Origin of the sequence: Cryobacterium cryoconiti (genome assembly GCF_004403065.1) — a bacterium.
Lineage (GTDB): Bacteria > Actinomycetota > Actinomycetes > Actinomycetales > Microbacteriaceae > Cryobacterium > Cryobacterium cryoconiti.
On the sequence record NZ_SOHA01000032.1, the window covers coordinates 57,018 to 113,841 of the forward strand.

The following is a 56,824-nucleotide window of genomic DNA, read 5'->3' on the forward strand; positions in this document are numbered from 1 at the left end:
GGATCATGCCCGACCCGGAGGCGTGGGCGATGCCCAGCTGCCAGGCCCGGGTCAGCTCACGCCGGGGGAGCGTGGTCGTGTGCAGGCTGCCCAGCCCCGGCAGGCTCGACTCGATCCGGGCGCAGTGCTCGGCCGGCGACGAGGACACGATTCCCTCGACGTCGCACCCGGCCGGAGCCGTCTCGATCAGCGCCCGGGTCAGTTCCTCGGTGTAGCGACCGATGCCGCCCGGGACCGGAGCGATCATCTGGTCCAGGACGACTCTCAGTGTGGTCATTTCTCTGTGAAGATCCCCTGCTCGGCTGCCGCGGCCAGCGCCTCGCGCCAGTCACGGATGGGGGACAAACCTGCGGCAGCCCAGGCGTCGTGGCCGAGCACCGAATAGGAGGGCCGCGGGGCCGGGCGCACGAACTGTGAGCTGTCGGTCGGGGTGACCCGCTCCGGATCGAGGCCGGCCGTGGCGAAGACGGCCCGGGCGAAGCCGAACCAGCTCGTCACGCCGGTGCTGGTTCCGTGGTAAATGCCGGCGGGGGCGCCGGAATCGAGCAGGGCGACGATCTGCGCCGCGAGGTCGGCGGTCCAGGTGGGCTGGCCGACCTGGTCGTCGACGACGCTCAGGGTGTCGCGGGCCGCGGCCAGTTTCAGCATGGTCTTGGGAAAGTTCGGGCCGTGCTGGCCGTAGAGCCAGGCCGTGCGCACGATGTAACTGCCTGCCTTGTGCTCCTGCAGCACGAATGCCTCGCCCGCGGCCTTGGTGCGGCCGTACGCGGAGATCGGGTCGATCTCCGCGGTCTCGGCGTAGGGCTCGGTGGCGCTGCCGTCGAAGACGTAGTCGGTCGAGACCTGCACGAGCTTCGCCCCGGTGGCGGATGCCGCCAGCGCCAGGTTCTGCGGGCCGGTCGCGTTGATCGCGTACGCGGCATCCTCGTTCGTCTCGGCGTCGTCCACCTTGGTGTACGCGGCCGCGTTGATCACGACGTCGTAGCCGGCGACCGCCGCCAGGACGGCGTCCCGGTCGGTGATGTCCAGTTCGGCGCGGTCGAACGCCGTGACGTCGCGGCCGGCGAGAGCCGCCTGCAGGTCGCGGCCGAGCATCCCGGCCGCGCCGGTGATCAGGTAGCGGGTCATCAGCTCAATGCCGCACGGGCCTTGAGCGGCTCCCACCAGGTGCGGTTGTCGCGGTACCACTGCACGACATCCGCGAGCCCCTGCTCGAACGGCACGAGGGGCGCGTAGCCGAGTTCGGCCTGGATCTTCGAGATGTCCACGGAGTAGCGCAGGTCGTGACCGAGACGGTCGGCGACCCGGTCGACGTAGGACCAGTCCTTGCCGGTCGACTCGAGCAGCATCTCGGTGAGCTCCTTGTTGGTCAGCTCGGTGCCGCCGCCGATGTTGTAGATCTCACCGGCGCGACCGCCGACGAGCACCATCGCGATGGCGCGGGTGTGGTCGTCCACGTGCAGCCAGTCACGGATGTTGTTGCCCTCGCCATAGAGGGGAACGTGCAGGTCGTCGATCAGGTTCGTGACGAAGAGCGGGATGACCTTCTCCGGGAAGTGGTACGGGCCATAGTTGTTCGAGCAGCGCGTGATCGAAATGTTCAGACCGTGCGTGCGGTGGTAGCTGCGGGCGAGCAGGTCGCTGCCGGCCTTGGAAGCCGAGTAGGGGGAGTTCGGCTCGAGCGCGCGCTCTTCGTTCCACGAGCCCTCGGCGATGGAGCCGTAGACCTCGTCGGTGGAGACGTGCACGAACCGGGCCAGGTTGTGGCGCAGGGCCGCGTCGAGCAGCTGCTGGGTGCCGAGAACGTTCGTCTCGACGAAGATCGACGCGTCGCGCACGGAGCGGTCCACGTGGGATTCGGCGGCGAAGTGCACGACCGCGTCAAGAGTGGGGAAGAGCTGGTCGAGCAGGGCGGCGTCACGGATGTCGCCGTGCACGAACGAGTACCGCGGGGACGCGGCGACCGGGGCCAGGTTCTCAAGGTTGCCCGAGTAGGTGAGGGCGTCGAGCACGACGACCTCGGCTCCTTCGAGGCCGGGGTAGGCGTCTTCGAGGGTGCGTCGAACGAAGTTCGAGCCGATGAAACCGGCTCCGCCGGTGACGAGGATCTTCATATGGAGGTAACCGTTCCGTTTGATGAAAGTGCCCCCGCGATTCTACCGGTAAGCGCTTGGTAGACTTCCCCGGTGAAGATCCGCGAACTCTCCATCCCCGATTCCTACGAAATCACTCCCAAGCAGTTTGGGGACGACCGGGGGGTTTTCCTCGAGTGGTACCGCTTCGACCGGCTCGAGGAGACGATCGGGCACCGCCTCGACATCGCCCAGGCCAACACGTCGGTGTCCAAGCGCGGTTCCGTGCGCGGCATCCACTTCGCCGACATCCCGCCGAGCCAGGCCAAGTACGTCACGGCCACCCACGGCGCGGTGCTGGACTTCGTCATCGACATCCGGGTGGGCTCCCCGACCTTCGGTCAGTGGGACAGCGTTCTGCTCGACGACACCGACCGACGTGCGATCTACATCGCCGAGGGCCTCGGCCACTGCTTCGTGGCGCTCACCGACAACGCCACGGTCAGCTACCTGGTGACCGCACCCTTCAACCCCGGCCGCGAGCACGGCATCAACCCGCTCGACGCCGACATCGGCCTGGTCTTCCCGCCCGAAGCGGGCGAACTGCTCCTGTCCCCGAAGGACACGGATGCCCCGAGCCTGACCGAAGCCGCCGCCAGCGGCTTGCTGCCCACCTGGGCCGATGCCCGGGCGTTCTACACGTCCCTCAACGAAGGAAAGTGACAATGCGCGGAATCATCCTCGCCGGCGGCTCCGGCACCCGGCTGTGGCCCATCACCAAGGCCATCTCCAAACAGCTGATGCCCATCTACGACAAGCCGATGATCTACTACCCCCTGTCGACGCTGATGATGGCGGACATCAACGAGATCCTGATCATCACCACGCCCGAGTACAACGACCAGTTCCGGGCGCTGCTGGGCGACGGGTCTCACCTCGGACTGCGGATCGAGTACGCCTCCCAGCCGTCCCCGGACGGTCTCGCCCAGGCGTTCATCATCGGTGAGGAATTCATCGGGGACCAGAGCGTCGCTCTCGTGCTCGGCGACAACATCTTCCACGGCGCAGGTCTGGGTTCGGCCCTGCGCGGCAACGCCGACCTGGTCGGCGCCCGGATCTTCGCCTACCACGTGAGCAATCCCACCGCCTACGGCGTAGTGGAATTCGACGACAGCATGACGGCGCTGTCGATCGAGGAGAAGCCGACGAAGCCGAAGAGCAACTACGCGGTTCCCGGCCTCTACTTCTACGACAATTCGGTCGTCGAGATCGCGAAGACCATCGAGCCCAGTGCGCGCGGCGAACTCGAGATCAGCACCGTCAACGAGCGTTACCTCGCGCAGGGCAACCTGCACGTGCAGGTTCTCGACCGTGGCACCGCGTGGCTCGACACCGGCACATTCGAGTCGATGATGCAGGCGTCCGAGTACGTGCGCGTGATCGAAGACCGCCAGGGCTTCAAGGTCGGCTGCATCGAGGAGATCGCCTGGCGGGCCGGCTGGATCTCGAGCGCCGAGCTCGAAGCGCTGGCGGAGCCGCTGCAGAAGAGCGGCTACGGGCGTTACCTGACCGGGCTCATCGCCACGAACGAGTGATCAGCGACTACTGATCAGCCCAGACGGCCGGTGCGGGCCAGGACGCGGGCCCGCACCGACAGGCCGAGCTTGAGCGCCCAGCGCACGGGGGCCAGATAGGGCGCGGAATACTTCTTCTCCAGGTAGCGGTAGGCGCTGGCATGGTGGGCGCGCACCATCTTGCCCGACTCGGTGCTGGTCGAGTGCGCACCGGTGTGCACGACGGATGCCGCGGGAGTGTAGACGTTCGTCCACCCGGCCTTGCCCATCCGGTAACCCAGATCGACGTCTTCGAAGTACATGAAAAAGCCCTCGTCGAAACCGTTGAGCTCGTCGAACGCGGTGCGGCGCACGAGGAGACAGGCTCCGGACAGCCAGCCGACCGGGCGGCGCACGTCGGACCCCTCGCTCTCGGCCCGGTAGGAGCGGCTCCACGGGTTCGTCGGCCAGAGGCGGGCGAACAGTGCGTGTCCCACTCCGTTTCGGAGCGAGGGAAGCTGCCGACCCGACGGGTAGGTGGTGCCGTCGGCGTTCAGCACCCTCGGCCCGACCGAACCGACGAGGGGGTCAGCCGCAAGCTCTGCGAGCAGCGCGCTGGTTGCGCCATGGCCGAGCTCGACATCCGGATTCGAGATCAGGATCGAGGTGACGTGTGGGGGCAGGGACGCGATCGCCGCGTTGATGGCGCCGCCATAGCCCCGGTTCTCGCCGAGGGCGAGGAGACGAGCACCCTGCACTCGCGCGATTTCCGAGATGGCGTTGACGTCGGATGAGTGGTTGTCGGCCACGATCACATCAAGCTGGAGGTCTTCGCTCAGCCGCACAGAGTCGAGGAATTTCGGCAGGTGGGAGCTCGAATTGTAAGTAACTGTGACCACGGCCGTGGACTCGAGGAGAGGGTTAGACATCAGGATCAAGCATACTCAGTGCCCCTGGGGCCTGAATCGCCGCGGTTGTCGGCCGGGACCGGGTCGCCCCCGGGGCCGTTGATAGACTCGGTCGGACATGCCTATATCTACTGAGACTGATCCGATGACGACCGACAAGGGGATCTCTTGACCGTGTTCCGCAGGAGCCTCCGCATTATCCGCGAACAGGGTCCCAAAGTTTTTGTAGGCAAGGCGCTGCACATCGGCCTTCGACCCGTGCGTGTTCTGCGTGCGGAGGGTCCGCGCGTGTTCATCGTGCGCAGCCTGACGAAGGCCAGCACGAAGATCGCCCGTCATGAGAGCGTGATGCTCGTCGCCAACGAGGATGCAGCCGAGCTGGACTGGACCCAGTCCCCACCGTGGCGCGTCTCGCCGACCGTGGTGACTGACGGCCCCGTCGACATCGCCTGGATCATGTCGCCTCCCGGCCTCGAAAGCGGCGGGCACCAGAACCTGTTCCGGTTCATCGACATCGCGGAGAAGGCCGGGCACCGCTGCTCGATCTACCTCTATACGACGAGTGCCGCCGCCGTGAGCATCCCGGACATCCGTGCGATGTTGAAGTCTGCCGGCGCCTACCCGGAAGTTGCCGCCCGCATCACGATGTACGACCGCGACCAGGGCGTCGACGCGAGCACCCAGGCGATTTTCGCCACCGGCTGGGAGACCGCCTACCCGGCCTACCTCGACACGTCCGATGCGCGCCGGTTCTACTTCGTGCAGGACTACGAGGCGAGCTTCTACCCGCTCGGCACCGAGTCCCTGCTCGCCGGCAACACCTACAACTTCGGCTTCCACGGCATCACGGCCGGCGGCTGGCTGGCCCACAAGCTCTCCACCGAGTACGGCATGACCACGGACCACTTCGACTTCGCGGTGGACAAGACCCACTACAGCGTCACGAATGTGGAACGGCGCAACGAGGTCTTCTTCTACGCCCGGCCGGTCACCCCGCGCCGCGCCTTCGAATTCGGATTGCTCGCCCTGGCGGAGTTCGCCCGGCTCAAGCCTGACGTGCGCATCAACCTGGCCGGCTGGGACGTGTCGAACTGGAACATCCCGTTCGAGTACACCAACCTCTCGAGCCTCGATATCTCCGAGCTCAACGCCGTGTACAACCGCTGCGCCGCCGGCCTGGTGATGTCGTTGTCGAACATGTCCCTGCTGCCGCTGGAGCTGCTGTCGAGCGGCGTCACTCCCGTGGTGAACGACGGCCCCAACAACCGGATGGTCTCGGACAACCCCTTCATCGAGTACGTGCCTGCCTCGCCGCAGGCCATCGCCCGCAAAATGGCCGAGGTGTTCGACCACCCCGACGCCGTCGCACGGTCGATCGCGATGTCGGAGTCGGTCGCGCAGGTCAACTGGTCCGATTCCGGGGTGCAGTTCCTCGCGGCGTTCGAAGGGGCCATGCGTGGCTAAGGCAGTCGTCATCGGGGCCAACGGCTTCATCGGCTCCCACCTGGTTGACTCCCTGGCCGCCGCCGGTCACTCCGTCACCGCGTTCGACCGGTTCAGCTCTCAGAACCCGACCTTCACCGCTCCGGACGTGCGGGTGCTGCAGGGCGAGTTCCTCAGCCGTTCCGACCTCGAAGGTGCCGTGGACGGCCAGGAATACGTGTTCCACTTCCTGTCGACCACGAGCCCGGCGACCGCCGAAAGCGATCCGACCCTGGACATCCGCACCAATGTCGCCCAGACGGTCGAGCTTCTCGAGTCGGCCGCGACCGCCGGGATCAAGCGGTTCTATTTCGCCTCGACCGGCGGTGCCATCTACGGGCCGCAGGGCCAGGCGGAGTACGCCGAGACCGACCGGGCGCTGCCGATTTCCCCGTACGGGATCGGCAAGCTGTCGATTGAGCACTACCTGCACTATTTCAAGACCAAGCACGGCCTCGAGTCCACCGCGCTGCGCATTTCGAATCCCTACGGGACCCGCCAGAAGCCCAACAAGAAGCAGGGCCTGATCCCGATCGCCCTGCGCCAGATCTCCCTCGGGCGACCGGTGATCCGCCTGGGCAACGGTTCGATGGTGCGCGACTACGTCTACGTGGAGGACCTGGTGCGGATGGTGACGCCGATGGTCGGTGTGGACACCGAATTCGACCTGTACAACCTGGGCAGCGGCATCGGCTACTCAGTGACCGACATCATCAATTCCCTGCGCCGGGTGACCGGCATCGACTTCGCCGTCGAGGAGCGACCGGCTCCGCCCACGTTCGTCGACCGGGTCGTGCTGGACACCGAACGCTATCGGTCGGAGTTCGGCACCGCCGACATGACCGAGCTCGACGAAGGCGTCAGACTCACCTATGAAGAAATCCGAGAGCACCAGAATGACTGATCAGAACCCAGCGGCTGCGACCCGTGCAACCGTCGCCATCCTCACCTATAACGGCGAGGTCTACCTTGAACGCATTCTGACCGAAGTGCTGGGCCAGGAGCTGGACGGCGCGGTCGAGGTGCTCGTGATCGATTCGGGTTCCACGGACTCGACCCTGGACATCGTGCGCCGATTTCCCTCGGTGCGCCTGCACGAGATCCCGAACTCGGAGTTCGGCCACGGCAAGACCCGCAACCTGGCCGCGCAGCTGGCGACCGGCGAGTTCGTGGCGTACCTGACCCACGACGCCATCCCGGCCTCCCGTCAGTGGCTGCGCGAGCTTCTCGAGCCGTTCCGGCTCGACGAGCGCATCGTCGCCGTGATGGGCAAGCAGATCCCGCGCGCCGGCTGTTTCCCCCTGCTCAAGTACGAAATCCGGGGTGTCTTCGCGGGCTTCGGACCGGACTGGGGCACGTCCGTGTTCTACAAGGATGAGTTCGTGCAGAGTGAGGGCGTGCTGAACGCCATCAGCTTCTACTCCGACGTGAATTCGGCCGCACGACGCGACTTCCTGCTCAACACCATCCCGTACCGCGATGTGCGCTACGCCGAGGACCAGCTCTTCGGCAAGGACCTGATCGAGGCCGGCTATCGCAAAGCGTATGCCGGGCGCGCCGCGGTCGAGCACTCCAATGACCTCACCCTGGCCGAATACGGCAAGCGGATCTTCGACGAGACCATCGGCCTGCGCCAGATCGGCTTTCCGATTCCGCCCATGACGGGCCGGGCTCAGCTACGCCTCACGGTTCGGGGAATCGGTGGCGATACGCTGCGCATCCTGCGGGACCCCGAGTTCAGCTGGAAGCGTCGGCTCTTCTGGCTCGCTATGAACCCGCGCTACCAGGTGCGGAAGTGGACGAGTTACCGTGCGTCGACCCTGACGGATCTCAGTGACCAGGCTGCCCTGGACTCGGGTTCGCTGGAGAACTCGCGAAAAATCTGAGTGGCTCTCTTCCGGCCGGACACCGCGACTTGCAAGGATATGACATGCAGCTGAACGGATCGAAGATCCTGATCACCCAGGCGCATCTGCTGCGCTACATGGGCGCCGAGATCGTGACTCTGGAGCTTGCGGAGCACCTTGCCGGGCAGGGAGCGGAGGTGGTCATCGCGACCCACTCCTTCGGGTACCCGATCCGTCAGGAATTCGACCGTATCGACGGCGTCACGGTCTTCGAACTGTGGGATCCCGAGCTCGCGGTGAACCTGGAGGCTCGACTTCCCGACCTTGCCTGGATTCAGCACTCCATCATCCCGGTGGTCGTGCTGGAACACGCCGACGAGATCCTGTTCATGTTCCACCACATGTCATCGATCCTGCCCGCTGAGTTCACCATGGCCGCGGCTCTGGAATCAGCCCTGGCCACCGCCGTTCTGTTCGAATCGCCGCGATCTCTGGAGATCCACCGTGCGACCGGGGTCTACCAGGATCTGGAGCCCGATCGCCTCCAGGTCATGGGGAACGCGGCGCCGGCCCGATTCGGCGAGGTGACCCCGACGCCGAGCATCGAGCGCCGCATCACGGTGGTCTCCAACCACATACCGCCCGAACTTGTTGCTGCGTTCGAGGGGCTCCGCGAGCACTTCGACCTGGACGTCATCGGCTCCCAGACCGAGCTGGGTGCCACACCGCGACGGGTGACACCCGACACCCTGGCCGGCACGGACGCCATCATCTCGATCGGCAAAACGGTGCAGTATTCGATCGTCGCCGGAGTCCCTGTGTACTGCTACGACCATTTCGGCGGCCCCGGCTGGATCACCCTGGAAAATATCGAAGAGGCCCGCTGGGAGAACTTCTCCGGCCGACGAGCGGGAACGAAGACCGCGACGCAGATCGTCGCCGAGATTTCCGATGGCTTCGACGCGGCGATCGCGGAGGCGGTCCTGGTGCGTCGCGACTGGACTCGCGTCTACCTTCTGCCGAATCGGCTCGACGACCTGCTGCAGTTCGCCTCAGAACGGCCGAGGACCATCGGTAAGCTCACCTCCCTGCAGATCCAGGCACACGAAAACGTGCAGGCGGCCTTCGGGTCGTATGTGCGTGAGTGGATTCGCATGCAAGCGCTTTCCACCGAGCTCAAGCAGGCCGCAATCGAGCGTGAGGCGGAGGTGGAGGCACAGCTTCTCGAGCGCAATCAGGCGGTCTCCGGCCTGAGGGCGGAACTGGACGAGCTCTATTCGAGCCGGCTCTACCGAATTCTGGCCCGCATACGGAACAGTTGGGTCAACCGCACCTTCCGGAAATTCCGGTTGGTTCTTCGCGGTCGCTAGGAGATGCCCGCGGCCCGGGCCGCCGCAATCCGCTTCACACTGGATTCGACGTCCAGACGGATTGCGCCGCGACCGATCCCGTAATCGGCGACTTCGAACGTTGCCGCGGGGTTCACGACCAGGATCGTTGCGCCGGACTCGTAGGCGAGGCCGACGCTGACGGAGTACGAGCCCCCACCCAGATTGTGGTTCTTGAACGTCACGTTCAGTTCATACGTGCCTGGTTGCAGCGGGAGGGTCTCCCCGAGTTCACGGGTGGTCATCCGATAGACCACATTGCCGACCGCGGTCTCCAGGGCAACGCCGATCAGCCAGGGTTCGATGGTTTCGAGCACCTCATACTGAACGCTCACGTGGATATCGGCGCGGGGGGCGATGATGCCGTCCGTGTCCTGATCGGATGCGGTCACGGTGACCTGGGGGACCTCCACGACATGGTGCTCGGGCCGGCCCTCGGCCTCGAGCTTCTCCTCGTGTCTGACCGCCTCGTCGGAGAAGCTGCCCCGGAGCACGCGCAGTGCCTGTGCCGGGTCGCCGTCGTGCAGCATCTCACCGTGCTCGAGCACGACGACCCGGTCGCAGAGCGCGCCGACCTGCTCGGCGGAGTGGCTGACCAGAACGATGGTGCGGCCTTCGGCCTGGAACTGGGCGATCTTGGCCATGCACTTGCGCTGGAAGGGTTCGTCGCCCACGGCCAGGACCTCGTCGACCAGGAGAAGGTCAGGGTCGACGTGAACGGCCACTGCGAAGGCCAGCCGGACGTACATCCCGGAGCTGTAGAACTTCACCTGGGTGTCGATGAAGTCCTCGATACCGGAGAAATCCACGATCTCATCGAAGTAGCGGTCCGTCTCGCTCCGGCTGAGTCCGAGGATGGCGGAGTTGAGGTAGACGTTCTCCCGACCGGTGAGGTCCGGGTGGAATCCCGCACCGAGCTCGAGGAGAGCAGCCATCCGACCGCGCCGGCTGACGTTGCCGGTCGTGGGCTGGATGATCCCGCCGACGACCTTCAGCAGCGTGCTCTTGCCCGATCCGTTGTGACCGACGAGTCCCACGGTAGTGCCCATGGTGATGTCGAGGGAAATGTCTTTGAGCGCCCAGAAATCGTCCTGGTGCTTACGCGCCCGGGAGAAGTTGAGGATGCGTTCCTTGATGGACTTGTCTTTGTGCATGACGAATCTCTTGGAAACGTCTTCCACGTGAATGATTGTCGGCGTGGTCATCGGGTTACAGCTCCTGTGCGAAATTGCCTTGAATGCGCGAGAAGATGCGCTGGCCGATCCAGAGGATCACGATACTGATGCCCAAGGCGATCCACAGCCGGATGGCCAGGTCGTCCGGCCAGTTCTGCGAGGTGGACTCGGTGGTGCCGGCCACCCAGAATGCGCGCTGCATCCCGAGGACGGCGAGGGTGATCGGGTTGGCCAGGTACAACTGTTCCAGCCAGTTTCCCTGCAACTTGTCGTGAACGAACGAAAACGAATAGACGATCGGCGAAGCCCAGAAGAGAACCATGATCGCCACCTCGACGAGGTGCTGGATGTCGCGCAGGTAGACGTTCAAACCGGCCAGGAGGATGCCGAAGCCCGTGGCGAAGAAGATGAGCACGGTCAGCGACAGGGGTGCGTACAGCAGATTGAGGTCGAGAGGTATCTGGCCGGCGACGATCGTTGCCAGAACCAGGATGATCAGCTGCACACCGAAGTTGAAGAGGGCGCCGCCGACGCTGGCCAGGGGGAAGATCTCGCGCGGCAGATAGATCTTCTTGATCAGACCTGAGTTGTTCGTGATCGATGTCGTTCCGCCCTGGACGATCTCGACGAAGAGACCCCAGGTGGTGAGGCCGACGAAGACGAAGATGGCGAAGCTGGGGATGCTGCGGGCCACTCCGAGAATCTGGCCGATGGCGAAGTAGTAGATGAGCAGCTGGGCGAGGGGGCGGACCAGGCTCCAGACAATGCCGAGCGAACTGTCTTTATAGCGCGCCTTGAGCTCTCGTCGCACCAGAAGGGAGGTCAGCTCGCGGCTGCCCCAGACATCCTTGAGGGAGGCCCAGGTGCCGGTCACGAAATGCGTCGACTGCCCAACCGGTTTGAGGTTCTCCCTTGCGACTCGCTGTTCGCGATCGCGGGCTTGTGCCAATGACATGAACAACTCTCGATTGTGGGGATGGGCTTGGATGAGTCTAGGCGAAATTGGGCCGTGTTGCAGGCTTCGCATTCCCTGTGAGTCGGTAGCCTAAGACCCTGCTTACCTCCAGGGAAATGGTGTGGCCGACGAGAGCCCGAAACTCTCGCTGCTGGGATCGCCTGGCCAACCCGGCATCGTGCCGACCTAGATGGAGACCCAGTGAGACTCAAACGCCTGACCGGCCTGACCGTGGCAGTGGCCCTCGCGGGCGCATTCCTGGTGGCGCTCGCGCCGCCTCCCGCGGCCCAAGCCGCCGACTCCGCATTCTTCGATCCGGCCTACATCATCAGCGACAACCTGTTCTTCGACGGGTCCGCCATGAGTACAGCCCAGGTTCAGCAATTCCTCAATGAGAGGGTGCCGAAGTGTCGCGCCGGGTACGTCTGTCTGAAGGACTATCGACAGGACACTCCGACCCGTGCCGCGGTCTCCAACGACTGCGCCGCCTATCAGGGCCAGGCCAACGAGTCGGCCGCGCAGATCATCGCCAAGGTGGGCGCCGCCTGCAACATCAGCCAGAAGGCGATGATCGTCCTGCTCGAAAAGGAGCAGGGGATCATCACGGACGACTGGCCTTCGGCGCGCCAGTATCGCAGCGCCACCGGCTACGGATGCCCGGATACGGCCGACTGTGACACGGAGTACTACGGCTTCTTCAACCAGGTGTACGCCGCAGCGCTGCAATTCCAGTACTACGCCAACAATCCGACCCGGTGGCGTCACGCCCCCGACCGCTGGAACGCAGTGTGGTACCACCCCAATACCGGATGCGGCAGCAGCTCGGTCTACATCAGGAACCAGGCGACAGCCGGCCTCTACAACTACACGCCGTACCAGCCCAACCAGGCGGGCCTCGCGAATCTCTACGGGTCCGGCGACACCTGCAGCTCCTACGGCAACCGCAACTTCTGGCGCATGTACTCGGACTGGTTCGGCTCCCCGATTGAAGGACCCGAGACATACATCGAGCGGGCCTACCAACGCGCCGGCGGTTCCGGCGGCTATCTCGGCGCACCGACAACGAAGGTCACCAAGTACACGGCAAACGGCGGCGGGTACGTTCGCGGCTACGTGAACGGCGCCATCGCCTGGTCCACCGGTACTACCGCGTACGTCCTCACCGGCGCCATCCGCACCGCCTATGGCCAGGCGGGGGGCATCACCGGGACTCTGGGATGGCCGACGTCCGACCCGAACAGCATCGCGGAAAACGGCGGCGGCACGGTCCAGGGGTTCCAGAAGGGGGCCATCGTGTCCTCCAAGGCCGGTTCGTGGGTCCTGTCCGGGGAGATCAGGAACCAGCTCGCGCGAGCGGGCGGAGTCACCGGCGATCCCGGGTGGGCGACCGCCGCCCAGACCTGCGACGGTGCGGGTCTGTGCACACAGCCCTTCACGGGCGGCACGTTCTATGCCTCGCCCGCCGCGGGCGGCAGCTTCGTCCCGACCGCACTGCTGGGGGCCTACACGGCTGCCGGAGGCCCGGCGGGAAGCCTCGGACTGCCGACGACTGCGCCGTCGACCCTGACCGTCAACGGCGGCGGGCGCGTGCAGGGATTCGCCAAGGGTGCCATCGCCTGGTCCCCGAGCGGCGGGGCCCACGTGCTCTCCGGTTCCATTCGGGACTACTTCGGCACCGTCGGAGGAATCGGCGGATCCGCCGGCTGGCCGACGTCGGACCAGCTCTGCGGAGCAGCCGACTGCTCCCAATCGTTCCAGGGTGCCAAACTCTATTGGACGAAGGCAGGTCAGGGGGCATACGTCGACGCACGGATGGCGGGCGTTTACGACAAGCTGGGCGGCACGAGCGGGACGACCGGGTCGCTCGGCCTGCCGACCTCCGGTGTCGTGGCCCTGTCGGCCAATGGCGGCGGTGTTGTGGAGGCATTCCAGAACGGGGCGATCGCCTGGTCTCCGAACGGTGGCGCGCACGCTCTGACCGGGGACATCCGCACCGCGTTCAATCAGGCCGGCGGCATCGGTGGGACGCTGGGCTGGCCCACGGGGGATCAGTCCTGTAGCGATGCCACGCGGTGCTCACAGAAGTTCGTGGGCGGCACGCTGTACTGGTCGTCCACCCTGGGGGCCTCGATCGTCGGGACCGCCATCAACGGCGCCTACACGACGTCCGGTGGACCCACGGGGATCCTGGGCTGGCCCACCAGTGGCGAGATCTTCGTCGCCGCGAACGGGGGAGGATCGGTGCAGACCTTCGAGAAGGGAGCCATCGCCGCGTCGAAGCAGTCCGGCGCCTTCGCCCTTCGCGGCGAGATGCGCACGTACTACAACACCCTCGGAGGCCTCGGCGGCTCGCTCGGCTGGCCCAAGGCCGAGATGACGTGCGACGCAGCCTCGGTGTGCACCCAGCCGTTCACCGGGGGCGTTCTCACCTGGACCCCCGGCTCCGGCGGAACACGGAGCTGAGTGCACCGAGCGCCCTGAACCGGTAGCCATCCCGGGAAGGACAAGAAAAACGGCCCCGTTCGCACGAGCGAACGGGGCCGTTTTTCTGTCGCAGTGGTGACCCCGGTGGGGTCGCGTCGATGCGGCCGGGAGCGTCAGGCCAGCAACGGTGCGTTGATGAGAACGTAGGCGTAGAGGGCGACCGAGTAGCCCAGGAGGATGCCGACCGCCCACCGGTTCCTGATCGTCAGCCCGGCCAACAGCAGGAACGACCCGAGGATCGGGGCCCCATAGCGGGGCGGAAGCGGAAAGTAATTGCCGGTCGTGACATGGATCATGATCGCGAGCATGGGCGCGAAGAACAGTGCGGCCAGTGTCACGGACACCACGATGGGGGTGAGTTTCGATCCCTTGCGCAGGGTCCAGAAGGCACCCAGAACCCCGGTGATACAGATCCAGCTGAGCGGCGCAACCACAAAGCCGGGAATCGCATAGGCGAGGTTGGTCGAGCCCGATATGTTCACGTTGGAAACGATCGTGCCCGGGAGGAAGGTCGCAACCTGTGAAACGAGCTCCTCAGGCGTGAGCGGAATGCCGATCGCCTGATCGACAGGGATGCCGACCGCTTCTGCTGAGCGGAACGCAAGCCAGGCCAACTGGGCGCTCACTGACGCGCCGAGCGCGAGTACGGCGAAGAAGATCAGCCCGAGGGACGACCGGTTCTGCTGGTGCGGCCTGCGGGTCTTCCACCCTGCCCATTGGGTTTGTTTGAGCTCGAGCAGCCACAGAATGAGCAGGTACAGGGCGGCCAGGCAGACGCCGAGAACGTTCGTCACCTTGAACAGGACCGCCACCGTCGAGATGACGGGGAGCCACCATCCGGACCACTGGCCGCGACCGATCTTCACGGCGGCCAGGAGAAGGAGAATGCCGAAGGCGAGGGAGGGAGCATCCGTGCTGATGTACGTATACGTCCACCACGCGAACGGAGACGCGATCACCGCGAGCCCGAGTCCGAGGATGACTGGCCGCCGAATGCGCCACTGCCGGAGCAGCAGATGCAGAAGCACGGCGGCCAGCCCGAGCCAGAGCGCCCCGGTGACCCGCCACGACGAGAGTTGGTTGATCCCCGTGACAGTGTGGATGGCGTCACCCACCACCCGCGTCACCGCAAAGTAGGCGGGAGTGTAGGCATCGGCCGACGTGACGCCCTTGTACGGGAACGACGACAGATCCGCGAGGCTGCTGCCGCACGTCGGACCCATGGGGCCGTAGGGCGTGACCCCGTCACACGACATGATGACGAGGGCTTCCGTGCCGATCTTCTCTCCCTCGTGCACGATGCCCTGGACGGGCAGCTTGAACAGGTAATCCACGTACACCCACTCGTCCACGGGGGACAGGGCCGGACCGTGGTTCGCGGTCACGACCGCTGACATCCCGAAAGACGCGATGACCAGAACGACCGGCACCCAGAGGGCGATGAACAGGCGCCTCCATCGCGTCGCGGGAGAAGCGGCGGGTGTGACGATTTGTTCGTGTGGCACAGTCATATCAATCTCTCGGAGGCGGCCCGGAATCCGTCGAGAATACCGGCAGCCCCGTTGTCTGGAAGACGGATGGGGCGTGAACGGGTGCGCGCGCCGACTAATGGGCCGCATACCATGGGTACTTCGACCTTAGTCGTGAGCACAGATGATCCCGGGCAGAGGGATGGAACCAACAGAAGGATGGATAGCACCGTGAGCCCAGTCGGCGAATCCTTCGAACCGATCACCGTGGTGATCCCCGTCTACAGCGGAGTCGCGCCCGACCATCTGCGGAGGGCTCTGGGCAGCATGCAGGACCAGTCGCTCCCTGCCGACGAGATCCTGATCGTGGAGGACGGGCCGCTGGGCGTCGGCCTCGATGCGGTCGTCGCCGAACTCGGCGCCTCCGATCCCCGCGTGCGCAGAATCTCCCTGGCCCAGAATCGGGGAGTGGCCTACGCCATGCAGGCCGGCCTCGAAGCGGCCAGAAACCGCTGGGTCGCCCGAATGGACGCGGACGACATCTCGTTGCCGAACCGTCTGGCCGCGCAGGCGCAGGCTGCCGCCGGTGGCCGGTACGCGGCCATCGGCGCCGCCATGCTGGAATTCGAAGGCCACGAGGAGAACATCGTCGGCCTGCGTGTCATGCCGCTCACGGAGAAACGGATCCGGCGGTACGTCCTCACGAACAGCCCGATCAACAACCCCACCCTCTTCCTGGACCGCGATGCTGCACTGGCCGTCGGCGGCGTGCGTCATATCCCCAATATGGAGGACTACGACCTGTTCGCGCGGCTGGCCGCCGGGGGCTACCCGATGCTGAATCTTGCCGAACCGCTGCTCCTGTTCCGGGCTGATCCAGCCATGTTCAAGCGCCGGTCGGCCCAGGGGATGTTCGCCGCCGAGGTGCAGATGCAGAACAACCTGCGCTCGTACGGCCTGATCAGAACGCCCCGAATGTACGCGAACATACTGATCAGAAGCGCGTTCAGGGCGCTCCCGCAACGTGCGCTGAGGTTCACCTACGCGCTGATGTTCCGGGTCCGCCCCGCCGACAGCAAGGGCCTAGGCTCGAAACCGAATGGGAAAGGCGCAGCCGAGTCCGATGGATTATGAAGCAAATGGAACGACCGAGGACGGCAGCCCGGCCGGGGTGGCGATGAGTGAACCAGACCGGATGATCGCGGCCAGAACGTGGCTCGTGATCCCGTTGTTCAACGAAGGCACCGTTGTGGGAGACGTTATTCGTCATGCCCGGGAAACCTTTCCCAACGTCGTCTGCGTCGATGATGGCAGCACGGATGACTCGGCCGAGGCGGCGCGGCGGGCCGGCGCCCACGTCGTGCACCACCCCATCAACCTGGGCCAGGGCGCGTCCCTGCAAACCGGACTGCGGTACGCACTCACCGACCCGGGGGCAGAGTACTTCGTCACCTTCGACTCCGACGGCCAGCACCGCGTCGAAGACGCACTGGACATGGTCCGGCGGCTGGCGGCGGAGCCCCTCGACATCGTCGTCGGGTCGCGCTTCCTCGACGACCGAACGAAACCCGGCGCGATCAAACGGCTGGTCCTCAAGGCTGCCGTCGTCTTCCAGAACGTCACCTCCGGTGTGCGTCTCACCGACGCGCATAACGGGCTCCGAGCGCTGTCCCGCCACGCGGCGAGCTCGATCCGGGTGACCCAGAACCGGATGGCGCACGCGTCCGAGATCGTCAACGAAATCGGGCGGCTGAAGCTCCGGTACGCCGAGCAGCCGGTGCACATCATCTACACGGACTATTCGAGGTCGAAGGGGCAATCCGTCTGGAACTCCGTCAACATCATCAGCGACCTCATCTTCAAATGACCGGATTGCGAGGGACGGAACCCCATGGACGCTAATCAAATACTGATCAAGACTGTCTTGATCACAGTCTTCGCCGTTCTGGGCCTGGTGATCCTGCTGCCCCGCCGCGGTGCGCGCGGGATGGCCATCCGCCGGCTGACGCTGGTGCTGGTCATGGTGAGTGCGGTCATCGCCGTCATCTTCCCGAACCTGACCAACTCGGTTGCTGCCGTGCTCGGCGTCGGCCGCGGAACGGACCTGCTGCTCTACGGGCTGATCGTGGTCTTCCTCGGCTTCGCTGTCACGTCATCCGCTCACAACCGGCGACTCGACCGGCAGATCACTGATCTGGCCCGCCAGATCGCACTGACCGAAGCAACCACGGCGCACGACGGCCGTACCCCGACGGAAGATGGCAGTCCCGCATGACAACTCTGGTGACCGGCGGCACAGGCTACATCGGAGCACATATCGTGGATCTGCTGCGCGAGCAGGGACGGTCCGTCGTGATCGTGGACGACGTCGTCACCGGCATCGAGGCCCGCGTGCCCGGGGTGCCGATCGCGCGGATGGAACTGTCCGAAGACACCGCCGTCGCCCGCCTTCGCGACCTGATGATCGAACATCAGGTGGACGAGGTCGTGCACCTCGCCGCGCGCAAGCAGGTCGGCGAATCCGTGCAGCGCCCCACCTGGTATTTCCAGCAGAACCTCGGTGGCCTGGCGAACCTGTTGGCGGCCATGGGCGAGGCTGGGGTGTCCCGCCTGGTCTTCTCGTCATCGGCCGCCGTGTACGGCAACGGCGCCGGAGTCCCGCTCCTGGAAACAGACGAGACCAGGCCGGTGAACCCCTACGGCGAGACCAAACTCGTCGGCGAGTGGATGATCCGAGACGAAACGGCGGCGCGGCCCCTGCGCGCGATCAGCCTCCGGTACTTCAACGTGGCAGGCGCAGCTCGGCCCGAGTTGGCCGATCGCGCTGTGCTCAACCTGATACCGATGGTCTTCCAGAAAATGGCCGAGGGTCAGAACCCGGTCATCTTCGGAGACACGTACGACACAGCCGACGGCACATGCGTCAGGGACTTCATCCATGTCGCCGACCTCGCGGACGCGCACCTGGCCGCGCTCACCCGGCTCCATGAGCAGGACGAGCCCTTCGATACCTTCAACGTCGGCACCGGCCGCGGGTATTCGGTGCGTGATGTGGTCAACGAAGTGGCAATCGTCTCCGGCGCCGACCTGCACCCGTCGATCGAGTCACCCCGCCCGGGTGACCCTGCCTCCGTGGTCGCCGACGTCGACAAGATCGACCGCGTCCTCGGCTGGTCCGCAACCCGCTCCCTGACTGACATGGTGAGCTCGGCCTGGAGCGCCCAGGAATCATTCCGGTGAGTGACTCCACCCGCGGCACACGGCGGGGCAAGGTCAGCATCGTCCTCATCGGTGGGGCGACAGTCGTGGCCGGGGTCTCCGGCTACCTCGTCACCCTGGCGGTGGCCCAGCAGGCCGGACTGGCCGCCTACTCCGTGTTCGCGGTCTTCTGGGCGGTGCTCTATTTCATCGTCGGATGCCTGTTCGGCCTCCAGCAGGAGATGACTCGAGCCGTGTCGGCGGGAGCCCGTGCGCCCCTCACATCGGCACCCGAACGGCCCCGCGTTCCGGTCCCGAGATTCGTGCTGCTCGCGGCCGGGCTGGTCGGCGTGTTGATCGCGGTGAGCTTTCCCCTCTGGGCGATCCCGGCCTTCGGCGCGGACCAGCTCGGCCTGGTCGTGCCCCTTTTCGTGGGGGCCGTGGCCTCGGTCGCGGTCGCCTCTCTGAGCGGTGTGCTCTCCGGTCTGGGCCTGTGGGCCGACCTGGCCCTGATCGTGGGGCTGGACGGGGCCATGCGCCTGGCCGCGGTCCTGACGGTGCTCGCCCTCGGCGGAGACCAGACCTGGCTGGCCTGGGCGGTCATCGTGCCATTCCCCATCACCGTGGGAATCGCCCTGACGGTTGCCCGCAGACGGTTGACACCTGCCCGGTATGTCGGCGGAACCTACCGCGGGCTGCTCTGGAACAGCTCCCGAACCATAACGGCGGCCGCAGCCATGGCGGCAATGGTCACCGGGTTCCCGGCGCTCCTCTCACTGTTCTCCGACGGAGTCGACGCGGAGTACTTCGGCGCACTCATCCTGGCCATCACGCTCCTCCGGGCGCCGCTGCTCGTGCCGCTCACCGCCTTCCAGAGCTACCTGCTGGTCTTCTTCGCCTCCCGCAGAGCCACGATCATCCGTGCTCTGGTCCTCTTCCTCGCCGTGGTCGCGATCGGCACGACGGTGTTCGCGGGGCTGACGGCGCTCTTCGGCGAGCAGGTCTTCGTCTGGCTGTTCGGCGACAAGGTCCGGCAGGTGAGCGACCTCCTGGTTCCGCTGGTGTTCGCGTCGGGCATGATCGCCGGACTCTTCGTGACCGGACCGGCCGTTCTCTCCCGAGATGACCATGCCGCCTACACGACGGGCTGGGTCGTCTCGGCCATACTGGCCATGGGGGCGGTGCTGATGCCGTGGGCCATCGGTGATCGCGTGATCGCGGCCCTGGTCATCGGGCCGGCCGCCGGATTGATCATCCACATCACATCCGTTGTGCGCGGGGCTGCAGAGCGGAGACAACACATTTCAGAGGACGTTGAATGAGGGCACCGCGGGTCAGGTCAGATCATCGCGCGAGCGGCGCACCGCGCAGCACCAGGTCGGTCTTCTGGACGGCCTTCGCCCTGATGGCGATGCTCACCACCCTGTGGTCGCTGGCCAGCCCGATCTTCTCCGTTCCCGACGAGAACGCCCATGCCGTCAAAGCCATCGCGCAGGTGCGGGGTGACCTCACCGGGCACGCCGTGGAGGGGGTCAAGCACTCCGTCGTCGACCTGCCCGAGGAGTACTCCTACAGCCAGCAGATCGTCTGCTACCTGTTCCAGTCGGAGATGACCGCTGACTGCGGGTTCGAGCTCGGGGACGAGGGCGGCAACGAGTGGTTCAACACCTGGGTGAGCGCGTACAACCCCATCTACTACTATCTCGTCGGTTGGCCGACACTCCTGCTCGACGGGTCGGCCGGGATCTACGCCATGCGCATCGTCAGCGGCCTGCTGTGCTCGGTCTTCGTGGCCTGGGCGTTCCAATCAGCGATGTCAGTGCGGCGTTCACGCTGGCTGCCTTTCGGGTTGGTCTTCCTCGCGGCGCCCATGGTCGTGTACCTCTTCGGGTCTGTGAACCCCAACGGCATCGAGATCGCTGCGGCCGGCGCGCTCTGGGTCTCCCTGCTCCGGCTGCTGCAGCACTTCGACGGCCGTGACCCGGGAGTGGTGTCATCGCTATCCCGTCGCCACCTCTGGCTCATCGTCACGGTTGCGTCGGTCGTGCTCGCCACCGCTCGAGCGACGGGGCCGCTGTGGCTCGTGGTCGTGGTCGGGCTGTGCTTCGCGGCCACGGGTTGGCGGGCGGTGAAGACTCTTTTCACGACGGGTTCTTCCTTTGTCGGGCTGGCTTTCGTGGCGGCCGGAGGGCTGTTCTCGATCCTCTGGACCCTCGGCGGCGGCAGCCTCTCCGGCCAGGCGGATGCCTCGGACGCGCCCCAGGTGGGGGCATCCTTCGTGCAGGGTTTCGCCTATGTCATCAGTCTGACGCCGGACTATTTCCAGCAGGCCATCGGGTTCTTCGGATGGTTCGACACGCCTCTCTCGACTCCCACCTACTGGCCGTTCGTGGCCGCCCTGGCCCTTCTGGTGACGCTCGCCCTCACCGGACTGGACCGACGCAGCGTCGTGACCATGGGTGTCGTCGTGGCTGCCGCGGTGCTGGTCCCCGCTCTCGTGCAGGGCTACAGCGTGCACCAGACCGGCATCATCTGGCAGGGCCGTTACGGGCTCTTCCTCTACGTGGGGGTGACGCTCGTGGCCGCCTGGCTCCTGTCCGGGCGCTCGGGCCGCCGCCTGGCGTTCCTGTCCACCCGCCTGACCTGGATCGGCCTCACCCTCGTGGCCGCCTACGGCCTGGGGGCTTTCTTCCTGGTCCTGCGGCGCTACGTGGTCGGCACGGACGAATCGTTCAGCACGATGTGGGAGAACCCCAGCTGGGCGCCACCGCTCGGCGCAATGACCCTGGTGGCCCTCTACGGCCTCGTGTCGATCCTCTTCGTGCTGTGGTCCGGCCGCCTGGCCCTCACGTCCGCGCGGGCCGACGATGCAGCTGAAGCTGAAGCTGAAGCCGAAGCCGAAGCCGTCACAGGCACCGCGGCTTCCGCGCCGGCCGAGCCGGAGACTGAGATCGTCCGTGCCTGAACCCCGGGTCGCGGTCGCTTTCGACTGCCTGTTCCCGGTCAACGCCGGAGGCGGCGAACGCGTGTACCGCCGCCTGGCAGAACTCTTCGTGGAGCGGGGGTGCCGGGTCGACTACGTGACCCGCGGGCAGTGGCCGACGGATGCGCCCCCGGCGGCGCCGTTCACCCTCGTACCGGTCTGGCAGGGCGACATCTACGACTCGGGCGGCACCCGCACCCCCCGCAGCGCGGTCGCTTTCGCCGCCGCGCTGTTTCGGCATTTCCTCCGCCGGCGCGGGAGCTACGACGTCGTGGTAGTCAGCACCCTGCCGGTGCTGAACCTGTTCGCGGTGCGGCTCGCCCTGTTCGGCACGCGCGCGCTCGTGGTCGCCGACTGGCTCGAGGTCTGGCCGTGGCCGAAGTGGCGGGAGTACGCCGGCGCGCTGCCGGGAACGATCGCCTTCCTGCTGCAGACCGTGGGCATCCGTCTCGGTGATCTGCACACCGTCAACAGTGCGTTCACCGGCGCCCGGCTGATCCGCTACCGGCGCCGTGCGCAACCCGTCACCCTGGGGCTGGTCGATCTCGTCGGCGAGGAGCCCGAGGCCTCGACAGAACGTCCGGCTGATCCCTACCTGATCTTCGTGGGCCGGCACATCGCCGACAAGCGCCTGGTCGATCTCGTTCCGGCTCTGCGGGAGGCTCGCGGGCAGTTTCCATCCCTGCGCGCCGTCATCGTGGGCACCGGACCGGAAACGCCCCGCGTCGCCGCGCGGGTCGGTGAACTCGGCCTGGACTCCGCCGTCGAGCTGCGCGGCCGGGTGAGCGACGACGAACTCCGGGATCTCGTGCGGGGTGCCCGCATTCTGGTCAACCCGTCGGCCCGGGAAGGCTTCGGGCTCGTCATCGCCGAGGCGGCGGCATTCGGCACGCCCAGCGTGGTCGTCGCCGGGCCCGACAATGCCGCCGCGGAGCTGGTCGTCGACGGCGTCAACGGCTACGTGGCCGCATCCGTGGGCCCTGTCGCACTCGGCGCGGCCATCGTGCGGGCCGTCGAGGCCGGCGAGCCTCTGCGCCGCTCCACCCTGGACTGGTTCCAGCGTGAGCGGGTCAGTCACGGTCTGAGCGCCTCGGTCGATCAGATCCTCGCGCGCTACCGCTCGGCGAGGGCCCGCTGAAAAGACGCCACGGTGTGCCGGGCCGTCCGCGCCCACGAGAAGGTGCGGGCGCGATCCCGGCCCTGCGCTGACAGGCGGGCCAGCTCGGCCGGGTCGTCGAGCAGGCCGGCCATCGTCGCCGCAAGGGCGGCGGCATCCTGCGGCGCCACGTACACGGCCGCGTCCCCGGCGACCTCGTGCAGCACCGGGATGTCCGAGCAGACCACGGGGCAGCCCCGGGACATGGCCTCCAGCACCGGCAGTCCGAAGCCCTCGAACAGGGTCGGGAACACGATCAGGCTCGACTCGGCGTAGAGCCGGTCGAGTTCCTCGGAGCTCAGCCAGCCCCGCAGCGACACCCACGCCTCCAGGCCGAGCCCGGCCACAACGGGGGCGAGCGGGTCGTCGCCGTGGCTGCCGGTGACCGTGAGGTGCGGCCGGGACTCGGCGGGAACCAGGGCGAGGGCCTGCAGCAGCAGCGGGAAGTTCTTGTGCGGCATCCGGTTGCCCACCGCCAGCACGTGGCGCGGCAGCCGGGGGAGTGGTTCCGCGTGCGGGCTCGCCGGTACGTCCGCGTCCTGGCCCGCGAGCGGCACCACGTCGACGCGGCCGACCGGCACCTTCAGGTAGCGCACGATGTCATCCGCCGAGGCGACGCTGACCGTGAGCACGCGGCGGGCGCCGCGCGCCGCGACCCGGATCATGGTGCGCAGAACGTGCGAGTAGGCCCCGGGCACGTATTCCGGATGCCGGAACGGCAGCAGGTCATGAACCGTGAGCACCACGGGGACCCGCGACCAGACCGGGCCGAGGTTCGCCGGACAGTGCACCAGATCGGCGCGCAGCCGCCGGGCCGCCTGGGCAACCGAGAAGAGCTCCCCGCGAGCCCAGGTGATCCGGTCCTCGCCGCTGATGCCGGAGTCGACGATCTCGCCCGGGAACCAGGACGTGTCCATGCCGGCCAGCTCACTCGAGGCAAGGCCGACGAACTCGAGCCCGTCGGCCTCCGGCTCGATCCGGCCGTACACCTCCCGCACGTACGACTCCATGCCGCCCTTCCGGCCGGTGAAGAAGAGCAGGTCGACGAGGACGCGCCTCATGCGGCGGCCGCCACGACCAGTGCCGCGGCACGCACCCGGCGGCGCCGCGCGAGCTCGTAGACCACGGCCGACGCCAGCTCCGCGATGAGCAGACCGAGGAACACGGCGGACAGGCTGTGCAGTGCCAGGCCGACCCCGGCGAGGGCGAACGCCATCACGGAGACGGCGGCGCGCAGCCCGGTGAGCAACCGTACCTCGCCCATCCGGCGCAGCGCGGCGAACGGAATCGTCGTGGCGAGCGACGCGGCCCGCCAGCCGCAGGCGAGCACGAGCGGCAGGATGGCTGCCGAGCTGGTCCAGACGCCTCCGAAGATGAAGCCGAGCACGCCCGTGCGTTCGAGCACCACCAGCACCACCACGGCCGCGAGCACCGCGCCGGCGGACACCGCGATGTCGAGGCGGGAGTGCTCCTTGAGCAGGCGCAGCCGCATGAAGTTCAGGGGGATCGCGAGCAGACCGGACACCGTCGCGATGGCCGTGAACAGCACCGCCTCGCCCGGTCCGATCAACGTCAGGATCATGGTGTTCAGGAGCGGGTAGATCACCCCGGTGATCGCCGTGTCCGCCACCACCCAGCCCATCACGGCCGGCTCGGGGCGGCTGGCCCGGTGGGTCACCGGCAGGCAGCGCACCAGGGTGGCCAGCGCGATACCGGCCACGAGGGGGATCAGCGCCCAGTCCTGACCGGTGAAGGCGGCCAGGACGCCGGTGAGGGCACCCAGACCCACGGTGACGGATGCCCAGATCTCCCGCAGATCCAGACGCTCGGCGACCGAGACGCCCCGGCCCACTTCCAGTGCGGCGATCAGCAGGGGCAGGCCGAGGCAGAGCACGATCGGGTTCCTGGCGTTGAGGGCGATCACCCCTGCGGCGACCAGGGCGAGGCCGGCCAGCCAGAGCGGGAACACCACCCGGCGTTCGGTGGCCGCCGAACTGAGCCGGGACTCCAGCACGACCGCGAAGGTGAGCTGGCCGGCGAAGGTGGCCACCATCACCGCCACGGCGATGATTCCCTGCTCCGGCCGGCTGAACAGCCGGGACGAGATGGCGACCGTGGCCGCGGGGATGACGGCCAGTGACACACCCCCGAGCAGGGTGATCAGGCTGAGAGTGGCCCGCCGCAGACGTAGGGGGGACGGCAGATCGGCCGTCACCGGGTCACCGCGGTGAGCGCGCCGGCCGGGCCGAGGGTGCGCCCGAGCATTCCCTCCAGCCGGCCGAGGAACACCCACCAGCCGTCGAGGAGGGCGTTCGTGCCCCGATTGCGCAGGCCGAAGAACAGGCCGCCGCCGAGGAACGCGAACCGCCACCACAACGGATACCGCCAGCGGGTCACCAGACGTCCCAGCCCACGGCCGTAGCCGCGCAGTTTGTGGCGGCGTTCCGCGCTACTGAGCCCGCTCGGGTCGCTGATCCCGCCCACCGTGAGCGCGGGCGGCTGCCAGGCGAAGCCGGGGTGCTCCCCGGCGCGGATCAGTTTCAGGAGCAGGTCGGTGGCCTCCCCGGCCTGCCACGGTGTCGGGGCGCCGGTGCCGATCTCCGGGTCGAAGCCGCCGATCCGGTCGAACACGCTGCGCCGGATCAGGATGCCCATCTCGATCACGCTCCAGACCGTCCACCGGGTCAGGGCCGCGCCCGGCTCGGGCAGGACGAACTTGGGCCCGTTCTCGTCGACCACCGTGAGGGCTCCCGCCCGGAAATCCTCGGGGAGGAGCCGCATCCGTTGCAACGCGCCCGACGGGTACCAGGTGGTGTCATTGGGAAAATTGAGCAGCAGGTCCCGGTCGGCCGGAAGGGCGGCCACGCCCGCATTCCGTCCGCGGGCCGCGCCGGGCGGCGACGTCGTCACGATGATCCGCCTGCTCTCCGAGCGGTAGACGGATGCGAGGGCCTCCACCTCGGGCAGGTTGCGCTGGGCGACGACAACGAGGGTGTCTCCGGCAAGAAGCTGGTCGGAGAGGGAATCGAAGAGCCGCTTCAGGCTCTCGACACGGCCGAGCGTTGACACCACCAGTCCAAGGTCCACACAGCACATTCTGTACGATGAGGGGGCCAGACCAACAATGACGGGACTTGCAGCGCGCATGACAATCACCGACAGCATTGAACTCTCGATCCTGATGCCGTGCCTGAACGAGGCCGAGACGCTCGCGATCTGCATCGACAAGGCCCAGGGATACCTGCGGCGCAGCGGCATCATCGGTGAGGTCCTGATCGCCGACAACGGCAGCACCGACGGCTCGCAGCAGATCGCCGAGGACCACGGGGCCCGCGTTGTGGACGTCGCGGAAAAGGGTTACGGCAGCGCGCTGATCGGCGGCATCGAATCCGCCCGCGGCGCCTATGTGATCATGGGCGACGCCGACGACAGCTACGACTTCAGCGAGCTCGACGGTTTCGTCGAGCGGTTGCGAGCGGGCGACGAACTGGTGATGGGCAACCGCTTCCGCGGCGGCATCGAACCCGGCGCCATGCCGCCGCTGCACAAGTACCTCGGCAACCCGGTGCTGTCCTGGATCGGGCGTTCCCTGTTCCGGTCCCCGATCAAGGACTTCCACTGCGGTCTGCGCGGCTTCAACCGCCAGTCGATGCTGGCGCTGCATCTGCAGACCTCGGGCATGGAGTTCGCCAGCGAGATGGTGGTCAAGTCCACGCTGGGCGGTTCCCGGGTCAGCGAAGTGCCCACCACGCTCAAGAAGGACGGCCGCAGCCGGCCGCCGCACCTGCGCAGCTGGCGTGACGGCTGGCGTCACCTGCGGTTCCTGCTCATCTTCAGCCCGCGCTGGCTGTTCCTGATCCCCGGCATCTCCGCGTTCCTGATCGGCCTGGTCGGCACGGTGCTGCTCGGTTTCGGACCCGTCGTGGTGGGGGAGGTGGGCTTCACCTACTCCAGTCAGATCTACCTGGCCGCCCTGGCCGTCGTCGGCTACCAGGCCTTCCTGTTCGCCCTGCTCACCAAGATCTACGCCCAGCATGAGGGGTTCCGCATCCCCCGCAGCCGCAACTTCGAACGGCTCGAGAAACGCATCAGCCTCGAGAGCGGCGCGATCGTCGGGGTCGTGCTGTTCCTGATCGGCCTGGGCATCGCCGTGTCGCAGCTGATCGGCTGGGCGGCCGGCGGTTACGGCGAGCTGGAGGCCGGCGCCACCGTGCGGGTGGCCATCCCGTCGGCCCTGCTGATGATGCTGGGCTCGCAGACGGTCATGGGCGGGCTCTTTCTCGGAGTCCTGTCGGTCGGCCTGAAGCGACGCTGATGCCTCGCTCGACCGCTTCCTCGTCGCGCGCGCCCCGGGCATCCGCGCCGCGCGTGTCCGTGGCCCTCTGCACCTACAACGGCCTCGCATTCATCGAGGAGCAGCTGCAGAGCATCCTCGGCCAGACCGCGCCCGCCGACGAGATCGTCGTCTCCGACGACGGCTCCACCGACGGCACACCGGCGGCGGTGGACCGCATCGTCGCGGCCTGGCAGCACGAACATCCGGGTCAGCCCGTGACGCTGCGCGTCCTGCGCAACCCGGCGCCGCTGGGCGTCACCGCGAACTTCGAGCAGGCGCTCGCCGCGTGCACGGGCGAGTTGATCGCGCTCAGCGACCAGGACGACGTGTGGCCCCCGGAGCGGCTGTCCCTGCTGACGGCCGAATTCCGGGTCCGTCCCGGCCTGCAACTGCTGCACACGGATGCCCGACTCGTCGACGAGATCGGCCGTCCGACGGGCCGCACCCTGCTCGCCACCCTCGGGGTGTCCGCCGCCGAGCAGGCCGCGGAGCATGAGGGGCACGCCTTCGACCTCCTGCTGCGCCGCAACATCGTCACCGGCGCCACCGCGATGCTGCGGCGCGGGCTGGTGGCGCAGGCCCGCCCGTTCCCGGCTGCCTGGGTGCACGACGAATGGCTGGCGATGGTGGCGGCCGCGACCGGGGAGGTCGATCTGCTCGCCCGGCCGTTGCTGGACTACCGCCAGCACGCGGGCAACCAGATCGGCGCCTCCAGCCTCGACGCCGCGGGCAAGCTGGGCCGGCTGCGCGCGCCGCGCACGGCGCGCAACGCCCGTTTGCTGGCCCGAGCCCAGGCGTTGCAGGCGCGCGCCGCACAGTTGCAGCCGGCACCGTCCGCCGACGCGCTCGCCCTGATCGACGCCAAGGCCGCCCACGAACGCCGGCGCAGCACCCTGCCGGCCCTGCGCGCGGCCCGGGTTGCCTCCGTTTTCGCCGGCTGGCGGGCCGGCGACTACCGACGTTTCGGCCTGGGTTTGCAGGACGTGCTGCGCGATCTGGTGCAACCGGTCTGAGCTGTCGCCCGCCGCGTGCGATGCGAGGAGAGGGCGGCGCTACTCCGGGTAGCGGCGCGGGCTGGGCTGCAGCAGGCTGCGCCAGCTCTTGCCCTGGGCTGCCTTCACCGCGCAGATCAGCAGCAGCAGCCAGCCGAAGTCCACCAGCACATTGCTTTCCGCCGCTGAGGTGACCAGCAGGATCACCAGCACCAGCGGCGACCACACGTAGACCAGGGAACGCTTGTCGGAGGCCAGCAGCCAGGACCGCCAGAAGGCCAGCAGCACGAGCGCCAGGAACGAGACCAGGCCGACCAGGCCGACCTGGAGGTACACGTCGATGAAGGCGTTCAGGCCGGAGGTCTGCAGGCGTTCGGTGACGAAGCTGAGCCAGCCGAACGGTGTGACGTCGGCAGGCCAGAGCCCGGCCCACCCCCAGCCTTCGAGCGGATTGAGCGTGGCCAGGCGCAGCATTTCCCGCCACAGCGTGTAGCGGGCCTCGAATTCGCTCCCCGCGTTGAGCTGTTCGACGATGCGGCCACGGGCCGCGAACGCGATGATGCCGGTGAGCACGGTGGCGCCGAGCAGGCTGATCTGAAGCCGCCACCGGCTCTCCGCCGGCGTGCGCCGCAGCCAGGTGAGCGCCAGGGCGGCGATGCCCACGAACAGGGCCACCACGAGGATGACGGGGGAGCGGGTGAGCAGCAGGCCGAACACGGCGAGGGCGACGGAACCGATTCCGAGCCCGCGCCGAACCGACCGGGAGAGCAGCTCGACCGTGAAGGTGACCGCGGCGATCAGCGAGATGAGCCCGAACACATTGCGGGAGCCGAAGATGCCCTGAACGGGGCCGAGGTCGGCGATGTTGCCCTGGATGCCCAGGAAGGCGATCGGAAGATCCAGGAGCAGGCCGGACAGCACCTCCAGGGCGAGCGAAACCCCGAGCAGCAGACGCAGCACGTCGCCGGTGGCACGCACCACCTGGATGGTGTCCCGGGCCAGGGCGATGTAGATCGCCAGGAACGTGAACGCGAGCTGATAGAGCGAGGCGCTGATGGTGTGCAGGGGGTAGCCGGACCAGATCACCGACAGGGCGCACCAGCCCACGAAGACCATGATCGAAATCGGCAGGAGCCCGTGCCAGTCGACTCCGGCTCGGCGGGCGGTGAGCGAGAACGCCGCCAGCACCACGAGTCCCACGAGCACGCCCACCACGCCGGGCGGGCCGATCAGGGCGCGCAGAGTGGTGGTCCCGAAGGCGAAGCCGATGATGACCAGTGTCAGCGCGGACGCGAACCGGGGCGAGGCGAACAGCCGCGAGAGCGGGGCCGGCACGGCGGGGGGATTCGCGCGGTAGATCATGTGGTCTCCACGCTACGCCTACGGCATCCGTGCGTTGGTGGCCTGTTGGCGCTTCGTGGTCACGGCGAGCACGACCAGCAGCAGCCAGCCTGATTCGATCAGGATGCGGCTCTCGGCCAGGCTCTGGGCGAGCAGCGCCACCAGCAGCAGCAGCGGCAGCAGGGCGGAGGCCGCGAACGGTTCCGTGTCGGCGAGCCCGCGCCGCGGCCGGTCGACCGCGAGGAACCAGCACCGCCACAGCGTGGACAAGACGAGTGCGGCGAAGACGATCAGTCCGAGGATGCCCAGTTGCAGCCACACGTCCAGCCAGGCGTTGTGGGCCTGCAGGTAGGTGACGCCCCGGCGCACGGCCAGACCCTGGAATGGTTCGACCCAGGGAGCCCAGTAGCTCACCCAGCCCCACCCGAAAACCGGGCGCTCGACGGCCAGCTCCGTTACGCTGCGCCAGATGTCGAGGCGGCCGGTGAGGTCCGCCGACTTGCCGAGCAGGGTGAGCAGCCAGGGGGTGAGGGCCACCACGCCGGCGCCGCCGACGACGACGGATGCCGCGGCAGCCAGATAGACCGGCCGGCGCCCCTCGGGCGAACGACGACGGGCCCAGAGGGCGAACAGCAGGGCCAGGTCCACGGCGGCGGCCGCGAAGACGACGGTGGCGGACCTGGTCAGCAGGAGCACCAGAACCGCGGTGCCCAGCCACGCCCAGGCCGCGCCGCGCCGCACGGTGCCGGCGGCCAGCTGAACGGCGAACACGATCACGGCGATCAGCGCCACGAAGCCGAGCAGGTTGCGGTTGGCGACGATGCCTTCGATCGGGCCGCCCTGCAGCAGGATGCCGCGGGACCAGTAGAACGACTGCGGCACGTCCTGGCCGCTGTAGTCGACCCAGAACGGGAGCACGGCCTGCCGGACGAAGACGGCCACGATCAGTTCGAAGGCGAGCGACAGGGCCAGGATCCAGCGCAGCGCGGCAGCGAGCGTGCGCAGCAGCTCCGGCCAGGTCAGACACAGGGCCAGAAAGAGCGCGGTCGCGGTGGTCGCCCATTGCAGGGTGACACCGATCAGGGAGGCGCCGAGGTAGAACGACCAGGCCAGCGACAGGGTGGCCAGACCGAGGAAGCCGATCAGCGATTTGGGGAACCGCGGCCACATCCAGTCGGGTTTCAGTTTCACGAGGGCGACGATGCCGCCCGCGACGATGACCAGGGCGATGGCGCCGTAGCCCCACCAGCCGAACAGGCTGCGCCAGAATTGCCCGGCCAGGGCAGAGAAAAAGACCAGCGTCGCAAAGGTGCGAACGACGAAGCGGCTCTGGACGGCGGGCATGTGTCTAAGGCTAGAGCGTGCCGGGGCGGTCACCGGTCACATTCTATACCCCCTGGGGTATACTATTCCCGGAGGTTCGAAATGAAAACGATCATTGTTGGTGGAGTTGCGGGCGGAATGTCGGCGGCCACGCGGTTACGGCGGCTGGACGAGACGGCTGACATCATTGTATTTGAACGAGGCCACTATGTCTCATTCGCGAACTGCGGACTGCCTTACTACGTCGGCGGCGTGATCACCGAGCGGAGCAACCTCCTGCTCCAGACGCCCGAATCCCTGTCCGCCCGGTTCCGACTCGACGTGCGTGTCGACCATGAGGTCACCGCCATCGACCGCGCCGCGAAGACCGTCACCGTGCGGCAGACGCAGACCGGCGCCGAGACCGTCGAGAGCTACGACCGCCTCATCCTGGCCGCCGGCGCCCTGGCCCGCACGGGGATCACCCCGGCCGGCCTGGCCACCCGCACCCTGCGCACGGTCGACGACGTCGACCACATCACCGCACTGCTGGCCGCAGTCACCGGTCAGGCCTCCGCCGTCGTCATCGGCGCCGGCTTCATCGGCCTCGAGGCCGTCGAGAACCTCGTGCACCGCGGCGTGCACGTGACCCTGGTCGAGTTCGGCTCCCAGGTCTTCGGGCCCTTCGACGCCGAGATGGCCGCGCCGATCTTCGACGAGCTGCTCGTGCAGGGCGTCGACGTGCGCCTGAACACGACGGTCGTCGCCTCCGCCGACGGGGGAGTCGAGCTCAGCGACGGCTCCGTCGTTCCGGCCGACCTCGTCATCGACTCCGTCGGGGTGCTCCCGGACACCTCGCTCGCCGCCCGGGCGGGCATCACGATCGGCGCGAGCGGCGGCATCGCGGTCGACGGCAGCCAACAGACCAACGACCCCTCGATCTATGCGGTCGGCGACGGCGTCGAGAAGATCGACGCCATCGACGAAAACCCCACCCTGATCACCATGGCCGGACTCGCGAACCGGCACGGCCGGGCGACCGCCGACAGCATCGCCGGGGAGCCTGCCTCGGCCGCCCCGGCTCTCGGAACCGCCATCCTCGGCCTGTTCGGCCTGACGGCGGCCATGGTCGGCTGGAGCGAGAAGCGCCTCGTGCGGGCCGGCCGCGCGCACCGGGTCGTGCACACCCACCCGGCCTCCCATGCCACGTACTATCCCGGCGCGGAGGGCATGTCGATGAAGCTCCTGATCGACCCGGCGACGGATGCCATCCTCGGCGCCCAGATCGTCGGCGGCAGCGGTGTGGACAAGCGCATCGACATCCTGGCGACGGCGATGACCGGCGCGCTGACGGCATCCGCGCTGACCCGCCTGGAACTGGCCTACGCGCCGCAGTACTCGTCGGCGAAGGACCCGATCAACCAGCTCGGCTACGTGGCCGAGAACCTCGCCGCGGGAACGACCCGCGCGTTGCAGTGGCACGAGCTGGCCGCCGCCCGTGCCGCCGGCGCGGTGCTCGTGGACGTGCGTTCGGCGGGGGAGTTCGCGGCCGGCAACATCCCGGGCGCCATCAACGTGCCCCTGGACGAACTGCGGGACCGCCTGGACGAACTGCCCGACGCCCCGCTGATCGTGCACTGCCAGGTGGGCCAGCGCGGCCACACGGCAGCGCGCATCCTGAGCCAGAGCGGGTTCGACGTGCAGAACCTCGACGGCGGTTACCGCACCTGGACGGCCGGCGAAACCTCGCTCAGCCTCACGCCCGCCCGCGCCACGAACTCTGAGAGGATTCCGGCATGATCGAAATCACCCCTGGTCCGACCGAACAGAACCAGAAGAAGATCCTGAACCGGCTGCGCCGGGCCCAGGGCCAGCTCGCGGCGGTCATCACCGCCGTCGAGGCCGGCGGCAGCTGCAAGGATGTCGTCACTCAGCTCGCCGCCGTGTCGAGCGCCCTCGACAAGGCCGGTTTCGTCATCGTCTCCACGGCCATGCGCGAATGCCTCGACAACCCGGAGGGGGAGAACTCCCTCACGGTCGAGGAGCTGGAGAAACTCTTCCTCACCCTCGCCTAGTCTCGCGGCGCAGGTTGTGGAAGCGGGCGCACACTAGAGCGTGCGCCGCGCTCCACAACCTGCGCCGCGGCATCCGTCGCAGTCGCCGGCTCGGCTAGACGAAAGCGGCCTGGCCGGTGATGCTGCGCCCCACGATCAGGGTGTTCATCTCGCGGGTGCCCTCGTAGGAGTACACGGCCTCGGCGTCGGAGAAGAAACGCGCCACGTCGTAGTCGAGAACGATTCCGTTGCCGCCGAAGAGTTCGCGGCACCAGGCGACCGTCTCGCGCATCCGCGCCGTCGTGTAGAGCTTGGCCAGGGCTGCGTGCTCGTCGCGCTGGCTGCCCTCGTCGAGCATCTGCGAGACCCGCACCACCATGCCCAGGCTGGCCGTGATGTTGCCGAGCGACTTCACCAGCAGGTCCTGCACGAGCTGGTGCCCGCCGATCTCCTTGCCGAACTGCACGCGCTCCTTCGCGTAGGCGACGGCGGCCTCGTAGGCGCCGATCGACGTGCCCACGGCCGCCCAGGCCACCTCGGCCCGGGTCAGGCGCAGCACCTTGGCGGTGTCCTTGAACGAGTTCGCGTTCTGCAGACGGTTCTTCTCCGGCACGACCACGTTTTCGAGCACGATGTCGGCGTTCTGCACCGAGCGCAGGCTGATCTTGCCCTCGATCCGGGTGGCGCTGTAGCCGGGGGTGTCGGTGGTGACGATGAAGCCCTTGACCATGCCGTCGGCGGTGTCCTTCGCCCAGATGATGGTGACGTCGGAGAAGGTGGCGTTGCCGATCCAGCGCTTGGCGCCGTTCAACAGCCAGGTGTCGCCCGTGCGGGTGGCCGTCGTGCGCAGGCCCTGCGCGGCATCAGAGCCGGAGAGCGGCTCGGTCAGTCCGAACGCGCCCACGAGCTCGCCGCTCGCCAGACGCGGCAGCCACTCGTCGCGCTGCTCCTGCGACCCCGTCGCCGAGATGGTGCCGCAGGCGAGTCCGTTCTGCACCCCGACGAACGTGGCGACGGATGCGTCCACGCGCGCGATCTCGAGGGCCACGAAGCCGCGGAACACCGCCGAGTTCTCGAACGGGCGAGTCTCGGGCCAGCTGAACGAGTACGCGCCGAGCTGCGCCAGCGGCCGAACGACCTCGGACGGGAACTCGGCGCGCTCCCAGCATCCGTTCACGATCGGGCGAACGTCGGACTCGAGGTAGGCGCGCAGATTGCTGAGCGCGGTTTTCTCCTGATCGGTCAGCAGATTCTCGTAGCCGTAGAAGTCGCTGGGAAGTAGCTCGAAGGTCATCAGGTGCTCCATTGCAGGGTGGCGACGGCCTCGCTTGCGGCGGTCGGCGAATCTTCGCAGCCTAGATCGCCGGGTCGACGCGCTGAAAGCGGTTGGTAGTTTGGTCTAAACCGAAGAGTGCAGGAGAGCGCCATGTTTGTGGGCATCACCAATTCGCCGCGGGACTATGCCTGGGGTTCGACCACCGCCATCGCGGGTCTGCTCGGCTACGCCCCGTCGGGCAAGCCCGAAGCCGAACTCTGGCTCGGTGCGCACCCAGGTTCGCCGAGCGTCATCACGGACCCCGCGCAGGTCGGCGGCCACACCACGTTGCTGGACTGGATCACGGCGTCGCCGGAGGCCGCCCTGGGTGCCCCGCTGGGCGCACCGCTCGGCGCGCCGGCCTCGCCTGCCGCGCCGCGGTTGTCGTTCCTCCTGAAGATCCTCGCGGCCCAGAGCCCGCTCTCGCTGCAGGCGCATCCGACGTCGGAGCGCGCACGCACGGGCTTCGTCCTGGAGAACGCGGCAGGCATTCCGACGGATGCGGCGGACCGCAACTACCGGGACCCGTTCCACAAGCCCGAACTCATTTTCGCCCTCAGCGAGACGTTCGAGGTGCTGTGCGGTTTCCGTGAACTGCGCGAGATCCGCGGCATCCTGGGTGAATTCCGGGCCCTGGACGTGGCCTCGGACAACCCGCAACCCGGCGCGCTCGACGCACTCGAGCGCCGGCTGCTGGGCGACGACGCGTTGCGCGACTGCGTGGACTGGCTGCTCCGCGACGGTCGCGGCGGCGACTCCGGTGAGGTGGCCTGGCTGGTGGAACGGGTGGTCGCGCTCGCCGAGAGCGCGGCCGAGCTGGCCGCAGACGGTGCGATCCTCGACTACCCGCTGGAACTCGCCACCGTGCGGGATCTCGCCCGCGCCTACCCGGGTGACCCCGGCATCGTGATCTCGCTGCTGACGAACCGGGTGTCGCTGAAGCGCGGTGAGGTGCTGTACCTGCCGGCCGGCAACATCCACGCCTACCTGTCCGGCCTCGGCGTGGAGCTGATGGCCTCGTCGGATAACGTGTTGCGCGGTGGGCTGAGCCCCAAGCACATCGACGTCGACGAGCTGCTCGAGGTGCTCGACTTCACCCCGCTGCCCGTGCCGTACCTGCCGCCGGTGGTGTCGTCGCCGGGCGTCTCGGAGTACCACCCCGACGTCGACGACTTCGTGCTGGTGCACATCGCGGCGGAGGCGGCGGCCGCGTCGGGCGCTGACGGCGGGGTGCCGATGCGGCAGTTCACGCTGACGGGACCCGCCATCGCCATCTGCACGGCCGGGGGATTCCTCGTGGCCGGTGCGGGGGCATCCGTCGCCCTCAAACGCGGCGAGTCGGTCTACATCACGCCCGACGAGGGCACGCTCACCTTCGCCGGTGTCGGCGACGTCTTCCTGGCCACGACCCCCTAGCCCGTCCCGCCCCTCACCAATTCGACGGAGATTTTGGCCGAAAACCCGGTATTCACCGGTTTCCGGGCCATCTGCAGCAAATTCTCCGTCGGATTCGTTATCCGTGCCGTGCCGTGTCGGGTTCGTTCGGATGCGTGCGTGCCTGCAATCGGGAACGGCGGGACCTCCCCAGACTGCGACGGCGGCGCGCTGTGCACAGGGTGACGGATGCCGCGCCGCGGGTCGATCCACGCTGCGAGGCTTCGGGCCATGCGCACGCTCGCCAGGGACATCGTCGACCACGGACTCTTCGTCAAGCGCGCCACACTCCGCGCCCGAGGCTGGAGCGATGGTCATCTCCGCGCTGAGGTGAGCCGGGGAACGATCGTCCGGGTGCGCAAGGGCTGGTACTCCGTGCCGTGGGCGCCGCCGTCGGCAATCGAGGCGTTCCGGATCGGCGGGTGGCTGACCGGATTGAGCAGTCTGAAGTCCTACGGGATCTGGACCCCGACCACCGCCAAACTCCACGTGAGCGTGCCCAGTGCCGCGCGCGGATTGCGGCGACGGAACTCGAGGACGACTACCTGCGCAAACCCTCGCCGGCATTCCCGCCATTCCCTGAACGGATGACCCGGGCCCGTCGCCGCGTCGGCTAGCGGTCGGTCGGTCCCGCTGCGGCATCCGCTGCCACTCGCCCACACGGGCGCCCGGGCAGCCCGGGTGCCCGGCACCGGCACCGGCACCATCCTCCGTCTCCCGTCCCCGACGACCGGCCGCGCCGACATCCCGGATCGACCCCTCTGCCGGAGGCTAGGCTTGTGGGGCGGCAGTGCCCTATTGCCGTCAGATCTTGCGAGGTTCAGATGGCTTGGCTTGTCACCGGAGGCGCCGGCTACATCGGCTCCCACATCGTTCGTGCGTTCCTCGAGGAAGGCATCGAGGTGGTCGTCATCGACGACCTCTCCAGCGGGCACGCCGATTTCGTGCCGGACGGGGTTCCCTTCATTCGGGGCACGATCCTCGACCGCGATCTGCTGATGCGCACGTTCGCCGAGCACACCATCTCCGGCGTTGTGCACGTGGCCGGTTACAAGTACGCCGGCGTCTCGGTACAACGTCCGCTGCACACCTACGAGCAGAACGTCACGGCCATGGCCACGCTGCTGTCGGCCATGCAGGAATCCCAGGTCAAACGGATGGTGTTCTCCTCGAGCGCGGCCGTCTACGGCACCCCGCACACCGACCTGGTCACCGAGGACACCCCGAAGAGCCCCGAATCCCCCTACGGGGAGTCGAAGCTGATCGGCGAGTGGCTGCTGCGCGACCAGGCCGTCGCCGCCGAGCTGAGCTACACCGCACTGCGCTACTTCAATGTGGTCGGCTCCGGTGCGCTCGACCTGCGCGACACCAGCCCGCACAACCTCTTCCCCCTGGTCTTCGACGCCCTGATGGAGGGACGCACACCGAGCATCAACGGCAACGACTACGCCACCCCCGACGGAACCTGCGTGCGCGACTACATCCACGTGGCCGACCTGGCCGTCTCGCACGTTGCGGCGGCTCGCCGACTCGACGCCGGCACGCCCGTGCTGCCCGTGTACAACCTCGGCAGCGGCGACGGGGTGTCGGTGGGCGAAATCATGTCGACCGTGTCCGCCGTGACCGGGATCGACTTCGAGCCCGTGATCGGCCCGCGCCGCGCCGGGGACCCCGACCGGATCGTCGCCTCCGGTGACCTTGCCGCCCGCGATCTGGACTGGGTCATGCGCCACACGCTGAGCGAAATGGTGCGGAGCGCCTGGGAATCCCGACAGGCGGCATCCGTCACCGGGTAGCCGCGGCGACCAAACAAATCCGAACGATTTGCGCTCTTGGGCGAGTCGAAACTCTCCAGCGAATATTGAGGGTTTACTATCTGCGACTTGACGGCAAGGAATTACACGGCTGTAATTAGGGCTGACGCGTAATTTTGGGGCACATTTTGCAGTGGGGTGGATGACGATATGGCGCTATCAGAGTCTCGTGCCGGGGTACCGGAGGACTGGTTCGTAGATCCGGTCCGTCTCGGCGTACCCGGTGTTCGCACAGATGCGGGCGACGGTGATCCTTTGTCGTGGCAGTCGGATTCGCTCTGCGCGCAGACCGACCCGGAGGCATTCTTTCCGGAAAAGGGCGGGTCGACCCGCGATGCCAAGAAGATTTGCTCGTCGTGCGAGGTGCGAACCCAGTGCCTGCAGTACGCGCTGGCGAACGACGAACGATTCGGCATCTGGGGTGGGCTTTCCGAGCGGGAGCGCCGCAAGTTGCGCAAGCGCGCCAGCTAGGCAGGATCTGCTGCGGTTTCGAGGCTCGCCCTCAACATTGCCCCGTATCGGGCCCGATCCACTTAGGCTGTTCTCCATATGCATGCCAGAGTCACCGCCATCCTTGTCGCCCGTAACGGCGCGAAACACCTCAAGAGAACCCTCGAGGCGCTGAGCCGCCAGACGCGCCAGCCCGACGTCGTGATCATGGTCGACTGCGGTTCGACCGACCAGACGTCGGAGCTTCTCGCTGCCTACGGCCCGACTCACTACATCTCTGCGGATGCCGCACTCAGCTTCGGCGAGGCCATCGCCACGGCCGTCCGGGTCGTCGCGCCCCCGGAATCCGACCGCGAGATGCTGTGGCTCCTCGCTCAGGACAGCGCGCCCGAGCCTGGTGCACTGGCGGCCCTGCTCGGCGAACTCGAGATCGCACCATCCGTCGCCGTGGCCGGTCCGAAGGTCATGCACTGGGACGCCGGCGACTACATCCATGACTTCGGCCAGTCCCTGACGCCCGGCGGGACGACCGTCACCCTGGTGGAGAGCGAACTCGACCAGGGCCAGCATGACGGTATGAGCGATGTGCTCGGCGTCAGTGCCGGGGGAATGCTGGTGCGCCACATCGTCTGGCAGCAACTGGGCGGTTTCGACCCGGCGCTGCCGTCGGCGGACGACTCCCTCGACTTCTGCGTTCGGGTGCGGATGGCCGGCTACCGCGTCTCCGGCGTCGCCGCGGCCCAGGTGGCCACGGCCGGCGACGGTATTGCCGGCGCCAGCGGTTCCTCCCGGGGCCGCGCCCGCCGCAAGAGGCTGCGCACCATGCGGGCCGCGCAACTGCATCGCCGCCTCGTCTACTCTCCGGGCTGGATGATCCCGTTCCACTGGCTGGCGATGGTTCCCCTCGCGGTGCTGCGCTCGTTCGTGCAGCTCCTGCAGAAGGAGCCGGGCGCCATCCCGGGCGAGTACTCGGCCGCGTTCGCCACCGCCTTCAGCGGCCTCCGGGTGCGCGCAGCCCGGCGCCGCTTCGGGGCCACCCGCACGCTGGGCTGGAGTTCGATCGCGTCGCTGCGCGTGCCCGCGGCCGAGGTGCGACGACGCCAGGCCCTCCGGCGTGAAGCCAGCCTGACCGGTGTGAACCCTGAGGTGCCCGAGATCCGCTTCCTCTCCGGCGGCGGCGCCTGGACCGTTCTCGCCGCCCTGGTCGCCGGACTCATCGTCCTCGCGCCTCTGATCGGCGCCCGCACCCTGACCGGCGGCGGTCTGCTGCCCCTCGCTTCCACTCCCGCCGAACTCTGGCAGAGCATCGGCTACGGCTGGCGCGACATCGGCCTCGGCTTCGTCGGCGGCGCCGACCCGTTCGCCTCGGTGCTGGCCGTGATCGGCTCGCTCACCTTCTGGGCACCCTCCTTCTCCCTCGTGCTGCTCTACTTCCTGGCCCTGCCGCTGGCCGCCCTCGGCGCCTGGCTGGCTGCGACCCGGCTCTCCGAGCGCGCCTCCATCCGCGCCATCGCCGCCGTGCTCTGGATGCTCGCGCCCACCTTCCTCAGCGCCCTCGCGGCAGGCCGGCCGGCCGCGATCCTCGTGCACCTGCTGCTGCCGTGGCTCTTCTTCGCCGGGTTCATGGCCGCCCGATCCTGGTCGGCCTCCGCCTCCGCAGCCCTCCTTTTCGCCGCGATCGTGGCCGCAGCCCCGTCGCTCGCGCCCGCGCTCCTCGTGGTCTGGCTGATCGCCATGCTGGTCAGCGGTCGCAGCGGGATGCGGTTCATCGGAATCCCCTTGCCTGCCCTCGCCCTGGCGGCGCCGCTGATCTGGGACCAGGGTCTGCGCGGCAACTGGCTGGCCCTCCTTGCCGACCCGGGCGTGCCTCTGCCGGGACCCGACGTGTCGGTGTGGCAGCTGCTGCTCGGCTTCCCGACCGGCCAGCTCGGCGGCTGGACCCCGCTGCTCGAAACGCTCGGCCTGCCCGGCGTCGACGCCTTCGTGCTCGTGCCGGTACTGCTGGTGCCGCTCGCCGCGCTCGGCGTGCTCGCCCTGTTCCTGCCCGGCGCCCGCGGTGCGAGCTTCTCACTGCTGACCGCCCTGCTCGGCGCGGCCACGGCCATCGCCGCGAGCCAGCTGCACCTCACCGCGATCGGCGGCCAGACGGCCGCGATCTGGGCTGGTACCGGCCTCAGCCTCTACTGGCTCGGCCTGATCGGCGCGGTGGTCTTCGCGTTGCGCGGGATGCGCCGTTTCGCGATCGCACCGGCCGTCACCGCGATCGTCGCGCTGGTGATCGTGGTGGCACCCCTGGTCGCGGCCCTGCCGCTCGGCACCAGCGTGGTTCGCGAGGGCATCGACCGCACCCAGCCCGCGTTCGTCAGCGCTGAGGCGCAGACGGATGCCCGCGTCGGCACCCTGCAGATCGTTCCTCAGCCCGACGGTGGAATCCTTGCCACCATCGTGCGCGGATCCGGCGCCACCCTGAACGCCCAGTCCACCCTCAGCAGCACCGACTCGTCCCTGTCCGCACGCGAGGAGGAGTTGGCCACGCTGGCCGGCAATCTCGCGTCGCGCAGCGGGCTCGACGGCGCGGCGGGACTGGCCGACTTCGGCATCCGTTTCGTGTTGCTCCGCCCGGCCGCCGTCACCGTGACCAGCCCCGGCGCCGCGGAATCGGCCACCCCGGAAGCCGCCGAAACCCTCGGTCGCACGACAACCGCCCTCGACGGCAACGCCGCGCTCGCCCCTGTGGGCGACACGGTCTTCGGCCGGCTCTGGCAGTACGAGGTGACGGATGCCCCGGTCGCCACGGCCGAGAACGGCGCCATCCCGGCGAACGCCGGTGGCACCCTCGGGTTCGTGTTCTTCCTGATCGCCGTTCTCGTGGTCGGCGCCACCGTGCTTCTGTCCCTGCCGACCGGCGCCGGTCCGGAAGCGGTACGGCAGGCCAGCCGGGACGCCATCCGTAATACGGCCAAGGCCCGAACCAAGGAGAGCAAGCGCCTCGCGAAGGCCGCAGCCCGCAAGAAAACGGGCCATGCACCCGCCGCGGCGCCCGACGGACCCGACGCGGTGATCCACGCTGCCCCGTCCGACGGCACCCCCGCCGATCCTTCCTCAACCGACACCGGCACCGACACCGGCACCGACACTGGCACCGCACCGGCCGCGTCCGATACCGCTGCCGCCGACGACAGCACCGGAGACCCCGGCACCCCTGCATCCCGTTCGGAGGAACACGACCATGCCCAGTAAACGCGCAGCAGCCCTCTTCGGGGCGCGGGCCGTGGCCGGACTGGTCGGTATCGGCGTCATCGTCGCATCCGTCGGCGCCGCCGGGCTGATCGACTGGCCCACCGTGGACGCGACACCGTCGTCTGTGATCGTGTCGCCGACGCCCAGCGAGCAGCAGCGGGTCTGCCCGGGGCCGCTCCTCACCCGGGCCGAAGACTCCAGCCAGGCGCAGTCCGTGAGTTCGGTCGGAGCGGCCGCAGCCGTCTTCGGCGCACGGCAGGCAGCGGCCGACGCCGACTGGATCCAGCCGGAAGCCACCGACCTGGCGGCCCCCGACAATGCGAACACCTCCGGCGCTCCGCTGCTCCTGCGCGTGCCGACACCGCCGGGATCCGCGGCGGCTCCTCTGGTCGCCGGCAGCCAATCCCAGACTGCGGCCGGGGAAACGCTGGGCGGGCTGGCCGTTGCGGGCTGCGGCGAGGCGGCCGGTGACAGCTGGCTCGTCGGCGGGTCCACCGACGTGGGACGCACCAGCCTCGTGCTGCTCAGCAATCCCACCACGGTCGTCGCCACCGTCGACCTGACCGTTTTCGGCGAGACCGGCGAGGTGGATGCGCCCGGTTCGACCGGCATCCTCGTTCAGCCGGGCTCGCAGCGCGTCGTCTCCCTCGCCGGGCTGGCCCCCAACCTCCGGTCGCCCGTCGTGCACATGGAGTCGCAGGGCGGCCAGGTGGCTGCCACTCTCCAGCAGAGCATCGTGCGCGGGCTCGAACCCGGCGGCGTCGACCTCATCGGCGTCTCGAGCGGGCCAGCCGATTCGCAGGTCATCGCGGGTGTGCTCGTGACGGCGGGAACCGGGGCGGATGCTGCCACCGAGGTCGGCGGCCTCGCCGACGACGTGACGAGCGTGCGGGTGCTCGTGCCCGGAACGGAGCCGGCCACGGTGCAGATCGGTGTGACGGATGCCTCCGGTCAGGCCGGGGGTTCGTCGCTTCAGGTCGACATCCAGCCCGGAGTGGCCACCGAGGTGCCTCTGACCGGACTGGCCACCGGCACCTATTCGCTGAAACTGACCGCGAGCGAGCCGATCGTGGCGGCGGCGCAGAGCTCGGCAGCGGGCTCAGCGGGCCGCGACTTCTCCTGGTTCGCGTCGTCGGATTCCCTCACCGACGAGTTCCTGGTGGCGACCGCGGACGGCCCGTCGCCGCAACTCAACCTGGTCAACACCGGCAGCTCGGACGCGACCTACGCGGTCGCCCCGGAACAGGGCGAACCTCTCTCGGTGACGGTTCCGGCCGGCGGAGCGGCCACCCTGGCGGTCGCCGTGGCAGAGCGGTACGTCGTCACCGGCGGTGACTCGACCGTGGCCTCCGTGGCCTACTCCGGAGACGGCCTGCTCGCGGCGTTCGCGCTCAGCCAGGCCGGCCCTCTGGCCGCCCCGATCCGCGTCTACCCGCGTTGATGGCCATCGCTGACGTTCGAACCGCCGTCATCGGCGGGTCCGGTCTGTACCGTCTTTTCGACGGGGGAATCGACGCATCCGTCGACGTCGCCACGCCCTATGGGCCGACCTCGGCGCCGATCACCATCGGCGTGCGGGCCGGGCAACGTGTCGCCTTCCTGCCGCGGCACGGAGGAGACCACTCGGTGGCGCCGCACCTGATCAACTACCGGGCCAATATCTGGGCGCTGGCGTCGCTCGGCGTCACAGCCGTGATCTCCTCGTCGGCAGTCGGCGGCGTCAGCCCCGAATACCCGCCGGGCCGCCTGGTCGTGACGGACCAGTTCATCGACCGCACCTCGGCCCGCGCCGACACCTTCTTCGACCAGGGGACGGTGGCGCACCTGGCCGCCGCCGACCCGTTCGACCCGGCCCTGCGGCGCCTGGCCATCGGGGCGCTCGAGGCTCTCGGCGAGGACTTCGCGCCCACCGGAACCTGCATCGTGATCCAGGGGCCGCGGTTCTCGACCCGGGCGGAATCGCTGTGGTACCGCGCCGTCGGGGCACACACCGTCAACATGACGCAGTACCCGGAGGTCGTTCTGGCTGCCGAGCTCAACATGGGCACCGTCAATCTGTCCTTCGTCACCGACTCCGATGCGGGGCTGGCTCCCGCCGTCGACGACGCCGCCGCCGATCCGGACGCGGTCTCCGCCGGGCTGGTCTTCGAACGCTTGCGGGCTGCCCAGCCGCGCATCCTCGCCGCGATCGACGGCATCCTGCGCGCCCTGCCGGACGAGTACGCGCCGCGTGAGCTGATCGACCCGGAGCAGGTGCGCGCCGTGCTCGGCGGGCCGCCGCTTCCCGCCGGCAACCCAGCCTCCGCCGGACACCGCGCGTGACCCGGCGCCTGCTCGTCACCGGCGGCGCCGGCTTCATCGGCGGCGCCATCGTCGCCGGCGCCCTCGACCGCGGCTGGCAGGTGCGGGTGCTCGACTCGCTCCGCAGCGACGTGCACGGCGGCCTTCCCGTTCTTCCCGCGGGTGTCGACGTGATCGTCGGTGACGTGACCGACGCATCCGTCGTCGCGCTCGCCCTCCGCGACACGGATGTCGTCTGTCACCAGGCCGCGAAGGTCGGCCTCGGCGTCGACTTCGCCGACGCCCCCGACTATGTGCACAGCAACGAGGTCGGCACGGCCGTGCTGCTCGCCGCGATGACGTCGGCCGGCATCGACCGGCTCGTCCTGGCCTCCTCGATGGTGGTCTACGGGGAGGGCAGCTACCGCGGCCCCGACGGTTTCACCCGGCCGGGTCCCCGCCGCGAGGCCGACCTGCTGCGGGGCGTGTTCGACCCCGTCGACGAGGTCACCGGCGAGGCTCTCGAGCCGCTGCTGGTGTCTGAAGACGACCCGCTCGACCCGCGCAACGTCTACGCGAGCACCAAGCTGGGGCAGGAGTACCTTGCGTCGGCGTGGGCCCGTTCCACCGGCGGCCGGGCCGTCGCCCTCCGCTATCACAACGTGTACGGACCGGGGATGCCGCAGAACACGCCCTACGCGGGCGTCGCGTCGTTGTTCCGCTCGGCCCTGGAACGCGGGGAGGCTCCGCGCGTCTACGAGGACGGCCGCCAACGCCGCGACTTCGTGCACGTCGCCGACGTCGCGTCGGCGAACCTCGCCGCCCTCGACTGGACCGCGGGCGCCGAGCCGTCCACCTTCCGCCCGTTCAACGTGGGCAGCGGCGTCGTGCACACCATCGGCGAGATGGCCGGGGCCCTCAGCCGGGCCACCGACGGTCCGGCCCCCGTCGTGACCGGCCAGTTCCGGCTCGGCGATGTGCGGCACATCACGGCGTCGTCCGAGCGGCTGCGCCGCGAGCTCGGCTGGGTGCCCGCCGTCTCCTTCGACGACGGCATGCGCTCCTTCGCGACCGCGCCCCTGCGCGCCGCCGTCACCCGGTAGCGCCCGGCGCCCACCCCCGTCTCGTCGCGCGGGTTCAGTCGGCGACGAGCGGATGCTGCGGCAGCAGCACCTCGAACCGGCAGCCGTCGGCCACGTTGAAGACCCGCACCTCGCCGTGGTGCGCCCGCACGATCCCCTGCACGATCGCGAGGCCGAGGCCCGCACCGCCGCTGCCCAGAGGCTCGGCCGCCGGGGTGCGCGGACCGCTCGCCCGCCAACCGGCCTCGAAGACCCGGCCGAGGTCGCGCTCCGGGATGCCGCCCGCGGCATCCGTCACCGAAATCACGGCGTGCTCGGTGGCCGTGGCACCCGACCCGGCACCCGACGAGGAACTCGCCGTGACCGAGACCACGATCGGGCTGCCGGCCGGCGAATGCTGGATCGCATTCATCACGAGATTGCCGACCACGCGGGAGAGTTCGCGCGGGTCGGCGAGGATGGTCAGGCCGGTCTCCCCGGCGAAACGCAGATCGAGCGACTTGGCCTGGGCGATCGGCGAGAGCCCGGCCACCGCGTCGCTGATCAGGTCGTACAGCGACACCGGCTGCAGGGTCAGGCGCAGGGTGCCCGAGTGGATCTTCGACAGCTCGAACAGGTCGTCGACCATGCCCGTGAGCCGGTCCACCTGCCCGCGCATCTGCGTGTAATACCGGTGCGGGTCCTCGACCATCCCGTCTTCGAGGGCTTCGGCCATGGCCCGGATGCCCGCGAGCGGCGTGCGCAGGTCGTGCGAGATCCAGGTGATCAGTTCGCGCCGTGACTCCTCGATCTGGTTCTCGCGGGCGCGGGATTCGGCCAGACGTTCCCCGGTCGCGGCCAGCTCGCCGGCCAGCGCCGTGAACTCGTTGTTGCTGTGCCGGTCGGTAGCCGCGACGCGTTCCCCGCGTCCGATGCTGGCCGCGGCCGAACGCAGGGTGCGGCTGTCGCGAGCGAGCTGGCGGCCGAGCACCGCGGCCATCGCCAGCGACACCAGTCCGGCGACACCGGCCACCGAGTAGAAGACCGTGAGGTCATGCCGGGACACATACATCTGCGAGGCCGCCGCCGCCATCCCGCCGACGACCGACACCACGGTGGCGAGGGCGACGACCATCAGCTGCAGCACGAGCGATGAGCGGGCGAGCAGCCGGAGCACGAGCAGGCCGGCGGCCCCCACGATCACCGCGCAGGCCAGCGCGAACAGCGACACCGCGAGGAGCACGTCCGGGGTCATGACGGCCGCCCCGCGAGCGTCAGGGGTACCGGGTCGAACCGGTAGCCGACCCCCCAGACCGTGTTCAGCATCCGTGGCTGGGCCGGGTCGGCCTCGATCTTCTCGCGTAGCCGGCGCACGTGCACGGTCACCGTGGACAGGTCACCGAATTCCCAGCCCCAGACGGAGCGGAGCAGGTCCTCCCGGCTGAGTACCTCGTGCGGGCGTCCGATCAGATAGGCCAGCAGGTCGAATTCGCGAGTGGTGAGCACCAACGGATCGCCGCGCAGCCGCACCTCGTGCGCCCGGGCGTCGAGGCTGAACTCGCCGACCGTGATCAGGCCGGCCGGCACCACCGCGGAGACGCTGCGGCGCAGCACCGACTGCACCCGCAGCACGAGTTCGCGGGGAGAGAACGGTTTGGTGAGGTAATCGTCGGCGCCGGCTTCGAGGCCGTCGATGCGGTCGTCCTCCTGGTTGAGGGCGGTCAGCATGATCACCGGAATCTCCCAGTCGCCACGGATGCGACGGCACACCTCGATCCCGTCCCGGAGCGGCAGCATCCGGTCGAGCACGACGAGATCCGGTCGCAGCCGCTCCGCCATATCGAGTGCCGCCTGGCCGTCCGACGCCTCATCGACCAGAAACCCGGCGGCCCGGAGGTAGCGGCAGACGACTTCGGACACCGTCGGGTCGTCGTCGACGACGAGGACGCGGAGGTCGGCGGTCGGGCGCGAATCGCCCGGGAGCTGGGAAGAAGGCACGAATTCAGGATAGAGCCGCGGGCGGCACACAGAGCAGGTCGGGGCCCGCGACGGCAATCCTTCCTCAGTCCGTAATCTCTTCGGTTGTTTCGGCCGGTCCGGCCCCCATAGTGTCGAATCATGACTCCGATCCCCGAGGACCGCGCGTGACCACGCCTGTCCAGGTTGACCTCGTGCTGCCGTGCCTGAACGAGGCCGGCGCCCTGCCCTGGGTGCTGTCGCGCCTGCCGGAGGGGTATCGGGCCATCGTCGTCGACAACGGCTCCACCGACGGTTCGGCGGAGATCGCAGCCGCAGCCGGAGCCCTGGTCGTGCCCGAAACCCGCCGCGGGTTCGGCGCCGCCGCACATGCGGGCCTGCTGGCCGCCACCGCGCCGATCGTCGCGTTCTGCGACGCCGACGCCTCCATGGACCCGGCCGAGCTGCCGGCGCTGGTGGGACCGGTATCGCACGGGACAGCCGATCTCGTGCTGGGTCGCCGCCGTCCCGCGATCGCTCGATCCTGGCCGCTGCACGCCCGCATGGCCAATTCCAGTCTGTCCTGGCGTCTGCGCCGAATAACAGGTGTGAAAATCCATGACCTCGGCCCCATGCGCGCCGCGCGCCGCACCGACCTGCTGAACCTCGACCTCCGGGACCGCCGCAGCGGCTATCCGCTGGAAATGTTCCTGAAGGCGGCGGAGGCGAACTGGCGCATCCTCGAGGTGGACACCTCCTATGCCCCGCGGGTCGGTCGCAGCAAGGTGACCGGCACCGTGCGCGGAACCCTCACCGCGGTCAAGGACATGTCCGCCCTCCTTCGGGAGACGAACCGATGACGACCATCGTGGTGATCGCCAAGGAATGCCTTCCCGGCCGGGTGAAGACCCGGCTGCACCCGCCGCTGAGTCTCGAGCAGGCTGCCGAACTGGCGGCGGCCAGCCTCGACGACACCCTCGGTGCGCTCGCCTCCCTGCCGGCGAGCCGTCGCATCCTGGCCTTCGACGGGGTCATTCCGCCGCGCGCCGCGGCCGGCTACGAGATCCTGCCCCAGGCCGAAGGCACGCTCGATCTGCGGCTGGCTGCCGTGTTCGACGCCTGCGAGGGCCCGACCGTGCTGGTCGGTATGGACACACCGCAGCTGACGAAGTCCCTGCTCGAACCCGTGTTCACCGACTGGACCGACGACGTGGATGCCTGGTTCGGCTTCGCGAACGACGGCGGTTTCTGGACCCTGGGCCTGAACGACCCGACCGGTGACCTGCTCCGGGGCGTGCCGATGTCTCGCAGTGACACGGGCGCGCGTCAGCTGAAACGGTTGACGGATGCCGGGCTCCGGGTGAGCCTGCTGCCGACGCTCACCGACGTGGACACCATCGACGACGCCCACCGGGTCGCGCAGATCGCACCCCACGGCGGATTCGCCAGGGCCCTGGCGGCCATGATGGCGCCGAGCGCGACGGACGGCCCGCGATGACGGCGCTGGCCGCACGACTCGAGGGAGAGTGGACCCCCGAACCGACCACCTTCGGCGCGGGCGGTGCGGAACCCTACGCCGCCGCCCTGCGGAACTCCGACAACGTGCTCTACCTTCGCCGCGCGGTCTCCGGCGAACCGGCCACGATCGACGCCGGCCGGTGGAGCGCGGACGCCGACGACACCGACCTCCGCCTGCTCGACGGAATCACCGGACCGGTGCTCGACATCGGCTGCGGTCCCGGGCGGATGGTGCGAGCGGCCATGGGCCGCGGCCTGACCGCGCTCGGACTCGACGTCTCGGCGACGGCGGTTCGGATGGCTGCCGACGCCGGCCTCAGCGTGCTGCAGGGCAGCGTGTTCGACCCGTTGCCGCGGGAGGGCGACTGGGCGGCGGCGCTGCTGGTGGACGGCAACATCGGAATCGGCGGCGACGCATCCGCTCTCCTCGCTCGCTGCGCCGAACTGCTGGCGCCGGACGGCGTGCTTCTGGTCGAGCTGAGCCACGATGCGGCCAGGGACGACAGCTACCTCGGCACGATCGAGGACTCAACCGGGCTCCAGAGCGCCGTGTTCCCCTGGGCGGAAATCGGCATCAACGGGCTTCGCGACCGTGCCGGCGCGGCCGGACTCGTCGTGGCTCAGGACTGGCGGCTGGACGGCCGCTGGTTCGCGCGTCTGCTCCGCGCGTAGAGCAGGGCTGACGCCGCCGTCGCCACCAGGGCAACGCCGAGCCAGAACAGGGACAGGTTGCGGCCGTAGTCGAGCGGCAGGATGCTCGGGTTGTTCGGGGTGAGGCTTTGGGCGACGAACGCGGGCACCACGATCAGTGTCATGATCGAGCCGACCACGATGGCGCCCTGAACCACCAGCACGATCGTGCCGGCGACCCGTCGTCCCGCCCGGCGCAGCAGAAGACCGCCGAAGAAGACCAGGGGCGCCACCACGGCGTCATGCAGCACGATTGCCGCGCCGATCCACAGTGCCACCCCGGGCAGACGGTTCACCCGCACGGTGTCGAACAGCACGTAGAGGCCGAACAGGAGCCCGGCGGTGCCGATCAGGATCAGCACGGTGCGGGCCACGCGCATCCGTCGCTCGTCAGCGGCGCGGGGGAGAGCGGCGGCTGTGTTCGTTCCTGTGCTGCTCATGCGGTGATCGCCTCGATCCGGCTCAGCCATTTGGTTTGCAGTACCCCGGGGCGTCCCGGGGCGATCATGCGCGCCGGATAGCCGTGCTGAAGGTCGAGAGTCTCTCCGTTCAGCTCGAGCGCCACCAACGTCAGCGGGTCCCGCACGTACTCCGGCCCCATCTCGGTCTTCTTGAAACTGCCGCGCTCCTCCAGGCTGATCAGGCAAAAGGATGCGCCGGGGTCAGCATCGACCAGATCGGCCAGGTGCGACAGGCGAACCCCGCGCCAGACCGCAAGCTGGCTCCAGCCCTCGACGCAGGCGATGGGCAGCTCCACCTCGGTCTGCGGCATGGCCTCGAGCTCGGTGCGGCTGAAGCTGCGCTCCGCTTCGCCGGCAGCGAGGGTGAGCACCCAGCCGGCGGCGGTGGCGCTCGCGGTGACCTTCGCCTCTTCGGCGGTGCGGTTCACCGGCACGCCCTGCTGCCCCACGCCCTTCTTGCGCGGACCGAACACGTTCAGCGCGTCGAGCGGGGCGAAGGTCTGGCCGGCAGTCAGCCCCACGACGGCGGCACAGGCGATTCCGACGGTGGTGAGGAAGCCCCGGCGGCTCACGGCCGGCGTCGGGGCCGGCTTCTGCGCGGTGGGGGTGTCGTCGATCCAGGCGATCACCCGGCCCGTCACTCCGGACGGTCGCCGGCTGCCCCAGAGTCGCACGGCCTCTCCCTTGGCCGCGTCACGGCGGACGGTCTGCTCGGCGTCCACGTCCGTTGTGACCTCGCCCGCGGCATCCGTTGCCTCATGCTCGGTGTCACCCCGCTCGGTGTCGGCTTCCCGGGTCCAGTACCGGGTGATGGTCGGCAGCTTGATGCCGATGTGCAGCACGAGCAATCCCACCAGCACCCAGCCGAGGGCGTAGTGCACCTCGCGGAACGGGAAGGGCCACGGGTACCACTGATAGGTGTTGAGCAGCCCGATGGTGATCTGCACCAGGGATGCGCCCACGAACAGGGCGATCGATGCGCGCTCGAGTAAATGCAGGAACGACTTCACCGGCGGGGACTGGAACAGATCGGGGAAGACGATGTAGAGCTTGGCCAGCAGCAGCGGGAAGCATGCGATGCCGGCCACGATGTGGGTGCCTTGGGTGAACTGGTACAGCTGGGCGGGCCGGGTGGGAAACCGCATCCACGCCAGCGGCTCCTGCAGGAAGTGGCTGTACAGGCCGGTTCCGAAGCAGAGGATGAACGCGACGCCGAGCAGGCGACCGATCACGACCGCCATCCGGGGATTGCGCACCGGGGAGGCCAGCGCGCGCTGTGCCTCGTACATCATTCGCCTCATGGATCCATTGCATCATCCGGGCGGCCCCGGAAGGCGGCGTAATCCTTACGGTCCGGTGACGCCCACCCGGGTCGATGGGGCACGTCTGCCCGGGGTCCGTCAGGATGGCAGTGTGCGAATCGCTGTTGTCTCCCTTCTCCTCGCCGCCAGTGCGGCCATGACGGCCTTCAGCGTGCTCGCTTACGACCTGTTCAAGCCGGGGCGCGACACCGTGCCCCTCGTTATCTGCACCGCCGCATTGTGGCTGCTGTTCGCGCTCGCCGTTCTGGCGCTGCGCGGGGTGCGGGGCCGGGCCGTGGTCGTGCTGATTCTGGCCGGGTCGGTCGGGATCGGGGCCGCGGCCATGGTCGGGCCGCCCAACACCAGCACGGATTCCGCGCGCTACGCCTGGGACGGCATCGTCGCCACCGCGGGCATTTCGCCGTATGCCTACACACCGGCCGACGACCGGCTCGATGACCTGCGCCCGGACTGGTTGTTCCCGGCACCGGAGCTGACCGAGTCCGGTGATCTCGAATGCGTCGGCGAACGCATCCAGACCGCGCAGAAGACGCAGTCCGGGGATCTGCTCTGTTCGGCGCTGAATCGTACCGGCGTGCCCACGATCTATCCGCCGGCGGCCGAGATCTTCTTCGCCGGAGTGCGCGTACTGACCGGCCCGGAGGCCGAATACTGGCCGCTCCAATTCACGGGCCTCCTGCTCAGCGTCGGCACGACCGTGATGCTTCTGGTCGGGATGCGCCGTCGTGGCATCGACCAGCGGTTCGCCGCGCTGTGGGCCTGGTGCCCGCTCGTGGCCACGGAGGCGGTCACCAACTCCCACGTGGACATGCTCGGGGTGGTCTTCACGCTGGCGGCCGTGTTCCTGGTCACCGGCCGGCGCTACTGGACCGGCGGGATTGCGCTCGGCGCCGCGATCGCGACCAAGCTGATTCCCGTGCTCGCGGCCCCGGCGATGCTGCGCCGCCAGGGCTGGAAGGTGACCGTGGCCGCCGTGGCGACGTTCCTCCTGCTGTACGTGCCGTATGTGCTGACCACCGGCATCGGGGTGCTCGGCTATCTGCCCGGCTACCTCTCCGAGGAAGGGTACGAGGACGGCACCCGCTTCGCCCTGCTCTCGCTGATCGCTCCGGGAGGTTCCGCCGTCATCGTCGCCGGGGTGCTGCTCACCGTCATTGCCGTGTTCGTGATCTGGAAGACGGACCCCGACCAGCCCTGGCTGGGTCAGCTCGTCATGATCGGAAGCGCGCTGCTCATTCTGAGCCCCCGCTACTCCTGGTACGCCCTGCTGCTGCTGCCGTTCATCGCCCTCAGCGGACGCTGGGAGTGGCTCCTCGTGCCGATGGCACTCACGCTGCGCCTGCTGGTGCCGTCGATTCCCCTCACCCGGGTGGCCATCATGACGGCGATCGTCGTGATCGTCGTCATGTCGATCCACCGCGCCCGTCCCGGCATTGCGCAGCGTGTGTTCAGCCGCCGGTGGTTGAGCCTGTCGAAACCCGGTGGTTGAGCTTGTCGAAACCCGGTGGTTGAGCTTGTCGAAACCCGGTGGTTGAGCCTGTCGAAACCCGGTGGTTGAGCTTGTCGAAACCCCGCTCGAAACCCCGGCTCAGAACGGCGCCGGTTCCTCCGAGTCCGGCTGTCGCGGTGGTCGCGCTGTTTCCGGTGCACGGATGATCGTGGCCGGCTCACTGACGAACGTGCGCCCCGTCGGCGAGGTCCACTTCAACGTTCCGTCGGCCAGGTGCAGGTAACTCCACCGCGTTTCGGATTTCAGCGCATGGTCGGCCGGGCACAGATGTGCAAGATTGTCGTGCGCGGTGGGGCCTTCGAATTGCCAGTCGAGGGTGTGGTCGAGGTCGGAATGCGCCGCGGCCCGGCGGCAGCCCGGCCACCGGCAGGTTTCGTCCCGCACCCGCAGGTACCGTCTCAGGTGTTTCGGCACCTTGTAGCGGGTGCGGCCGACGGACAGCACCACTCCGGTCTCCGGGTGGGTGAGGATTCGGATGAAACTCGGCGCCCGGGCCGCGATCTCCCGGGCGGTGTCGGGGTCGATCGGCCCATACCCCTCCAAATGGCCGGGTTCCTCCGAGTGGCCGAGGAGGGTCATCACCGGGACGGTGACATGAACGGTGCCGCGGATGCCCTTGCCGACACCTTTCGCGGTGACCCCGTCGAGGATCAGGTCCGCGAAGGTGTCCGCGCGCAGCTGGGTCAGGGTGCGGGGCTCGTCGGGGGCCAGCAAGCTGATCCCCATCACGGTGATGCGGTCGTACGCTGCTTTCACTTTTTCCGCCGAGTCGACCCAGGACAGTGACGCCATCCCGTCGGCCTCGGGTTCGAAGACCACCCGCCGGTCGGCGACGGATTTCTGGTGCCGAGCGGTGATCGTTTCGGGGTGCAGCCGTTCCCGCATCACGCGCGCCTTGTACTTCAGGTTCGCCACGGTCAGATGGGGTGCGGATCGCAGGAGGGCCTGTTCGAACCCGGGTAGTGCCTCCGCGGGTAGCGACCACGCCTGGTGCATGATGGCCTGCGCGTGCCGATACGTGATCGACCCGGCCTGCAACGCGGCCCGCGTTGCCGGCAGGTCCTCCATCAGGGTCCGGCTTTCGGCGATCAGAGTCTCCGCCGAACGAACCGGCAGCCGCAGGGTGCAGGCCAGCTCGGTCACGAACTCCCGTTCGGCGATCATTGCGGCGTCCCACCGGGCGAGGGGCACCCCGGCGACCGGCGCAGCCCGCGCGGCCTGGGTCGCGCCGGCCTCGGCGCAGCGTCGCGCCTTATCGACCTGCTCGGCCAGGCGTGCGGCCACCCGTGCGGAGTCCGCCTGCGTCTCCCGGATGACGTCGAAGTGACGCCCGAGGGTTTGCTGCTGCTCGCTGTACGAGGTCTTCATGAGGGACACGTTACGGGCGACCACTGACATTCAGAGGCCCCGGCCGACACCCCACGGCGCCCTGTGGATAACCCGATCAAACCCGGTTTGTGGAGGACGAGAAGCGGTCGCCAGGGGGTGCCGCCGGGCATCCGTCGCGGCGCCGGGCGCGGGCATCCGTCGTCACCTAACGGAGGAGATTTTCGCGAAACGCCGGTATTCGTGGCCGCCCGTGCGGCGTGTTGCGAAAATCTCCGCGATTGGCGCGACGACGGATGCCCAGGGGCGGCCTCCAGGCAGTGGCGCACCGGGTCTCGACAGGCTCGACCACCGGGTCTCGACAGGCTCGACCACTGGGTCTCGACAGGCTCGACCACCGGGTCTCGACAGGCTCGACCACCGACAAGCTCGTCCGCCGGGTCTCGACACGCTCGACCACCGGGTCTCGACACGCTCGACCACTGGGTCCCGACACGCTCGACCACCGACACGCTCGACCACCGCGGAGCAACACGAAAGGGCCCGCTGCGCGAGAGCGCAGCGAGCCCTTCAGACTCGGGGTTCTACTTGGTGGCGACCGTGATCTTCGCGATGCCCACCAGGAGCTGGTCAGCGACGGCATCCGTCATGAACGTGTCGTTGAGCAGGCCGGCAGCCTCAGCGGAGATGTGCACGGTGGTGCCTTCGAGGATGGCGTTGTCGCCGTCCATCTGCAGCGGCTTGAGCGTTCCGCCGTACAGGTTGAAGAGGAGAACCTGAGTGGCAGCAGACTCGCCATTGACGCTCACGTCACCGAAAAGCTTGCTGGTGCCGGGGTCGATGGTGAAGTTGGTCAGTTCGACCACGGTTTCGCCGGCGGTCAGGGAGAAGCCGGAGCCCTCGTGCTCGATCGAGCCCTGCACGTAGGGGCGGTAGTCCTCTTCGGGGTCGTAGTAGTCGACGTTTCCACCGGTGATCGGGAAGTGCAGGCTGCCGTCGGTCAAGGTCGCGGTTCCCACGGTGCCGGGGGTGAGGCCGAGGCTGGTCAAAGCCGCGGCGAAGTCGGCGTCGAGGAGAACAGACGTGTCGACGCCTGACAGCGCGGGGATCGAGGCGACGGCCTTGGGGGTCGCCTCCTCGGAGGAGGAGTTGCTCTCTGCTGGGGCGGTCGCATCGGCGGTGGTCGAGCAGGCGGCGAGGCCGGCGATGAGGAGGCCCGCGGTGGCGAGGCTGAGCGTGGTCTTGGTGAGCTTGCGCATGAGGAAATCCTTCGTGTCTGTGGTTGGGATTCAGCGGGTTCTTGGTGCTGAATGAGGTTCGGTCCCCTCCGTCAAACGGTTTGGAATTAGTTCGAATTGGTTGCAGATTCCTTTGGGAGGCCCGTGATAGCTCGGTTCGGGCACAAAAAAGCGACCTGGAAAACCCGGTCGCAATAGGAGTACGCGGGAGTGCTGCGTCAGCCGAAAATGCTGAAAGGGCAGCCGAGGGCAGACCTAGAAGTGCCGGAACCGATCCGGGGCCAGATCCCAGGGGTCCTTGCCGAGCAGTTCGGCGATCGCGCGGAACACGCAGCTCTCGATCACCATCCGGCGGTGCAGGTCGTCATCGCGGTGCAGCCGAGTCAGGCGCTGGATCGGCAGGCGGTAGAACAGCACCCGACGCTCGGCGGGGTACACGGTCCACCGTTCGACGCCGATCCCCGGGAGAACCGAGGCGGGCCCCGCGGCCACCTCGAACGTCACGTCCGAGAGCTGGTCCGGCAGGACCGATCGCAGGTAGTCGACGGTCGAGGCCACGGTCATGTCGAAGGTGTCGATCCGGGTCTGCAACGGCGGCAGGTACGGACCGGTGACCGAGCTGCGGATGCCCCGGCCGTGCCGGTCCCGGCCGCGACCACGCTGAACGGGGGCCGGGGTCGACGCTGCGGAAGGGCGAGCTCGAGACATAACCTCATCCTAGTTCGGCTGGTCGAACGGGTAGCCTGTAGGCAATGTCATTCAGGCCCTGTTCCCGCGTCGCCTGCCCGGAGGAATCCGCCGCGACACTCACCTTCGACTACGTCGACGCCATGGCCGTGCTCGGTCCGCTTGCCATTCAGCGGGAGCCCCACACGTTCGACCTGTGCGCCCGCCACGCCAGGCTCACCACAGCCCCGCAGGGCTGGCAGTTGATGCGGCTCCGTTCGCCGGGCGAGCCGGCGTCCGCATCCGCGTCCGCATCCGCGTCCGCGTCCGCATCCGCGTCCGCGTCCGCGTCCGAATCCGAATCCGAATCCGAATCCGACGGAGCCGAAGCGTGACGCCCCCGACGGATGCCGCCGCTCGCCTCGCCGCCGTCGTCGGCCCGCATGAGGTGCGCGGCACGGCCGCCGCACCACTGACCGCCGATCTGGTGGCCGCCCTGGCCGCCGCCTTCGTCGACGAGGTCGGCGCGCAGAGCCGCGAAGTGCTCATCGGGTATGCCGGGAGCGAGCCGGTGGATCTCGTGGCCGCCTTCACGCGCGGTGCGCAGTCGCGTGGTGCGACCGTCGTCGACCTCGGCAGGTGCGGCTCGGACCAGATCCGTTTCGGCTCGGGCACTCTCAACGCCCCGGCCGCCTTCATCTCCGTTCCGCCGGGTGCCGGGGCAGCGCTGACCGTGCTGCGCGCGGGCGCGCTGGAGGTCAGCCTGGACCACGGGCTCGGGGCCATCCGCGACCGCGCCATTGCGTATCTGGCCGACGGACCGATGCCGGTGACCGTGCCCGGCGGCCGGCGTGAGCTCGATCTTCTGGCTGACTACGCGGCGGCCCTGCGCGCTCTGGTCGGCCTCCGCGGCATCCGCCCGCTCACCGTCGTGGTCGACGCCGGCGGCGGGGCGGCTTCGGCCAGCGCCCCGGCTGTTCTCGGCAACCCGAACGCGACAGCACCAGAAGCGATCGCCCTGCCCGTCACCGTCGTCTCCCTCCCGTTCACCCCCGACCCCGAGCCGCACCTGGTCGACCTGGCTGCTCCGGCCACACTCGTCGACCTGAAGAACGCCGTGATTCAGCACGATGCCGACCTTGGACTCGGGTTCGACACCGACGCAGGCCGCTGTGTCGTGATCGATGAGACCGGTTCCGTCGTGGCCCCGTCCGCGATCGGGGCCATCCTCTGCCGGCGTCAGATCGAGCGGGCGCGTGCCGAGAACCCGGGTCAGGACCTGTCGGTACTGTACGACCACACCGTCTCCCGCGTGGTGCCGGAGACCATCGAGGCCGCCGGCGCCCATGCGCTCCCCACGCCGGTCGGCGGTGAGCTGATGCGGGCCGAGCTGCGCGCGACAGGCGCCGTCTTCGGCTGCGGTCACTCCGGCGACTACTTTTTCCCCTCGTTCTGGTCCGCAGACAGCGGCCTGCTCGCGGCATTGCAGGTGCTCGCGGAGGTCGGCTCCCAGCCCCGCCCACTGTCCGAACTGGCGACGGATGCCCTGCCCTACTCCCATTCCGGCGAGATCGGCTGCTCGGTCGAGAGCGTGCCCGCGGTGTATGCGCGCATCGTCGACACCTGGATGGGAGACGCCGATTTCGAGGAGTTCGACGGTCTCACGGTCACCGGGATGACGAGCGCCGATGAAGCGTTCTGGTGGTTGAACGTGCGCCTGGCGACGTCGGATGAAGCGATGGAGCCGGGGCAGCAGCCGGCGTTGGAGTCGGTTCTGTGCCTCACGGTGGAGGCCGCCACCCCCGAGGTGATGGTGCGCATCCGCGACGAGGCTCTGGCTCTGATCCA

General features: G+C 68.4%; 52 protein-coding genes (2 of these 52 only partly in view). 32 read left to right on the forward strand and 20 right to left on the reverse strand.

From position 1 onward, the window contains the following. The 3 genes in view from E3T49_RS10335 to rfbB are tightly spaced (each overlapping or abutting the next) and all read right to left on the reverse strand, a layout consistent with a single transcriptional unit that may run on beyond the window. Window positions 1-277 carry the start of a glycosyltransferase family 4 protein gene (locus E3T49_RS10335; protein WP_134424822.1) on the reverse strand. 869 nt of this gene lie to the left of the window's left edge, so 277 of the gene's 1,146 nt are visible here — the first part of the coding sequence; it begins with the start codon at window positions 275-277; its stop codon lies off the left edge, out of view. After that, window positions 274-1,128, reverse strand: coding sequence for a dTDP-4-dehydrorhamnose reductase (rfbD, locus tag E3T49_RS10340; RefSeq protein WP_134424823.1), 855 nt, complete (start codon window positions 1,126-1,128; stop codon window positions 274-276). Before rfbD ends, E3T49_RS10335 begins: the two co-directional genes overlap by 4 nt. Next, on the reverse strand, window positions 1,128-2,114 hold the full coding sequence (gene rfbB / locus E3T49_RS10345) for a dTDP-glucose 4,6-dehydratase (protein WP_134424824.1): 987 nt from the start codon (window positions 2,112-2,114) through the stop codon (window positions 1,128-1,130). Before rfbB ends, rfbD begins: the two co-directional genes overlap by 1 nt. A 72-nt stretch (window positions 2,115-2,186) precedes the next feature. Between rfbB and E3T49_RS10350 the strand changes: the two genes are divergently transcribed. Together E3T49_RS10350 and rfbA are read left to right on the forward strand one after the other, a co-directional pair. Beyond that, window positions 2,187-2,795, forward strand: coding sequence for a dTDP-4-dehydrorhamnose 3,5-epimerase family protein (locus E3T49_RS10350; RefSeq protein WP_134424825.1), 609 nt, complete (start codon window positions 2,187-2,189; stop codon window positions 2,793-2,795). 2 nt (window positions 2,796-2,797) lie between these two features. Beyond that, window positions 2,798-3,667, forward strand: coding sequence for a glucose-1-phosphate thymidylyltransferase RfbA (gene rfbA, locus E3T49_RS10355; RefSeq protein WP_134424826.1), 870 nt, complete (start codon window positions 2,798-2,800; stop codon window positions 3,665-3,667). 14 nt (window positions 3,668-3,681) lie between these two features. Here the strand turns inward: rfbA and E3T49_RS10360 are convergent, their stop codons facing one another. Further along, the gene (locus tag E3T49_RS10360) at window positions 3,682-4,554 is read right to left on the reverse strand and encodes a glycosyltransferase family 2 protein (protein WP_134424827.1); all 873 of its coding nucleotides are present in this window, start codon (window positions 4,552-4,554) and stop codon (window positions 3,682-3,684) included. Between the two features lie 267 nt (window positions 4,555-4,821). Between E3T49_RS10360 and E3T49_RS10365 the strand changes: the two genes are divergently transcribed. From E3T49_RS10365 to E3T49_RS10380, 4 genes are read left to right on the forward strand one after another with little or no spacing between them, the layout of a single operon-like run. Beyond that, a complete protein-coding gene (locus E3T49_RS10365) occupies window positions 4,822-5,997 on the forward strand; it encodes a rhamnosyltransferase WsaF family glycosyltransferase (RefSeq protein WP_134424828.1) in 1,176 nt (391 codons plus the stop codon). Next, complete coding sequence (locus E3T49_RS10370) at window positions 5,990-6,919, forward strand: NAD-dependent epimerase/dehydratase family protein (RefSeq protein WP_134424829.1); 930 nt, start codon at window positions 5,990-5,992, stop codon at window positions 6,917-6,919. The genes E3T49_RS10365 and E3T49_RS10370 overlap by 8 nt, the downstream gene beginning before the upstream one ends. Beyond that, a complete protein-coding gene (locus E3T49_RS10375) occupies window positions 6,912-7,901 on the forward strand; it encodes a glycosyltransferase family 2 protein (RefSeq protein ID WP_134424830.1) in 990 nt (329 codons plus the stop codon). The genes E3T49_RS10370 and E3T49_RS10375 overlap by 8 nt, the downstream gene beginning before the upstream one ends. Before the next feature lie 44 nt (window positions 7,902-7,945). After that, entirely contained in the window at window positions 7,946-9,232 is a 1,287-nt protein-coding gene (locus E3T49_RS10380; protein WP_134424831.1) for a glycosyltransferase family protein, read from the forward strand. On the opposite strand, the gene E3T49_RS10385 is transcribed toward E3T49_RS10380, so the two are convergent. Further along, on the reverse strand, window positions 9,229-10,455 hold the full coding sequence (locus E3T49_RS10385) for an ABC transporter ATP-binding protein (protein ID WP_134424832.1): 1,227 nt from the start codon (window positions 10,453-10,455) through the stop codon (window positions 9,229-9,231). The genes E3T49_RS10380 and E3T49_RS10385 overlap by 4 nt on opposite strands. A gap of 4 nt (window positions 10,456-10,459) precedes the next feature. Continuing rightward, window positions 10,460-11,299, reverse strand: coding sequence for an ABC transporter permease (locus tag E3T49_RS10390; protein WP_338145425.1), 840 nt, complete (start codon window positions 11,297-11,299; stop codon window positions 10,460-10,462). A gap of 282 nt (window positions 11,300-11,581) precedes the next feature. Here E3T49_RS10390 and E3T49_RS10395 point away from each other — a divergent pair, with 282 nt between their 5' ends. Beyond that, window positions 11,582-13,843, forward strand: coding sequence for a hypothetical protein (locus E3T49_RS10395; protein WP_134424834.1), 2,262 nt, complete (start codon window positions 11,582-11,584; stop codon window positions 13,841-13,843). A gap of 134 nt (window positions 13,844-13,977) precedes the next feature. Here E3T49_RS10395 and E3T49_RS10400 read toward each other — a convergent pair whose 3' ends face one another. Further along, window positions 13,978-15,375 carry a hypothetical protein gene (locus tag E3T49_RS10400; protein WP_166785521.1) on the reverse strand — a complete coding sequence of 466 codons (1,398 nt, stop codon included), beginning with the start codon at window positions 15,373-15,375 and terminating at the stop codon, window positions 13,978-13,980. A gap of 189 nt (window positions 15,376-15,564) precedes the next feature. Here E3T49_RS10400 and E3T49_RS10405 point away from each other — a divergent pair, with 189 nt between their 5' ends. Genes E3T49_RS10405 through E3T49_RS10435 form a run of 7 tightly spaced genes read left to right on the forward strand, consistent with a single transcriptional unit; the run spans window position 15,565 to window position 22,652 of the window. Beyond that, the gene (locus E3T49_RS10405) at window positions 15,565-16,467 is read left to right on the forward strand and encodes a glycosyltransferase (RefSeq protein ID WP_166785522.1); all 903 of its coding nucleotides are present in this window, start codon (window positions 15,565-15,567) and stop codon (window positions 16,465-16,467) included. A 43-nt stretch (window positions 16,468-16,510) separates the two neighbouring features. After that, window positions 16,511-17,200 carry a glycosyltransferase family 2 protein gene (locus E3T49_RS10410; RefSeq protein ID WP_134424884.1) on the forward strand — a complete coding sequence of 230 codons (690 nt, stop codon included), beginning with the start codon at window positions 16,511-16,513 and terminating at the stop codon, window positions 17,198-17,200. A gap of 57 nt (window positions 17,201-17,257) precedes the next feature. Next, complete coding sequence (locus tag E3T49_RS10415) at window positions 17,258-17,608, forward strand: DUF2304 domain-containing protein (protein ID WP_198414245.1); 351 nt, start codon at window positions 17,258-17,260, stop codon at window positions 17,606-17,608. Next, the gene (gene galE / locus E3T49_RS10420; protein ID WP_134424838.1) at window positions 17,605-18,573 is read left to right on the forward strand and encodes a UDP-glucose 4-epimerase GalE; all 969 of its coding nucleotides are present in this window, start codon (window positions 17,605-17,607) and stop codon (window positions 18,571-18,573) included. The genes E3T49_RS10415 and galE (E3T49_RS10420) overlap by 4 nt, the downstream gene beginning before the upstream one ends. Next, a complete protein-coding gene (locus E3T49_RS10425) occupies window positions 18,570-19,853 on the forward strand; it encodes a hypothetical protein (RefSeq protein ID WP_134424839.1) in 1,284 nt (427 codons plus the stop codon). The genes galE (E3T49_RS10420) and E3T49_RS10425 overlap by 4 nt, the downstream gene beginning before the upstream one ends. Continuing rightward, on the forward strand, window positions 19,850-21,496 hold the full coding sequence (locus tag E3T49_RS10430) for a DUF2142 domain-containing protein (protein WP_134424840.1): 1,647 nt from the start codon (window positions 19,850-19,852) through the stop codon (window positions 21,494-21,496). The genes E3T49_RS10425 and E3T49_RS10430 overlap by 4 nt, the downstream gene beginning before the upstream one ends. Next, window positions 21,489-22,652: a glycosyltransferase family 4 protein gene (locus E3T49_RS10435; RefSeq protein ID WP_166785523.1), complete on the forward strand. Its 1,164-nt coding sequence runs from the start codon at window positions 21,489-21,491 to the stop codon at window positions 22,650-22,652. Before E3T49_RS10430 ends, E3T49_RS10435 begins: the two co-directional genes overlap by 8 nt. On the opposite strand, the gene E3T49_RS10440 is transcribed toward E3T49_RS10435, so the two are convergent. Genes E3T49_RS10440 through E3T49_RS10450 form a run of 3 tightly spaced genes read right to left on the reverse strand, consistent with a single transcriptional unit; the run spans window position 22,628 to window position 25,757 of the window. Further along, window positions 22,628-23,731 (reverse strand): glycosyltransferase family 4 protein, encoded by a 1,104-nt coding sequence (locus E3T49_RS10440; protein WP_134424842.1) that lies wholly within the window; start codon window positions 23,729-23,731, stop codon window positions 22,628-22,630. The genes E3T49_RS10435 and E3T49_RS10440 overlap by 25 nt on opposite strands. Continuing rightward, complete coding sequence (locus E3T49_RS10445; protein WP_134424843.1) at window positions 23,728-24,885, reverse strand: hypothetical protein; 1,158 nt, start codon at window positions 24,883-24,885, stop codon at window positions 23,728-23,730. The genes E3T49_RS10440 and E3T49_RS10445 overlap by 4 nt, the downstream gene beginning before the upstream one ends. Continuing rightward, complete coding sequence (locus E3T49_RS10450) at window positions 24,882-25,757, reverse strand: glycosyltransferase family 2 protein (RefSeq protein ID WP_134424844.1); 876 nt, start codon at window positions 25,755-25,757, stop codon at window positions 24,882-24,884. The genes E3T49_RS10445 and E3T49_RS10450 overlap by 4 nt, the downstream gene beginning before the upstream one ends. A 58-nt stretch (window positions 25,758-25,815) precedes the next feature. On the opposite strand from E3T49_RS10450, the gene E3T49_RS10455 reads away from it, so the two are divergent. Both E3T49_RS10455 and E3T49_RS10460 read left to right on the forward strand, forming a co-directional pair. Then, window positions 25,816-26,985, forward strand: coding sequence for a glycosyltransferase family 2 protein (locus E3T49_RS10455; protein ID WP_134424845.1), 1,170 nt, complete (start codon window positions 25,816-25,818; stop codon window positions 26,983-26,985). Next, on the forward strand, window positions 26,985-28,019 hold the full coding sequence (locus tag E3T49_RS10460) for a glycosyltransferase family 2 protein (RefSeq protein ID WP_134424846.1): 1,035 nt from the start codon (window positions 26,985-26,987) through the stop codon (window positions 28,017-28,019). The genes E3T49_RS10455 and E3T49_RS10460 overlap by 1 nt, the downstream gene beginning before the upstream one ends. A gap of 39 nt (window positions 28,020-28,058) precedes the next feature. On the opposite strand, the gene E3T49_RS10465 is transcribed toward E3T49_RS10460, so the two are convergent. Together E3T49_RS10465 and E3T49_RS10470 are read right to left on the reverse strand one after the other, a co-directional pair. Further along, window positions 28,059-29,360, reverse strand: a complete 1,302-nt coding sequence (locus E3T49_RS10465) for an O-antigen ligase family protein (protein ID WP_134424847.1) — start codon at window positions 29,358-29,360, stop codon at window positions 28,059-28,061. 18 nt (window positions 29,361-29,378) lie between these two features. Further along, window positions 29,379-30,683, reverse strand: coding sequence for an O-antigen ligase family protein (locus E3T49_RS10470; RefSeq protein ID WP_134424848.1), 1,305 nt, complete (start codon window positions 30,681-30,683; stop codon window positions 29,379-29,381). Between the two features lie 81 nt (window positions 30,684-30,764). Here E3T49_RS10470 and E3T49_RS10475 point away from each other — a divergent pair, with 81 nt between their 5' ends. Both E3T49_RS10475 and E3T49_RS10480 read left to right on the forward strand, forming a co-directional pair. After that, window positions 30,765-32,441, forward strand: a complete 1,677-nt coding sequence (locus E3T49_RS10475) for an FAD-dependent oxidoreductase (RefSeq protein ID WP_134424849.1) — start codon at window positions 30,765-30,767, stop codon at window positions 32,439-32,441. Next, a complete protein-coding gene (locus tag E3T49_RS10480) occupies window positions 32,438-32,716 on the forward strand; it encodes a metal-sensitive transcriptional regulator (protein WP_134361801.1) in 279 nt (92 codons plus the stop codon). Before E3T49_RS10475 ends, E3T49_RS10480 begins: the two co-directional genes overlap by 4 nt. Before the next feature lie 94 nt (window positions 32,717-32,810). Here E3T49_RS10480 and E3T49_RS10485 read toward each other — a convergent pair whose 3' ends face one another. Then, a complete protein-coding gene (locus tag E3T49_RS10485; protein ID WP_134424850.1) occupies window positions 32,811-33,989 on the reverse strand; it encodes an acyl-CoA dehydrogenase family protein in 1,179 nt (392 codons plus the stop codon). Between the two features lie 132 nt (window positions 33,990-34,121). On the opposite strand from E3T49_RS10485, the gene manA reads away from it, so the two are divergent. From manA to E3T49_RS10525, 8 genes are all read left to right on the forward strand, one after another. Next, on the forward strand, window positions 34,122-35,426 hold the full coding sequence (manA, locus tag E3T49_RS10490; RefSeq protein WP_134424851.1) for a mannose-6-phosphate isomerase, class I: 1,305 nt from the start codon (window positions 34,122-34,124) through the stop codon (window positions 35,424-35,426). 249 nt (window positions 35,427-35,675) lie between these two features. After that, window positions 35,676-36,035 (forward strand): hypothetical protein, encoded by a 360-nt coding sequence (locus E3T49_RS10495; protein WP_134424852.1) that lies wholly within the window; start codon window positions 35,676-35,678, stop codon window positions 36,033-36,035. A gap of 233 nt (window positions 36,036-36,268) precedes the next feature. After that, window positions 36,269-37,240, forward strand: a complete 972-nt coding sequence (gene galE / locus E3T49_RS10500; RefSeq protein ID WP_134424853.1) for a UDP-glucose 4-epimerase GalE — start codon at window positions 36,269-36,271, stop codon at window positions 37,238-37,240. Window positions 37,241-37,408: 168 nt separating this feature from the next. Further along, complete coding sequence (locus E3T49_RS10505) at window positions 37,409-37,729, forward strand: WhiB family transcriptional regulator (protein WP_134424854.1); 321 nt, start codon at window positions 37,409-37,411, stop codon at window positions 37,727-37,729. 78 nt (window positions 37,730-37,807) lie between these two features. After that, window positions 37,808-40,948: a glycosyltransferase family 2 protein gene (locus tag E3T49_RS10510; RefSeq protein ID WP_134424855.1), complete on the forward strand. Its 3,141-nt coding sequence runs from the start codon at window positions 37,808-37,810 to the stop codon at window positions 40,946-40,948. Continuing rightward, window positions 40,938-42,389: a DUF5719 family protein gene (locus E3T49_RS10515; RefSeq protein WP_134424856.1), complete on the forward strand. Its 1,452-nt coding sequence runs from the start codon at window positions 40,938-40,940 to the stop codon at window positions 42,387-42,389. Before E3T49_RS10510 ends, E3T49_RS10515 begins: the two co-directional genes overlap by 11 nt. Beyond that, entirely contained in the window at window positions 42,389-43,270 is an 882-nt protein-coding gene (locus E3T49_RS10520; protein ID WP_134424857.1) for an MTAP family purine nucleoside phosphorylase, read from the forward strand. The genes E3T49_RS10515 and E3T49_RS10520 overlap by 1 nt, the downstream gene beginning before the upstream one ends. After that, window positions 43,267-44,331 carry an NAD-dependent epimerase/dehydratase family protein gene (locus tag E3T49_RS10525; RefSeq protein ID WP_134424858.1) on the forward strand — a complete coding sequence of 355 codons (1,065 nt, stop codon included), beginning with the start codon at window positions 43,267-43,269 and terminating at the stop codon, window positions 44,329-44,331. Before E3T49_RS10520 ends, E3T49_RS10525 begins: the two co-directional genes overlap by 4 nt. A gap of 34 nt (window positions 44,332-44,365) precedes the next feature. On the opposite strand, the gene E3T49_RS10530 is transcribed toward E3T49_RS10525, so the two are convergent. Both E3T49_RS10530 and E3T49_RS10535 read right to left on the reverse strand, forming a co-directional pair. Next, the gene (locus E3T49_RS10530; RefSeq protein WP_134424859.1) at window positions 44,366-45,544 is read right to left on the reverse strand and encodes a sensor histidine kinase; all 1,179 of its coding nucleotides are present in this window, start codon (window positions 45,542-45,544) and stop codon (window positions 44,366-44,368) included. Continuing rightward, a complete protein-coding gene (locus E3T49_RS10535; RefSeq protein WP_134424860.1) occupies window positions 45,541-46,287 on the reverse strand; it encodes a response regulator transcription factor in 747 nt (248 codons plus the stop codon). The genes E3T49_RS10530 and E3T49_RS10535 overlap by 4 nt, the downstream gene beginning before the upstream one ends. Window positions 46,288-46,433: 146 nt before the next feature. On the opposite strand from E3T49_RS10535, the gene E3T49_RS10540 reads away from it, so the two are divergent. The 3 genes from E3T49_RS10540 to E3T49_RS10550 are packed head-to-tail and all read left to right on the forward strand — an operon-like array spanning window position 46,434 to window position 48,435. Further along, complete coding sequence (locus tag E3T49_RS10540) at window positions 46,434-47,105, forward strand: glycosyltransferase family 2 protein (protein WP_134424861.1); 672 nt, start codon at window positions 46,434-46,436, stop codon at window positions 47,103-47,105. After that, on the forward strand, window positions 47,102-47,743 hold the full coding sequence (locus tag E3T49_RS10545; RefSeq protein WP_134424862.1) for a TIGR04282 family arsenosugar biosynthesis glycosyltransferase: 642 nt from the start codon (window positions 47,102-47,104) through the stop codon (window positions 47,741-47,743). Before E3T49_RS10540 ends, E3T49_RS10545 begins: the two co-directional genes overlap by 4 nt. After that, a complete protein-coding gene (locus E3T49_RS10550; protein WP_134424863.1) occupies window positions 47,740-48,435 on the forward strand; it encodes a class I SAM-dependent methyltransferase in 696 nt (231 codons plus the stop codon). Before E3T49_RS10545 ends, E3T49_RS10550 begins: the two co-directional genes overlap by 4 nt. Here E3T49_RS10550 and E3T49_RS10555 read toward each other — a convergent pair. After that, window positions 48,384-48,893 carry a hypothetical protein gene (locus E3T49_RS10555; protein ID WP_134424864.1) on the reverse strand — a complete coding sequence of 170 codons (510 nt, stop codon included), beginning with the start codon at window positions 48,891-48,893 and terminating at the stop codon, window positions 48,384-48,386. The genes E3T49_RS10550 and E3T49_RS10555 overlap by 52 nt on opposite strands. After that, complete coding sequence (locus E3T49_RS10560) at window positions 48,890-50,215, reverse strand: molybdopterin-dependent oxidoreductase (protein ID WP_134424865.1); 1,326 nt, start codon at window positions 50,213-50,215, stop codon at window positions 48,890-48,892. The genes E3T49_RS10555 and E3T49_RS10560 overlap by 4 nt, the downstream gene beginning before the upstream one ends. Window positions 50,216-50,327: 112 nt before the next feature. Here E3T49_RS10560 and E3T49_RS10565 point away from each other — a divergent pair, with 112 nt between their 5' ends. Further along, window positions 50,328-51,725: a glycosyltransferase family 87 protein gene (locus E3T49_RS10565; protein ID WP_134424866.1), complete on the forward strand. Its 1,398-nt coding sequence runs from the start codon at window positions 50,328-50,330 to the stop codon at window positions 51,723-51,725. Between the two features lie 99 nt (window positions 51,726-51,824). On the opposite strand, the gene E3T49_RS10570 is transcribed toward E3T49_RS10565, so the two are convergent. The 3 genes from E3T49_RS10570 to E3T49_RS10580 all read right to left on the reverse strand — a co-directional run bounded on the left by E3T49_RS10570 (window position 51,825) and on the right by E3T49_RS10580 (window position 55,018). Continuing rightward, window positions 51,825-53,114, reverse strand: coding sequence for an HNH endonuclease signature motif containing protein (locus E3T49_RS10570; protein WP_166785524.1), 1,290 nt, complete (start codon window positions 53,112-53,114; stop codon window positions 51,825-51,827). 542 nt (window positions 53,115-53,656) lie between these two features. Further along, window positions 53,657-54,331 (reverse strand): DcrB/PsbP domain-containing protein, encoded by a 675-nt coding sequence (locus tag E3T49_RS10575; RefSeq protein ID WP_134424868.1) that lies wholly within the window; start codon window positions 54,329-54,331, stop codon window positions 53,657-53,659. 234 nt (window positions 54,332-54,565) lie between these two features. Continuing rightward, window positions 54,566-55,018: a metallopeptidase family protein gene (locus E3T49_RS10580; protein ID WP_134424869.1), complete on the reverse strand. Its 453-nt coding sequence runs from the start codon at window positions 55,016-55,018 to the stop codon at window positions 54,566-54,568. Between the two features lie 44 nt (window positions 55,019-55,062). On the opposite strand from E3T49_RS10580, the gene E3T49_RS10585 reads away from it, so the two are divergent. Together E3T49_RS10585 and E3T49_RS10590 are read left to right on the forward strand one after the other, a co-directional pair. Continuing rightward, window positions 55,063-55,371 carry a DUF3499 family protein gene (locus E3T49_RS10585; protein ID WP_134424870.1) on the forward strand — a complete coding sequence of 103 codons (309 nt, stop codon included), beginning with the start codon at window positions 55,063-55,065 and terminating at the stop codon, window positions 55,369-55,371. Continuing rightward, on the forward strand, window positions 55,368-56,824 hold the 5' portion of the coding sequence (locus E3T49_RS10590) for a phosphohexomutase domain-containing protein (RefSeq protein WP_134424871.1). 10 nt of this gene lie beyond the right edge of the window; the window shows 1,457 of its 1,467 coding nt (coding positions 1-1,457); its start codon is at window positions 55,368-55,370; its stop codon lies beyond the right edge, outside the window. The genes E3T49_RS10585 and E3T49_RS10590 overlap by 4 nt, the downstream gene beginning before the upstream one ends.

Bases quoted from the DNA above. Each gene is read 5' to 3' on its own strand.
- E3T49_RS10360 (WP_134424827.1), bottom strand. From the start codon at position 4,554: ATGTCTAACCCTCTCCTCGAGTCCACGGCCGTGGTCACAGTTACTTAC.
- E3T49_RS10430 (WP_134424840.1), top strand. From the start codon at position 19,850: ATGAGGGCACCGCGGGTCAGGTCAGATCATCGCGCGAGCGGCGCACCG.
- E3T49_RS10385 (WP_134424832.1), bottom strand. From the start codon at position 10,455: ATGACCACGCCGACAATCATTCACGTGGAAGACGTTTCCAAGAGATTC.
- E3T49_RS10440 (WP_134424842.1), bottom strand. From the start codon at position 23,731: ATGAGGCGCGTCCTCGTCGACCTGCTCTTCTTCACCGGCCGGAAGGGC.
- E3T49_RS10585 (WP_134424870.1), top strand. From the start codon at position 55,063: ATGTCATTCAGGCCCTGTTCCCGCGTCGCCTGCCCGGAGGAATCCGCC.
- galE (WP_134424838.1), top strand. From the start codon at position 17,605: ATGACAACTCTGGTGACCGGCGGCACAGGCTACATCGGAGCACATATC.
- E3T49_RS10455 (WP_134424845.1), top strand. From the start codon at position 25,816: ATGACAATCACCGACAGCATTGAACTCTCGATCCTGATGCCGTGCCTG.
- E3T49_RS10485 (WP_134424850.1), bottom strand. From the start codon at position 33,989: ATGACCTTCGAGCTACTTCCCAGCGACTTCTACGGCTACGAGAATCTG.
- E3T49_RS10400 (WP_166785521.1), bottom strand. From the start codon at position 15,375: ATGACTGTGCCACACGAACAAATCGTCACACCCGCCGCTTCTCCCGCG.
- E3T49_RS10545 (WP_134424862.1), top strand. From the start codon at position 47,102: ATGACGACCATCGTGGTGATCGCCAAGGAATGCCTTCCCGGCCGGGTG.
- E3T49_RS10495 (WP_134424852.1), top strand. From the start codon at position 35,676: ATGCGCACGCTCGCCAGGGACATCGTCGACCACGGACTCTTCGTCAAG.
- manA (WP_134424851.1), top strand. From the start codon at position 34,122: ATGTTTGTGGGCATCACCAATTCGCCGCGGGACTATGCCTGGGGTTCG.
- E3T49_RS10465 (WP_134424847.1), bottom strand. From the start codon at position 29,360: ATGATCTACCGCGCGAATCCCCCCGCCGTGCCGGCCCCGCTCTCGCGG.
- galE (WP_134424853.1), top strand. From the start codon at position 36,269: ATGGCTTGGCTTGTCACCGGAGGCGCCGGCTACATCGGCTCCCACATC.
- E3T49_RS10575 (WP_134424868.1), bottom strand. From the start codon at position 54,331: ATGCGCAAGCTCACCAAGACCACGCTCAGCCTCGCCACCGCGGGCCTC.
- E3T49_RS10460 (WP_134424846.1), top strand. From the start codon at position 26,985: ATGCCTCGCTCGACCGCTTCCTCGTCGCGCGCGCCCCGGGCATCCGCG.
- E3T49_RS10570 (WP_166785524.1), bottom strand. From the start codon at position 53,114: ATGAAGACCTCGTACAGCGAGCAGCAGCAAACCCTCGGGCGTCACTTC.
- E3T49_RS10480 (WP_134361801.1), top strand. From the start codon at position 32,438: ATGATCGAAATCACCCCTGGTCCGACCGAACAGAACCAGAAGAAGATC.
- E3T49_RS10470 (WP_134424848.1), bottom strand. From the start codon at position 30,683: ATGCCCGCCGTCCAGAGCCGCTTCGTCGTTCGCACCTTTGCGACGCTG.
- rfbD (WP_134424823.1), bottom strand. From the start codon at position 1,128: ATGACCCGCTACCTGATCACCGGCGCGGCCGGGATGCTCGGCCGCGAC.
- E3T49_RS10555 (WP_134424864.1), bottom strand. From the start codon at position 48,893: ATGAGCAGCACAGGAACGAACACAGCCGCCGCTCTCCCCCGCGCCGCT.
- rfbB (WP_134424824.1), bottom strand. From the start codon at position 2,114: ATGAAGATCCTCGTCACCGGCGGAGCCGGTTTCATCGGCTCGAACTTC.
- E3T49_RS10560 (WP_134424865.1), bottom strand. From the start codon at position 50,215: ATGAGGCGAATGATGTACGAGGCACAGCGCGCGCTGGCCTCCCCGGTG.
- E3T49_RS10505 (WP_134424854.1), top strand. From the start codon at position 37,409: ATGGCGCTATCAGAGTCTCGTGCCGGGGTACCGGAGGACTGGTTCGTA.
- E3T49_RS10515 (WP_134424856.1), top strand. From the start codon at position 40,938: ATGCCCAGTAAACGCGCAGCAGCCCTCTTCGGGGCGCGGGCCGTGGCC.
- E3T49_RS10550 (WP_134424863.1), top strand. From the start codon at position 47,740: ATGACGGCGCTGGCCGCACGACTCGAGGGAGAGTGGACCCCCGAACCG.
- E3T49_RS10520 (WP_134424857.1), top strand. From the start codon at position 42,389: ATGGCCATCGCTGACGTTCGAACCGCCGTCATCGGCGGGTCCGGTCTG.
- E3T49_RS10510 (WP_134424855.1), top strand. From the start codon at position 37,808: ATGCATGCCAGAGTCACCGCCATCCTTGTCGCCCGTAACGGCGCGAAA.
- E3T49_RS10410 (WP_134424884.1), top strand. From the start codon at position 16,511: ATGAGTGAACCAGACCGGATGATCGCGGCCAGAACGTGGCTCGTGATC.
- E3T49_RS10530 (WP_134424859.1), bottom strand. From the start codon at position 45,544: ATGACCCCGGACGTGCTCCTCGCGGTGTCGCTGTTCGCGCTGGCCTGC.
- E3T49_RS10580 (WP_134424869.1), bottom strand. From the start codon at position 55,018: ATGTCTCGAGCTCGCCCTTCCGCAGCGTCGACCCCGGCCCCCGTTCAG.
- E3T49_RS10475 (WP_134424849.1), top strand. From the start codon at position 30,765: ATGAAAACGATCATTGTTGGTGGAGTTGCGGGCGGAATGTCGGCGGCC.
- E3T49_RS10375 (WP_134424830.1), top strand. From the start codon at position 6,912: ATGACTGATCAGAACCCAGCGGCTGCGACCCGTGCAACCGTCGCCATC.
- E3T49_RS10380 (WP_134424831.1), top strand. From the start codon at position 7,946: ATGCAGCTGAACGGATCGAAGATCCTGATCACCCAGGCGCATCTGCTG.
- rfbA (WP_134424826.1), top strand. From the start codon at position 2,798: ATGCGCGGAATCATCCTCGCCGGCGGCTCCGGCACCCGGCTGTGGCCC.